The following is a 57,175-nucleotide window of genomic DNA, read 5'->3' on the forward strand; positions in this document are numbered from 1 at the left end:
CAAGAAGCAAATGGTAGTTTAATAGAGATGGACGGTCAAGTGTTTGGTGCTGAATTAATTGGCCAAAATTTTACTGCTTCAGAATATTTCTGGGGGCGTGTTTCATCCGTTAACTATAATGTTTATACGAAAGAGGATACGATACCAGATGACAAGGGCCAAGTGAACTACAGTGGTGTTAGCTCAGGTACATTTAACTATGCACCAACCAATCCAGAATTGCAGAAACGGATAGAAGCAGATATCGAGAAGTTTTTACTTGCAAATCCATCCGTACAACGACAAGATATACCTTCTGATTTAATGACTGCCTCAGGTTCAGGATTGGACCCACATATTAGTGTGAAGGCGGCCCAAATGCAGGTGGATCGAATTGCCCAAGCAAGCGGGCTTTCAAAGGAAGAAATTAATAAAATTATAGAGGCAAATATAGAAAAACGGACATTAGGAGTATTTGGAGAAGATAAGGTGAACGTTCTTATGGCAAATCTGGAAATAAGGGAAAAGATGGGTATAGATAAGGATTAAAAAACAGGTAGAGGGCTTCTCTCTCTACCTGTCTCTCTATATATTAAGCTTGTGAATTTACAAGGATTTTAATATGATTTCGCTCTTTCATTAATGCCTCGAAGCCCTCTGTTACGACTTCCTCAAGTGCAATTCGTTTCGTCACTAGTTTATCAGCAGGGAAGTAGCCTTGTTTCATTAATTCCATTACCGCTGGGAAAATATCACGATAAGCAATAATTCCTTTAACAGAACGCTCTGTTAGTACGATATTGTTTGGCAGAATAGAGGCGTCAGTTTCCCAAATAGAAACAATAATTGTTTCACCTTCAAATGTTGTGGAATCTATCGCTTGCTGCAATACGACTGGAACACCTGTTACTTCAAATGCTACATCAACGCCACCATTCGTTAATTCATGTAGACGAGCTACTGCATCCTCATTTTTAGGATTAATAACTGCTGTAGCACCAAGTTCTAATGCTTTAGCGGCACGCTCTGCTGAAAGCTCTACTGCATATATTTCGGACGCGCCTGCTGCACGTAACGCTTCAATGACAAGGAGCCCGATTGGACCTGTTCCAAAGACAGCTGCCTTATCGCCTGCTTTTAATTTGCTTTGGCGTACTGCATGAAGGGCTACCGCTGCTGGTTCGACCAATGCGCCTTGCTCGTAGGAAAGTCCTTCTGGCATTTTGTGAACCAATTTTTCGTCCACCATTGTATATTCAGAGAATCCTCCGCCACCGCCTGAAAGACCGTGGAAACCTAAATGCTTACAAATATTATACTTACCTTTTTTACAGGCAGCACATTCGCCACAAGATAGTATCGGTTCAACTACGACAGGATCTCCCACTTTTACGGATGTTACAGCATCACCAATTTCAACTACTTCGCCTGAGAATTCATGTCCCATCACTATTGGTGCGATATCTGTACTTACATAGTGAGGTTGCTCTACTGGAATAAAGATTGGACCAGCTGCGTATTCATGTAAATCACTACCACAAATTCCTGTCCAATGTACTTTAATTTTTACTTTTCCAGGTGCAATGACTGGTTCTTCAATATTTTCTACACGGATGTCTTTTGCTTTATACCATCTTGCTGCTTTCATGATCTATCAACCTCCTATAATATCTTACAGCCACATCATAACATGTGGGAATAATGCTAATCATTAGCTTCCTATAAATTGACATAAAATTTACATATACCCAGCTTTTTAGAGTATTGATACAGCGCTTTTTTGATTGCATATTCTTCGTATTTCAAGTACCTTTGATAAGGGCTTTGTTACGGTGATCATAAAACGATAAAATTATGTTTATGCTTGTAAGAATAGGATGTAAATATACCTTAAAGTTCGAATCATGGTACAATGAAAAAAGATGTTAGGAGGAACGAATGATGTCAAAATATACTGATTATAATTTTCAACCATTTTTGCAGGACGCCATTGCAGAACTTGGCTTTACAGAACCGACACCAATTCAAAAAGAAATTATTCCATTAATATTAAAAGGGAAGAGTGCCATTGGACAGGCACATACAGGAACAGGAAAAACTCATAGTTTTTTAATTCCGATTGTTCAACGTATTGATGTAGAGAAACAGGAAGTACAGGCCGTTATTACTTCTCCTACACGTGAGCTTGCACAGCAAATTTATGATGCATTGAATCAATTAATAGAAGGAACAGCTATACAGGCAAAACTTTTTATTGGGGGTACGGACAAACAACGCTCTATAGATAAGTTAAAAACTCAACCTCAAATTGTTGTTGGAACACCTGGACGTATTCGTGATCTTGTTTCAGCACAAGCGTTATTTGTGCATACGGCACCAATTTTAGTTGTTGATGAAGCAGATTTAGCTTTCGATATGGGCTTTATTGAAGAAATTGATGGATTTGCTTCCCAAATGCCAGAGAAACTTGAAATGTTCGTATTCTCAGCAACAATCCCAGAAAAGCTACAGCCTTTCTTAAAAAAATATATGGACGCACCTGTCCATGTTCACATGAATGATAAACGACCTGTGGCAGAGGGCATTGATTTTATGCTTGTACCTGTTCGTTCTAAATCACGTAATAAACGTTTATTAGAAGTTATCGAAGGCATCAATCCATTTTTGGCTGTTATTTTTACTAACACACGTAAAACGGCTGAGCATGTTGCTGGTTATTTAAATGAGCATGGTATCCGTTGTGGACAAATCCATGGTGATTTAAGCCCACGTGACCGTAAGAAAATGATGAAGCAAATTCGTGATCTAGAATATCAATATATTGTTGCGACAGATTTAGCAGCACGTGGAATTGATATTCAAGGAATTTCTCATGTCATCAACTATGAAATTCCTGAGGACTTAGAATTCTTTATTCACCGTGTTGGACGTACAGCTCGTGCAGGTAATAAAGGAACAGCGATTACATTATTTGAGCCATCTGAAGAGGATGCAGTAGTACGTGTGGAAAAAATGGGTATTCCATTTGTGCAAATGGACGTTAAAGATGGAGAATGGTCTGAGTTAAAAGAGCGTCATGCCCGTAAAAATCGTGTTAAACAAGAGAATGAAATAGATGTGAAAGCGAAGGCGTTGGTACGTAAACCTAAAAAGGTGAAACCAGGCTATAAGCGTAATATGAAATGGGAAATGGAAAAAATTAAAAAACGTGAACGTCGCTTAAAAGCGAGAGGAAAAAAATAGGGGGGCTTTTTACATGCTACTTGGCTCACATGTTTCGATGAGTGGGAAAGAAATGTTACTTGGCTCTAGTAAAGAGGCATTATCGTACGGAGCTAATACATTTATGATCTATACAGGAGCGCCACAAAACACACGTCGGAAAGCGATTGCTGATCTGAACATAATGAATGGACTTCTCCATATGAAAGAGCATGGCATGACTAATATTGTCGTTCATGCTCCCTATATCATCAATATTGGCAATACGGAAAAACCAGAAACTTTTCGTCTTGGGGTAGATTTTTTACAGTCGGAAATTGAACGTACAGCAGCATTAGAGGCAACACAAATTGTCTTGCATCCTGGTGCACATGTGGGTGCTGGGGCAGATGCAGGGATTGCCAAAATTATCGAAGGCTTAAATGAAGTATTGTCCCAAGATTATCCTGTCCAAATTGCTTTAGAAACAATGGCAGGGAAAGGAACAGAATGTGGTCGTTCCTTTGAAGAGCTAGCTAAAATTATAGATGGTGTCACTCATAACGAACGTCTTTCTGTTTGCTTTGATACTTGTCATACACATGATGCTGGCTATAACATTGTGGAGGATTTCGATGGTGTTTTAAACGAATTTGATAAATTAATAGGTGTTGATCGCATCAAAGTTTTGCACATAAATGATTCAAAAAATGTGCGAGGCGCTGCTAAAGACCGTCATGAAAATATTGGCTTTGGTCACATTGGTTTTGATGCCCTGAACTATGTGGTCCACCATCCACAATTGATGGCGATTCCTAAAATTTTAGAAACACCATTCGTGCCATTGGCTAGTGATGCCAAATCAAAATCAGCACCATACAAAGCAGAAATTGATATGTTACGAAGTAGTACATTTAAGCCTGAGCTTATCGAGGCTTTAAAAGGCTAACAAAGAAGCCCAACATTCGGCCACAGTGCTGATGTTGGGCTTTATTACGTTATTTTGTAAAAAGTGCGATTAACTGACGAGAACGCTTTCTTCCCAAAACGGCCTCCACTTCAACTAAAATATCTTTTGGGATGCCTAAAAAAAGCCAGGAAAATGAGAATTGCTCCAAATAAGGCCGAAGTTTTTTTACTTCAGAAGTTGTAATGTCAAACCCCTCTTCACGAGCAATCGCGACAATTTCCTTATCCGTGCTTTGTGCCAATTGCTGTAAAAATTGAATACTCAAAGTCAATCCTCCTTTATAATAGGGTTTATCAAATGATTTAAACGGTCGCCATTTTTCTCATTCAAAAAGTAGCTAACTTCTTTTCTTTACAAAAACTGCACTTTCCTATATACTTACAACTTGTAAATCGTAATGATTTTGAATTAGAAAGAAGCGATCATGCATGAAAAAAACATTAATTGACATTGAAAATGTGTCATTTCAATATGACTATACACAAGTTTTAAAAAATATTTCCTTTCGTGTAGAAGAGGGCGATTTTTTAGCGCTACTCGGCCCAAACGGTTCGGGTAAATCAACATTATTAAAAATTCTTTTAGGTTTATTGAAGCCTCTATCGGGAGAAATAAAGCTTTTTGGTGAACCAAGTGCAACTTTTAAACATCGAGAATGGATCGGATATGTTTCGCAAAAATCCAATGCCTTTAATTCAGGATTTCCAGCAACCGTGCAAGAGGTCGTGAAAAGTGGATTAACGAAAAAATTAGGGCTTTTTAAAAGACCTGGACGAGAAGCTAAAGGAAAGGTTCAAGAAGCATTAAGGGCAGTTGGTATGGAAGCATTTGAACATCGTAATATTGGTGAATTATCAGGTGGACAACAACAACGAGTTTTTATCGCGAGAGCTTTAGTCAGTGATCCCAAATTACTTATTTTAGATGAACCGACTGTTGGTATTGATCACGAGAACGTGCAGTCATTTTATGATATGCTGGCGAAATTAAATCGGGAACAGGGAATTACAATGATTCTTGTCACACATGATGTCGATACCGTATCTAATCGCATTAGTCATGTGGCTTGTTTAAATCAAACCATTCACTTCCATGGCTACAAAAATGAATTTGATAATATTTCTCAGGGTGCGCTAGATGCTTGGTATGGCCATTCTGTGAGAAAGATTCATTAGAAGGAGAAGGCACAATGATTGAAGCAATTTTACATTATGAATTTTTACAAAATGCCTTTTTCTCTGGATTATTAATAGGCATACTCGCCCCTCTATTAGGCGTGTTTATTGTAGTAAGAAGGTTATCGCTTATTGCAGATGCTTTGTCACATGTCACACTTGCTGGAATAGCAGGGAGCTTATATATTAGCCAATCAGTGACCGCCCTAGCTTTGCTCAACCCTATTTATCTAGGAATTTTAGCATCTGTTAGTGGTTCTATATTAATTGAGCGTCTAAGACGTTTATATAAGCACTATGAGGAGCTAGCTATACCAATCATTATGTCAGGCGGCATAGGCATAAGCGCTATCTTTATATCGCTTGCGAGCGGCTTTAGCACAGATTTAATGAGTTATCTGTTTGGCTCAGTATCAGCCGTATCACGCCAAGACCTATGGGTGGTGATTGGAATTGCTGCAGTAGTTATTCTCTTTTTGTTTTTATTTTTTAAGGAATTATTCGTCTTATCCTTTGATGAAGAGTATGCAAAAGCAAGCGGCCTTCCAGCACGTTGGGTGCATCTGTTGTTTATGATTGTGACCGCTCTTGTCATTGCTGCAAGTATGCGCATTGTCGGTATTTTACTTGTATCATCATTAATGACGTTACCTGTTGCAGCAGCAATGCGATTAGCAAAAGGCTTTAAGCAAACTATCTTTTATGCGATTGTTTTTGGAGAAACGGCAGTATTAATCGGCCTGATTAGTGCGTTTTATTTAGATTTAGCGCCAGGAGGTACGATTGTTGTCACTTCGATTTTGATATTGCTACTTGTGATCCTTGGAAAGAAAGTAGCATTTAAAATGGCTGCGAAGCAAGGGGAGGTAGCACAATGAATGTTTCAAGAGCGTGGGAAATTTTAAAAGAAAATGGTTATAAAAAAACGGATAAGCGGGAGTTAATATTAGATATGTTTGCTGCAACAGATAAATATCTAACAGCCCGTGATTTATTGGATGTTTTAAAAAAAGACTTTCCGGGAATGAGTTTTGATACCATTTATCGTAACCTTGCTACATTTGTAAAGCTAGGGATTTTAGAGGAAACAGAGCTATCGGGAGAACGTAATTTCCGAATGCATTGTGAATCCGCACATCATCACCATCATTTTATTTGTATGGATTGCGGGAATGTTAAAGAGCTTAACCTTTGTCCGATGGAAATGCTAGGAGAAAAACTTCCTGACTATGAAATTGAAAATCATAAGTTTGAAATATATGGGAAATGCCCGGATTGTAAGCTTGAAACTCTGTCACATTAAAAAATGGACAGAGTTTTTTTATGTAAAAAGAGAGGGTAGTTCCTAATAGGATGTACCCTCTCTATTTTTATTAAGCTACTGCTACTCTACGAATCGCAACAATTTTATTACAGTCTACAATTAAAGGAGAAGTAGCAGCCGCACCTGCCTCAAGGAAGTAAGCACAGCAATTGCGTGGATCCAAAGAAATGAAAGTCACACCTAAGAAGCTAATACCTCCAGATAAAAAGATATCTAGTCTAGTCGCAAGCTCTAATTTTCTTAATTGCTGACAAATACAGCCTCTACAGTTACTGCTCATTTTTGGTGTGCATTTTTCTTCTTTTTGACAAGGGCATTTTTCTTCTTTACGTGGACAACATTTCTCGTCCTTTTTTGGACATTTACAACCTTGCCAGTTCATTTGTGTTGTATATCGTCTATCCTCCATCGTCCAGTCCTCCCTTCCTCTATTTTCGTAAGGGTATCCTTACAGTAATAATCTATGTTTGGTAAATAGATAGAGGCTGGTAATCTGTCCGATAGTCCACTTAAAAATCTATATTTTTCTCAAAAGAATTGGCTATGTGCAAAGCCCTAAATGAAAAATTTACTATAAAAATCTAATAATGATATTTGTGTGGGGATAGATTATCGTCGACAAACAAAAAAAGACGAGTCATTACAGAAACGTAAATCATCGTCATTTTTTATAAGATTATTGATGTTTTTGTTGGAAATCGACCATAAAGTCTCTTAAAGCTTCACAAGCCTCTAATGGCACAGCATTATATGTTGACGCACGACAGCCGCCTACAGAACGATGGCCATTTAGCCCTACAAAGCCAGCTGCTTTTGCTTCCACTAGGAATAGTTTTTCAAGTTCCTCATCGGCAACGCGGAATGTAATGTTCATAAGTGAACGGCTTTCTTGGGTTGCATGACCTTTATAGAAGCCATTGCTATTATCAATTGCATCATAAATAACTTTAGCCTTTAATTCATTGTGCTTCTCAACTGCAGCGACTCCACCATTAGATTCTACCCATTTCAACACTTCACCTAGCATATAGATACCAAATGTAGGGGGTGTATTATATAAAGAATTACTATCAGCATGTGTTGTATATTTAAGCATTGTAGGGATATTTTCATTCGCTTTTTCAAGAAGATCTTTGCGAATAATGACAACTGTTACACCTGAAGGACCTAGGTTTTTTTGAGCACCTGCATAGATGAGTCCGAATTTTTGAATATCAATTGGTTTTGAAAGAATATCACTAGACATATCGGCAACTAAAGGTACATTTCCTGTATTTGGATAATCCTTCCACTGTGTACCGTAAATAGTATTATTAGAAGTGATGTGCACATAGGCATCATTTTCATTAAATTGAATGTCTGCAAGTGCAGGAATATTGCGGTATTGGTTCTCTTTTGTGCTAGCAGCTTCCACAGGTGTACCGAAAAACTTTGCTTCCTTGAATGCCTTCTCAGACCAAGAGCCTGATAATACATAACTTGCTTTTTGGTCAGTAGATAGGAAGTTCATTGGCACCATTGTAAATTGCAGGCTAGCCCCCCCTTGTAAAAATAGGACCTCGTAATTTTCTGGTATCGCATATAGCTTTTTCAATAAGGCGATAGCTTCGTTATGTACTTCGTCAAAAATGGCACTACGATGGCTCATTTCCATAATCGACATTCCTGAGTCACGGAAGTCTACTAATTGTTGTTGAGCTTGTTCTAATACTTCTTGGGGCAGTGCAGATGGACCTGCGTTGAAATTGTATGCACGTTGTGTCAAAGTGGGTACACTCCTTGTTTGGTTAATAAGTGAATTTTTATCCATTGGCTATGAACTGCTGAATATACATTGTCCTGATCGAGCTTTAATCGTCTAAGAGACATCATTAGCTATAGGACCATTAAAGCGGGATAACAGAACTTTACTGGATTATAACTTAATTTTCAAGAGAAAAAATAAAATTCTTAATATTTGAGCAGAATAGCGACAACCTCGCAACAAAATGTACACAATTAGCAGGAATTTTTAATTCAAATACGAACGAAAAGTACAATTTCAACGGTATTGAAGTTGGAATTTTCGTAATTAAAATAAATTTCATCCGTTGTAATCCATTTAATGTTCGGATTTTAAAGCTGCGGATAATTGCATGCTCGTGGAGATATGGAACGGCTAGAATATAAAATATAACGTTTAATTATACAGATGATGAATTAAAATGTACGATAAGATTTTAAATAAACCCATTTTATAGTGAGTTTTTGTATAATAAATAAAGAATAGAAAAGGGGTGTTCACGATGTTTACAGTAGAAGAAGCTTGTTTAGTAGTCGTTGACGTGCAAGGAAAGCTTGCAACGATTGTTGATGATGGTGAAGCAACGATTGCAAATATTGCTAAGATGATACAAGCGATGCAGGCACTGCAAATACCTATTTTATGGCTAGAACAAAATCCGAGTCGTTTAGGCGGTACAGCGCTCGATATAGCACAACATCTTCAAGGACAAGCTATTGCTAAAATGGCTTTTAGTGCATGTGAGGAAGAGGAATTTGTGAAAGCGATGAAGGAAAGTGGACGTTCTCAATTTATTGTCACTGGCATTGAAACGCATATTTGTGTTTACCAAACAGCTAGACAATTAAAGGAACAAGGATTTGAAGTTGAGGTAGTGGTAGATGCTGTTTCTTCTCGAACAAAAGCCAATAAGGAAGTCGGATTAGCTAAGATGAGTGCCCTTGGTATTTATCCAACAAGTATGGAGATGATCTTATATGAGCTTTTGCAACGAGCAGACCATGAACATTTTAAAACAATCTTACAGCTTGTGAAATAATAGCTATAATTGAAATCATTGGTCCGTGTCAAGAAAAAAGTAGTAATAACAATTTTTGCTTAAAATAGGAAATTACAAAAAAATGTAGTTTTTATAGAATAAATCCGGGATGCCTGATGGGTCTATAGACCTTGTTTGGGCATCTTTTTTTATAGGCAAGTAGCTTAAGAGAGCAACTATGCTCGAACAGTATATTGAGATCGACAGTGATTTACCAAATATTGAAAATGAAAGAGTAAGAAAAATGACAAAATCCATCGAGAGTGAACTTCTCGACGGACTTTGCTTTTTTATGCCGGCATATCAGTTGGTGTTGGTTTTGCATAGCCTTCTTTATAAGTCTCATCAATTACTTGGCGAATTTCTTTTAGACTCTTGCCATCCTGATGCATTTTAGCCGATTGTACAGCAATTTCTAAGCAGACTAAACAACGAGTGCCGTGATCATCCCAGACGATAGATCCATCCTCACGTTTTTCCTGAATAAAGCAGTTTAAATTACTTTTATGGCCAGCAGATTCTCCACATCCACAATAACATGGCATCCATTCAAGAATTTCTGTAGATTGTCCAGCGACTTGATAAACTAAACGAATATTTTCTTGTTGATCCTCTAAAAATGTTGGAAGAACATTTGCTGAAGCTGTTTCTTCCTGAATATCACCCGAAGCATGACTATCCCCTTCATGGGAAGTTTCACCTTCTGTAGCTACATGATTATTTTCAACATTTTTCTTATTCTCTCCACAAGCACTTAATAACATTAACGCCAAAATAATAAAAATAGAAATCGTTTTCTTCAACAATAGCGCCTCCTACATGTTTACAATACTTCCATTATACCATCGTTCTTAAAAACATTTACATGGAGCCTAGTTGAAAATCAATGAAATATATCTAACCCGCGTGTTTTGTTCATAAAATGTTCTATTTTCTCGCTCAGTAACTTTTTTAAGAAAAAGCCGAATAGGATAAAGAAGAACCAGAAACCAGTTAAGAAGAGGAGATCCACCCATACAGTTGACCAGATAATGCCTCCTACCGCCTCACGCATCATTTCAATGGCATACGTAAAAGGCAAAAATGGGTTAATGATTTGGAAAAATTTTGGCAATAATTCAACAGGATAAGTTCCACCAGAGCCCGCAATTTGTAAAACCAGCATCACAATCGCTAAAGCTTTTCCAACATTTCCAAAGACCGAGACTAACGTATATACAACGGTTACAAATACTATGCTAATCAAAAGTCCAAACAAGATAAAGTAAGCGGGCGCCTGAATAGAGCCGTCTACTAAAAAAGTATCACCGATCGTAATGATGAGGGTTTGTATAATAGAAAAAGTTGCAAATGTTAGTAAGCGGCCAAAATAGATTTCACGGATACTATAAGGTGAATTTTCATGAAGATTAACGGATAATAGTGAAATTAATAATAAACAGCCTACCCAAATGGACAGCACTGTGTAAAATGGTGTCATTGCTGTTCCGTAGTTGGCAATAGGGAATATTCGATGCTCCTTTAGTTTAATGGGCTCTTCAAAGAAGTCACGCTCGGCATTAACATCATTCTTTAATAATTGCACAATCTCTGAAATATCAGCTTCATTTTCTAAAGTTCGAAGTTTATTGGCTAAGTCTTTGATTTTTGTACTTAGAGTAGGGAACTCGCCTTGTATTTTCTGGAGAGCACTATTAGCTGTTCCTAACGTATTTTTAGCCTGTGTCAATTTATCTGTTGCCTGAGGTAGGAATTGTTTTACATCCGTCAACATGGCAGAAGCACTTGTTAATGTACTTTTAGCACTAGACAATGTTGAGCGAATTTGTGGCTCCAGATTATCGTTGTAGTAGACCAAAAATTTTTGTAAATTAGCCGTGGCATTTTGAGCAATGTTTTGAATGGCTGTAATGTCTTGTTGAATGACGTTTTTATCGATGGGCTGTAATTGTTCAATTTTTGCTAGGATATCCGCATGTAACGTATTTAGCTGTTGCAAATCTTTAAGGGCATTTAAAGTTGAATCGGTAAAGCTCGGATCATTTTGCAAGGCATCACGAATAACTGTAAGCTGTTCAATAATTTGCTGATTATCTTTGGCATTACTTTGCTGTAAAGATGCGATGATACTATCTAAGGAATCCTGCAATTGATTTCGGGTTAACGTATCTGCTTGAATCAACTTCTGTAGCGCCTCAAGTGTTTGAATACTATGCGTTATGTTTTCTTTGGACGTCGACAATTGATTTTTTAATGTTTCTTTTGTTTGGGTGATAGAAGCTGAATCAAGATCAATACTGTTGAGTTTATTAATAATATCTGTGAAGTGCTGCGCAATATTTTGAACAGTTTGTACATCCTTTTTGATAAGGGGAGATAGCTCATTAAACAGAGCATCTGCTTCATTCACAAGAGTTAGACCTTTCTGAATGGTAGTTAAACCATTTGTTGTTAATTGTTCCACTTGTGGAATTTGTGTGATCGTACGATTGAGTAATTGGTCGGCATCCTTTCCTTGGCTGGAAGCCTGTGCTAAAAATGAATTGATATCCGGTAAATGCTGCTCTATGGTAAAGACATAGTTTTCAAATTTTCGGAAGTCTGGAATTTCACGTTCCATTTCAAGACCAATGGTATTAAAAATGGAGAATAGTGTCCCGTTGACCGTTGATACAAATTCACTAGAAACCTGCTGAGTAAGGACACTTGCTCCTTTACTTGTTATTTTAGGGGCAATTGGATTCTTTTTTTCATTTACATAATAATCAATATGCGCTTTAGTTGGTTGTTCTGTCAGAATGGAAGTGAGCTTTTGTGAAAAGTCATTGGGAATAACGATCATGGCAAAATAATCTCCATTTTTCAAATGCTCCATGGCTTGCTTTTCGTTTTCAAGCTCCCACGTAAAGCTTTCATTCGTTTTTAAATTCTCAATTACTTCATTTCCAACATTAATCGCTTCATTTCGAACGGTGGTTCCTGTATCCTCGTTGACAATAGCGATTTTCATATTGGATGTGTGGGCGTATGGGTCCATGGAGGCATAGATATTAAGCCAGGCGTAAAGTGAAGGAAGAAAAATCAATCCGCCTACAATGATAGCTACTACCCAGTTTGTGACAATGTTCCGGATATCCTTTGTATAAATTTGAAATACATGCTGAAACGAGTTTTTCATATAATCACCCCACGTTCAAATTTTGCAGGAACTCTCAATATGTATGTTCCCAAATATACTTAAAATTATGTTATAAATGTGAAATATCTTTTTTAAAAGGCGAATTAGTTTACTAGGTTTTCAAAACAATTTATAATCAATCCGGATACACTAAAATTAGGATTTTAGTGTAAAAAAGGAGGTCACTATTCTAGTGAAAAAATTATTAATTATTGGTTCCGTTATTGTTGTATTATTTGCAGCAATCATTGTGCTTACCAATGTCTCAAACAAAAGTAAACTAGAAAGCGCAAACAACCCTTATGGCGATAAAAAGCTGAAACAAGAAACAATTGATCAATTAGATGACAAAAACTATCAAAACATTATGTTACCAGACGAATTAGAGGCAAAAATTAAAGCAGGTGAACCTGTGAATGCGTATTTCTTCAGCCCGATTTGTGTACACTGTCAAGCATTTACACCTGAGTTAATGCCAATTGCAGATGAACTGGGTGTAGACATTGCTCAATTGAATGTCTATGAATATGAAGATCTATGGGAAAAATATCATATTGAAGCAACACCAACGTTTATCCGTTTTGAAGATGGAAAAGAAGTAAACCGATTTGTAGGGGCACTAAAAGAAGAGGATTTACGCAACTTCTTAAATACTGTAGTGTTAAAGAAATAGTACTAAAGGAGACTGTATCAAAATTTTGATCAGTCTCTTTTTATGTTGTTAGTGTATACTAAAAATACTGAATAGTTATACACTGGAGGGATTTTTAAATGTCAATGGATGATTATTTTTACAATGGCGAACTAATGAAATGCTATGAAGCTGCAAAAACGGTGATAAATGAAGAGGAACGAGTACTTGCGCAAAAATATATAATTTTATTAGAAGAGTATGATTTCGCTCATTATCCAAAGCCGACTCTTTATGGAGAATTACAACATGCAGAACGTGCGGACGAAAGCTATCCAGAATCCGATACGGTTGTAGCAATACGTGCGATCAAAGATGAAGAAGAGTTTGCAATGAATATAAAGCAATTAGAAGAAGTAGCAAAGACAGGAACAGGTGATGAAAAAGCCCAATCCTTCTTTACTCAAGGAGAGCTGTTTTTATTCGCCCATCAATACAATGAAAGTGTTCATTGCTTTCAACAAGCCGTCAAGGAAAATCCAAATAAGGCCATCTATTGGGGAATGACGGGCCAAACAATGCACCGCTTTGGCTGGATGCCTTTTGATGCGCTTGGTTATTTGGAGCAGGCAATCAATTTAGATCCAACAAACCCTCGTTGGAAATGGAATAAGGCATTAGTTCTTATTCAGTTGGCCAAGGATTTGCAAATGGCACCGTTTATGGCGAATGCTGCAATCGCTTTGGAAGAGGCAGTAGCTTCCTGTGGTGAACATCAACGATCATTGAAAGATGCTATTCAAAATACTATCGATACTATGGATAGCTATGTTTTCTCGTAATTCATTCAGGATGTCTTCCTTTACAAAGGTAGACATCCTTTTGAGAAATGTCTATAGAGAGGGCTTCGTTGCCATATTTCACAATCATGGTATGATAAGATAGAAAAAAATGATTTGTAGATATAAAGGACGGATTTTTTATGGCACAAGAAGTGGCAAATAAGTTTATTGAAAACGTATGTAATCATTTAGTTCGCAATATGAATATTACTAAGGTAGAAGAACAATTTAAAGAAACTATAGCAATGCAACGGAATTCAGCAACTACGGCCGTTGATTTCTGGGACATGCTAATGATCAATATGCTCTACTTTACTGAGAATGAACAGGCGTGGGAACAAGAATTTCTGAATATGCTAAAGGCTAAAAATTGGGTAAAGCCCTCAACTTTAGAAGAGGAATTATTGATGCATCAGATGCGTATCCGTCAACAAGTAGCAGAGCAGATGGATACTGTAAAGGAATTGTTCCATCAACAATATGAGACAGAAGGCATGACAGAGGAAGCGATCATCTACGACTATGCATATAGCTCTGCGGGGCATTCTATGCGTATGGATTTATTAACGGTTTTGGTGTCCACACCCGAGCAATCACAAGTACTTTTTGACGCAGATCCAGTAGAGACCATTCGTGTTGTCAATGGATATATTGCTTACCATACAGATGGATTAATCAATAAAACAAAATTACTATAGTTTTGTTACAAAGATTTACTGTGAAAGGAATTTGAAGACATGAATACACCATTTACTTTTAAGCATACACCACCTACAAATATGGACACTACAAAAAAATACCCTGCTATTTTTTTATTGCATGGTATGGGGAGTAATGAAGACGACCTACCGCAATTAGTACAGGACTTTCAAGAACAATGTCATATATTTAGTTTGCGTGGACCCATTACACAAAAACCTGGTTATGCTTTTTTTACTATTCAAGAGGTAGGGCAACCAGATCGTGCTATCTTCGATAAAGTATTAGTGGCTTTACAACGATTTATATTAGAGGCAATCGACGAATATCAAGTTGATCCTCATAAAGTATTTTTATTAGGCTTTAGCCAGGGAGCCGTACTAGCACAATCATTAGCCTTTGTGATGGGGAATTTAGTGACGGGCATTGTCGCATTAAGTGGCTATACACCTAAATTTGTAACAGAGGAATATTCTATTCGCTCAGTTGAACATTTACAAGCCTTTATTTCCCATGGTGATTATGATTATGTTATTCCATCACAATGGGGAATGGAAAGCAAAGAGGCTTTCGAACAATTCGGCGCTACTGTGACATTTAAGCAGTATCCAGATGGACATGGGGTAACACCAGATAATATGCGTGATCTAGTGGCATTTTTGGCCCAGCAACTTCAAGGAGATCTTCAATAATAGAAGCCGAGGCAAAATTCTGCCTCGGCTTTTTACTTTTCTCGAATAGTAATGATAAGAATCGAGCAAGAAGGTTCAAATTCATGCCAGTCGGTGGTATCATAGAAGATGTTGTGAATGAGCGTGCTTTACTAGATAAAAACATGTACTTTATGTGAACTTAGAGACAGAACAGAACTAAAAGGGGTAAAATAATAATTTGATGTGCTAGATGCAAATTTTGTCGCTTTCTATCGATTGTGGCGTGCAGAAATTATGGAGAAAAGGAATTAAGATGAATGGAACAAAATCTGAACTCGGAGCATAAACCGCAATCCTCCGGAACAACACGAGAGAAATCGTCCCGCTCTACTATTTTAGCGCAAACAGTCAAAACAGGAATTATCAAATCTAATTTAATACCAATGTGGGCTGGTTTAACGCTAGGGATGTACAAAAATAAAATGACGTTCATAGATAATATACCAGAAATGATTTTCTCAACAGTTGGTTCTGCCCTTGTCATTGGAGCAGCAGGGGCCTTTAATAATGTGTATGACCGTGATATCGATGCGATCATGCCTCGTACACAAAGCAGACCGACCGTCACTGGGGAAATGTCAGCAAAATCGACTCTATCATTAGCGATAGCTATGTTAATCATCGGATTAGCTGTCTTGGCGCTTGCGTCACCATTAGCAGCGGCATTCGGTTTACTAGGAGTATTTTTATATGTAGTCCCTTATACAATGTGGACAAAACGTCGTACAATTTATAATACAGAAATTGGTAGTATTAGTGGTGCTGTGCCGCCATTAATTGGCTGGTCTGCCGTATCGACAGATATTACCCACCCTGCAATACTTGGTTTATTTTTTGTTATGGTTATTTGGCAAATGCCGCATTTTTATGCCATTGCAATCCGCAAACGTGTAGATTATGAAGCGGCAAGTGTGCCGATGCTTCCTGTTGTTAAAGGTATGCGCCGTACGTATTATCAAACAAATTTCTATTTAATTTTATTAATTCTATCAAGCTTTTTATTTGGCTCCTTAAGTGTGGGAATTATGCTCGTTGCATTACTATTAAGTATTGCATGGCTAGTAATGAGTATATATGGCTATCATAGTAATAAAGATCAAGTGAAGTGGGCTACCAAAATGTTTGTTTTCTCACTACTCCATATGACCATATTATTCACAACCGTTATTGTGTACTCTTTAGTAGGTGTTATCTTCAAGTTATATTAATGGAAAAAACCAACAAGTTAATCATTACTTGTTGGTTTTTTATGTTCGACTGAGAATATTTGACGACTTGGCCATTCGAATGCGTGTAATTGTCCACCAAATACAGCACCACCATCAATACCGATAATATTGTTTTCACCAAAGTAGACACTGTAATCAGTTGGGTTATGGTGAAGTCTATACGTAGGTGTATGTCCAAAGATAATGGTTTTATCTCCTTGATAGCCTGCATGAAATTCTTCTCGGATCCACAGTAATTGCATGGGGTCTGTTTCTGCCATCGCAACGCCTGGTACAACTCCACCATGTACAAATATAGCATCCTCTAATTCAATGTATGTTTCGAAGTTTTCAATTAATTGTAAATGCTCTTCTAGCTTTGGCAGCGTTTTAATAAAGCTAGGCAACGTATGGCTTGCAATAGCATCCTCGAAATCGCTCAGCTGGTAGCCGTAGCTTGCTAATGTTGCATCCCCCCCACAAAGTCCTACCCAATGGTTCCATGGTTTAGCAAGGCCAGAACGGCATGCATTGAGCATGATGGCTTCATGGTTGCCTAGGAGAATTCGTGCTCCTTTTCCTTGTAATTCGCTCACTAAATTTAACACGCCACTTGAAGCTGCACCTCTGTCGATGTAATCACCGAGTAAAAAAAGTTGATCTTCATCTGGATTATAGTTTGCTTTTAGTAATAGCTCTTCAAAAAGCGCTAATTCTCCGTGTATATCACTTATTGCTAGAATTCGATTCATTTATGCGCATCCTTTCCAATATCACAGCGGTTACTATTAAGTATAGAAAATATTTCTGCAAATTTCGACTTTCCTAGCTTCAACTATCTATCTTTTATAGAAATTTTACAAAATCCATTCTCTTTATCATATGACAAGTCATTTCTTTTCTTTATATATTTGTCTATAGTGATTGATATAAGTGGGGGAAGGAGGCAAACAACTAACAACAGTAGAAGCAAGGATGCTGCTTCTACTGTTAGGAAGGAGTCTAGTAGATGGAGGAGAGTTACATCTGTAGCTTTTCCCATGCTTGTTTAGCTACTTGTTCATCAAATGTTGAGATTAGACGAAAATTGTTGTTGTCTAAAATGCGGAAATGAAGGCTAATAATATTTTGCTGTAGTCGGAACCCTCCATGCTCATGTATATTTTTCCACCATATGTATCCACCCATTGTTTTATCTTTAGGCTGCAATGTTCCATTATTCGCAATCAAATCCACCACCTCTAATGGTTCACCGCCTAGCTCGTGTTGCAAAATAGTACTGTCACGACACAAAGTACATACGGCAACAGTAGTTGTCCATCCCGCCAGAATACGTCCTTTTTCAATTTGGACAAGTGTTTTTTTAGATAGTCCAAGTAAATCACTCATTTGATCCTGGGTAAAAGCTTTTTCAGTACGGATTAATTTCAGTTTTTCTGAAATGAGTGTGATTAATTGTTCACGATTCATTCTGAACACCCCTTTTTTTCAGATTATTAAGTCCCATTATACATGAAAGTCAAGAAGCTTGTTTTTGTTTCAGCTGGAAAGGGAGGTGAAAAGAAAACAGACTGTCCAAAATGAACAGTCTGTGAGAGGTTAAATTTCATATTTTTTCGTATCAGAAATGACACGGAAATGGATGCCTTTTATTTGGGCACTTACTTTATGACGGAGTGTGTCAATATCTACTAGCTCATCTTTACTTTGAACGCACTCAGCGATTTGCTGTAATAACTTTGTAAAGGCTTCTTTAAATAAAGAGCGCATATTATCGAAATCTAGGCTACGGAAACTGCCATCTATATCAAATGCTTCTACAGAATTTAACTGCTTAGAGGCACCTGCAAAACGATCGTCGTACACTGTGTAGTTTTCATCTGTTACCACGATAATATATAATACTTCGCCTGTAATTGTTTTTAATTCAATATTTGTTTTATGTTTTTTTACATCTGTAATAATGTGTATACCATCTGAATGATATAGTTTAAATAATGTCATGTGTATAGCCCCCTGAAACTAGAATCATATTCCTACTTTCATTATAGCTTGAAATGGCTAATAATGGAATAACGAAAATGGTTTCAAAATAATAAGGTTAGGGCTGTACCTTTGTAATGAAGGACGCCGGTGCACTAATTCGTAGAGGTCGAACCTCGATATAATGTATCTGATGTCCTTGTTGTTCATAAATACTGAAGACATAGGAGGCAAGCTCAATATTTGCGGATGCTTTTATCCCATTATTCACGGATAAGAACCAACCACCTAATGTTTCAACTTCCTCAGCTTCTAATGTTATATTTAATAAATTTTCTACATCTTCAACAAGCATTTTTGCATTTAATATATAATGGTTTTCTGTGATTTTTCGAATATCTGCAATTTCATCACCGTCAAATTCATCACGAATTTCACCAACAATTTCTTCTAAAATATCTTCAACGGTTACGAGACCTGATGTCCCACCATATTCATCCATTAAAATGGCCATATGAATACGTTCTTTTTGCATTCGTACAAGTAATTCTTGAACAGGGATGGTTTCAATAACGCGAATAACTGGATTAATGAAATCTTCGATGACTAATGTCTCGTCTGTAAGCTTTTCAAGTAAACCGTGTGTAAACAATTCCTTAGCATTGATAAACCCTAAAATATTGTCTCGGTCGCCATCATAAATAGGATAGCGCGTATATTTTTCAGCGGCAAAATGATGGATGATAGTTGTAAAAGAGTCATTTCGTTCAATCCCAACAATTTCTGTTCGAGGAACCATGATTTCACGAGCAATACGTTCGTCAAACTCAAAGACGTTATTTACATATTTAAGCTCTGATTTATTGATTTCACCACTTTTAAAGCTTTCAGACAGTAATAGTCGTAATTCTTCCTCCGTATGAGAAAGCTCATGCTCACTTGCAGGCTTCATACCGAAAAAACCAATCAAAATGCGCGCAGAGCCGTTCAAGAACCAAATAAATGGGTACATGATTTTATAGAAGAACATAATCGGCTTTGCGAAAAGTAGAGTAATCGTTTCCGCTTTTTGAATAGCTGCTGTTTTCGGTGCTAGTTCGCCGACAACAACATGTAAAAATGTAGCGATGGCAAAGGCTGTACCAATGGTAAAGATCGTCATATATTTATCTGAAATACCGATCATTTCGAATAGTGGGTGCAGCATAAATTCAAACGTTTTTTCACCAACCATACCGATACCAAGAGCTGTTACTGTAATCCCTAATTGACAGGCAGATAAATATTCATCTAAATGATTGACCACTTGCTTGGCAGCAATGGCTTTTGTGTTTCCCTCTGCAATAAGCTGATCAAGTCTTGAGGAACGAACCTTTACAATAGCAAACTCTGTTGCCACGAAAAAACCTGTTAAAGCTAATAAAATGGTAAAAATCGATAAGTTTATTATGGTATCCAAATAGTCGTTCTGTAAAAACAGAACGTCACCTCCTAATTATGAATAAGTAAAAGTAAAGATTGCATTAATGCAATGCTTTCAGGTGAAACATTTTTTTTAATGGTTTCAATTTTTTTATCATCTTGCTGGTTCATTTGTTCTAGTAGAGAAGCTACATCATGCTCTAAATCTTGCATTTTTAAACGAAGCATTTGTACATCAATTTCTTCATAGGGTGTGATGTTTAATTCATGTTGGATTTCAACGAGTGAAAGCCCTTGTTGTTTGCGCTGTTCAATGAATTGAAGTCGTTCAATCATGAAGGGATCATAGTAGCGATAATTTGTTGCAGAACGTTCTGCAACCAACAAGCCTATGTTTGTATAATAATCGATTGTTCGTTTTGTAATGCCAGTTTTTTCAGCAAGCTCGCCAATTTTTAATTTCTCTGTCCCAATGCAAACACCTCCAAACCATCACGTTGTACTTTAATTATAACGTGATGGTTTTATTTTATTCAAATAAAAGCACCTAATATTTCAAAATTGTAAGACTTATTATAAAAAACGTTTCTGCCAGTTATCATGGCAGAAACGTTTTTAGTGTGTTGACAGTAAATAGGTATCATATAGGTGATGGAGTGCATCTTCTCCATTTTTTTGTAAGAGATTTTCATTATTAAAAATAACGGTCGTTGTAGTTTGAGAGCTATCAATTTTATCATCAATTATTTTGCATGTAACGTCAACAATGCCTGACTCAGCAAGCTTTTCTTTCAACTCATCATTCCATGGCTGATCAGAAAATAGTGGGGGTTGCCAAGTGCCTCTCACATGTAGCTCATTTTTTTCCGGGTCATAATCCCAGCGTATGTCACGTAAAATAGTTTTAAATAGGTCATTAACCGTGAAAGATGTATCTTTATAGTTAATGTCTATAGCGCGTATAGCATGTACATCTCGACTAACTGCACTAGCCGCGGAGTTTGCCGCTGTGTTGATGCCAGAAGCTGCATCTTTAATTTCTGATAATCGATCACCACAGCCTGTCAGTAGTGCGCAGATGCAAGTCATACAAGCTAATTTTGCCATCCATTTCACAAGTAGTCCCTCCAGTCTAGCAAGTTGTTACTACTATCTTATCGAAAAGAAAAATACGAAGAAAGGGCATGAAAGCGGTAGATTGTGACGGTTTTGCAACGATGCGACCTCCACTCGATTGTTCGTCATTTGGGAAGCATAGAAGTATGAAGATTTGGTGAAAAACAAGTAGAAAAGGAGCGGTTTGTGATGAAAATTAATGATGAAATTCTTGATCGTTTAGGAACTTATTTTGTTTATCATGCCGTCTACGATAATTATGGCATTACCTTTGAAAACTTTGTGGAGCGTTGGATACGAGGAATTCTGGAAGTATAGTGGCAAATAAGCAGGTCATTGTCAAACGAGCTTGTTTGAACGGCTTCTGCTCAAAACTTTGCCATTCGCAGGTGGCCAATAAAAGAGTCGTGTTCTTTATCTGAACACGACTCTCCTTTATATTATTTGAAATGATTTGTGATAAATTGATTGGCTTCTTGCCAGTTATACACCCTTACAACATTGTCAGGAACAGCAAGACGGTTATAAGGCGTATCAAATAACACTACAGGAATTTTTAGTTCCTCAGCCAGCATAACCGCATTATCGTGCTTATCCTCAAAGAAAGCTTCTACATGATGCTTTTTAGCAACTGCTAATTTATCATGGCTTCCTAAAAGTTCGATATGGTCATAAGGGATAGCCTGAGTTTTAAACCAATTCATCGTAATGTCTGCTACATTTTCGCCTCGTGCTGAAATATAGTAGAGCTCATAAGAATTTTGCCAAGCAGTTAGAATATTTTTCGCATCTTCTGCCACTTCCGACACTTCATACATATAAGGCTCGTTTTCTTTAAACCATGTGTTAAAGGCACTTCGATCAACAGGGTGCGGAAAGGCTGATAAAAAATCATACTCACAAACATCATCAAGCGTAATATTTACGTTGTATTGTTTATTAATATGTGGGATGAGCGTACTTGGACATGTTACAGTCCCATCAATATCAATACCGAAGCGGGGCTTTTTCATGCTAGTACCTCCTTAGGCATTCGCTTTTTGTGCTTCTTCTGCTGCACGTTTTTCTTCCATCTCTGCCGCTAATTTATCAATTTCTTTTTTCAACTCTTCAACCATTGTTTCTTCAGGGACTTTACGAACTGTTTTCCCTTTCATGAATAACAAGCCCTCACCACGCGCACCAGCAATACCGATATCTGCTTCACGTGCTTCACCAGGACCGTTTACCGCACAGCCTAATACTGCTACTTTTAAAGGTACCTTCAATTTAGAAATATATTCTTCTACTTCATTAGCAATGGAAATTAAATCAATCTCAATGCGCCCACATGTTGGACAAGAGATCAGTGTTGCCATATTAGAAGCTAGACCAAAGGATTTTAATAGTTCACGTGCTACTTTTATTTCCTCAACAGGGTCTGCTGAAAGTGAAATACGTAATGTGTTACCAATTCCTTTTGATAGGATGGCTCCAAGTCCAGCCGCTGATTTTACAGTACCAGCAAATAGTGTACCTGATTCTGTAATACCTAAATGTAGCGGATAATTAAAAGCCTTAGCCGCTTTTTCATAAGCTTCAATGGCAAGATTTACGTCAGATGCCTTCATCGATACAATAATATCGTGGAAGTCCAAGTCTTCTAAAATTTTAATATGGTGAAGAGCAGATTCAACCATACCATCAGCAGTTGGATAACCGTATTTTTCTAAAATATGACGCTCTAATGAACCAGCATTTACACCAATACGAATTGGAATACCCTTTGCTTTAGCTGCATTCACGACAGCCTCCACTTTTTCTTTACGACCAATATTACCTGGGTTAATACGTACTTTATCGATACCATTTTCAATGGCTTTTAATGCTAATCTATAGTCAAAATGAATATCAGCTACTAATGGAATATGGATACGTTTTTTGATTTCGGCAATTGCATCTGCAGCACGCTCATCTGGAACTGCAACACGAACTATTTGACAGCCTGCTTCTTCAAGTCGAAGAATTTCTGCCACTGTTGCATCTACATCATGTGTTTTTGTTGTACACATACTTTGAATGAATAATTCATTACTACCACCAATTGTTAAGTTACCGACACGTACAGGACGTGTATTTGAACGGTGACAAATTTCACTCATTAACTTTCTCTCCTTTTCGGGCCACTATTTTCAGCCGTCACTGTCATTTATTTTAGCAGTGTAAGAAAATAAGGACAAGGAAGAAACGCTAACTTTTCATTTTCCGCATTTGTTTTCGAACTCAAACGTAAGAGGAAGCTTAATATTTTCACCAGGAATTAATTCCTGTAATTGTAAGTGTGGGTTTAAGTTGTAAAATAATTGTAAGCGTTCTGGGAATGTCATGGGAACTTTTGCAGGGTGTAAGGCAAATAAACTATGAATAGTATCTCCTTCAATAGTTTGTACGGTGATATAATTTGGCTCACGTTGCTGTTCACATTGGCCATGAATACTTTTTGTTTGTAAAGCAGCAAGGGGTATCGATCCCTCAGTTAAATCTACTTTCACTACAAAAGCGATGATAATAATGATAGCTGTTAAGATGAATGCTCGCAAAAAAACCCCTCCTTTTCTACACTATATTTAGAAGAGGGGGGATTCATGCACATTATTTTGATATTGGTTGTTTTGGATATTTTGTAAAGGCCACAATTAATAGAACGATAGTCAGTAATAAAGAAAAAACAGAGATAATCGTACTGTTAATCGGTAAATATTCTGCTAACATCGACAATAATGTTGCCCACGTAATGGCAAACGTTGTTGTCCGCCAAATATGCCGGTATTCACCACGACGTTTCATGACTTTTAAGATAAATAAACCGGCTAAGGCATAGAGAGCAATTTGCGCAAAAATCAGCATGGTTGTAAAGACAAAAAGCATTAAGAACGTGAACGGATATAAGAGCCATTTAATGCCATCTATGTATTCAGTTAAACCATTTAAACTGTTCATATCAATCGTATCAACAGACATACCCGCTGCAAATCTACCTAAAGAGAAAACAGTTACAAGGGTAATGAGTAGAAAAGTATACTGAATAACTTTTCCGATAGGTAGTAAACGATAGGCTGCTAGTTTTTTAGGATGAATGAGACTATCGATAAATAGCTGTGAGTGTTTCATACTATATCTCCTCCAATCAATATATTAACATGTTCAAAGAGCATAGGGTATGAAAGAAGTATTAATGAAGGGAGACTTGATGATAAAATGTTAACATTATGTAAAGAAGTTAAAGGATTTCTTTACTTTTTGTTTGTAATCAATTAAAGATTAGAAATAGAGTAGTAGAGACGTAGGAATTGGAGCGAAAACAATTGACAATAGATTGGCAAAGCATACTCTTTCAATTTTTAGGTGGGTTAGGAGTCTTCTTATTTTCCATTAAATTTATGGGTGATGGGCTTCAGAAATCAGCGGATGATCGATTACGCGAATGGTTAAATCGCTTTACAACTAACCCCATCATGGGAGTTTTAGTAGGCATATTTGTAACAATTTGCATTCAGTCAAGTTCTGCAACGACAGTCATTACTGTAGGGTTAGTGAGTGCCGGATTTTTAACGTTACGTCAAGCAATCGGCGTAATTATGGGAGCAAATATTGGTACAACCATTACAGCATTTATTATTGGTATTAATATTGGTATCTATTTTTATCCCTTGTTAGCAATCGGGGCAGGCTGTTTATTTTTCTTAAAAAAAGCAACATACCAACATATTGGTCAAATTTTATTTGGCTTTGGTGGCTTATTTTTAGGGTTAGAGTTAATGAGTGCAAGTATGCAGTCACTACATCAACTGGCAGATTTTGCATCGCTAACGCTTCATTTAAGTAATCAACCCATTTTAGGTATATTATTAGGCACTGTTTTTACCTTACTTGTACAAAGCTCTACGGCCACGGTTGGTGTGCTACAAGGCTTATATGCTGAGCATTTGATCGGGTTGAACAGTGCCTTACCGATTTTATTTGGGGAAAATATTGGTACGACGATTACGGCGGTATTAGCGTCACTGGGCGCTTCTATTTATGCAAAACGGGCAGCCGCTGCACATGTACTCTTTAATGTGATCGGTACAATTATTTTCATGATTTTTTTTACCCCATTTATGCAATATGTTCAATGGGTCAGTGGATTATTTCATTTAGAGCCTCGTATGCAAATTGCAATTGCTCACGGCTCATTTAATGTATTTAATATGATGATTCAACTTCCATTTATTGCAGGATTGGCAGCATTAGTAACGAAATTGATACCAGGACATGATGGGCATATCAATGTCACAACTAAGCATTTAGATCCTTCTTTTATTGATTCCTCCCCAGCGATAGCCCTTGGCCAAGCCAAAGAGGAAGTATTACGAATGGGTGAACATGCTTTACGAGGCTTAGAAGAAACGTTTCTATATATGAAATCAGGGGAAGCTGAACATATTCCTACAGTTTTACAATTAGAGGCAGGCCTTAATCATCTAGATAATGAAATTACCGATTATTTAGTAATGGTGTCTAAGCAGCCCCTTTCTCGTGCAGACTCAGTAAGACATCATACATTATTAACAAATGTGCGAGACTTCGAACGAATTGGTGATCACTTTGAGAATATATTAGAGCTTTTACAATACAAGGATCATCATGAAGTGAGCTTAAGTAAATCGGCAAGACAAGATTTAATTGGCATGTTTAGTTTAGCCATCGAGGCTGTCCGTAAAAGCATAGAGGCGTTGGATACAGCGAGCTTAAGTTTAGCTCAAGAGGTGACGGAGCTTGAAAGCTTGATAGACGATATGGAAGATAAGCTTCGTCAGAAACATATTGCACGTTTGAATACGAATGAATGCAGTGGAGCGGCAGGAATTGTCTATATGGACATTGTAAGTAATCTGGAACGTATTGGTGACCATGCGGTTAATATTGCAGATTCAATTTTAGGTATTCGCCATTAACAAAGTGAAACTTTTCACTTTGTTTGTCCGTATGAAAGACAACGTACGAAAAAGGAGAGAAATTCTATGGAAGTTGTTGGCTGGATTTTAGTAGTAGCCTGCTTTATTATTTCATTTGTTGGTTTAGTCTATCCGATTATACCAGGTGTCTTATTTTTAGTCGGAGGATTCCTGCTATATGGCTTATTTTTCTCCTTCTCTGAGTTAAGCTGGTGGTTCTGGATTATTGAAATATTATTTGTAGTGCTGTTATTTGGGGCGGACACATTGGCAAATGCATTTGGCATTAAAAAGTTTGGCGGCTCCAATGCTGGAATGTGGGGAAGTACCATTGGATTATTATTTGGCCCATTCGTCATCCCTGTGGCTGGGATTTTAATTGGCCCATTTTTAGGGGCAGTTATCGCTGAATTAATTGTAGAGAAGCGAACATTTAGTGAGGCTGTGAAAAGTGGTTTTGGCTCATTAGTAGGCTTTTTAACTTCTACTATTGTAAAGGCTGTAATTCAAATCGTAATGATCATTGTTTTTTTTATCGCGATATAATGTTTACGTGCGAGGTTTAATGTATGGGACTACCGGGTAAGATAGTATACGTATTGGTTTTTCAGTCAAAAGGCTGAAATCTTCTAAATGAAGTATTTTTCATTGAATGGTTTGACCAATTTTGATAATCTATTGATGTACTAAATATTTCTTATTTTAGGGAGGAACTTAACAATGGCTTACGAATTACCACAATTAACTTACGCTTACGACGCATTAGAACCACATATCGATGCAAAAACAATGGAAATTCACCATTCTAAACACCACAATACTTATGTAACAAACTTAAACGCAGCAGTAGAAGGTACTGAATTTGCAGAAAAAGACATAAACGACTTAATCGCAAACCTTGATGCTCTTCCAGCTGACAAACAAACTGCTGTACGTAACAACGGTGGCGGACATGCTAACCATACACTATTCTGGGAAGTAATCGCTCCAGGCGGTTCTAATACTCCAGTTGGCGAAGTAGCAAAAGCAATTGATGCGAAATTCGGTTCTTTCGATGCTTTCAAAGAAGAATTTGCAAAAGCTGCTACAACTCGCTTCGGTTCAGGTTGGGCATGGTTAATCGTGGATGGTGACTCAGTTGCTGTTACTTCTACTCCAAACCAAGACTCTCCAGTAATGGAAGGTAAAAAACCAATTCTAGGCTTAGATGTTTGGGAGCACGCATACTACTTAAACTACCAAAACCGTCGTCCAGATTACATCGGTGCATTCTGGAACGTAGTAAACTGGGATGTAGTTGAAGCTAAATTCCAAGCTGCTAAATAATGATTGAATAGAGATGGCTATGCTAAGGTGAGAAATCACTAAGGCATAGCCTTTTTTTATTGGATAAAAGTACAAAAGAAATGGATAGAACAAATAGGGCAACCTTTCCACCTTAGATGCCGTCAAATAAATGATGTTTTCCGTAATAATTGTCAAGTGCATGCTTTCCTGTCAAACCTACGAATGGTATACTAAGTATCGTGTATTGAAATGAAAAAATATAAGGAGGGGAATACATATGCGCAAAGCACCAGGGAAAAATCGCGCAGCGAGTGTTAAAGCAAAACATCACTCTAATTTAACATTTCGTATGAATATCCTTTTCTTTGCAATATTTATCGTATTTTCAATGTTGATTTTTAGACTGGGTTATATGCAAATCGTGAAAGGGGAAGAGTATGTACGACTTTTAGAGAGTACAGAAGAAGTTCCTGTCAATACGAGTGTGCCTAGGGGTAGAATGTATGATCGTTACGGTCGTATTTTAGTAGATAATCACCCGGAAAATGCGATTACGTATACGAAAATGCAAACGACTACAACAGATGAAATGCTAAATATAGCTGAAAAGCTGGCACAATTAATTGAACAACCAACGAAACGCGTCACATTGCGTGATAAACAAGATTTTTGGATTATCAAAAATCATGATGCAGCCTACGAAAAAGTGACAAAGGCAGAAGAAGCTAAAATTCGAGCAAAAGAAAATATTACGACAAGTCAAATCAATGCAGAAATTGATAAACTAGTACGTGAACGCATTACGAATGAAGAACTTTTGCAATTGTCAGAGAAAGATTTAGAAGTATTAGCAATCTTTAGAGAGATGACTTCTGGCTATAATTTATCACCTCAAATTATAAAAAGTGAAGATGTCTCAGCAGAAGAATTTGCACGTGTCTCCGAGCGTTTAACGGAACTGCCAGGAGTTAACACAACGACAGATTGGAAACGCGTAAAATTATCTTCTCTATCGATTCTTGGTCGTACAACTGTCCCAACAAAAGGGATACCAAAAGAGAAGCTGAATTATTATTTAGCCCGTGATTATTCACGAAATGATCGAGTAGGGGAAAGTTATATTGAGGCGCAATATGAAGAGCTACTACAAGGTCAAAAAACAGTTGTCAAAAATATTACCAATAAAAAAGGGCAGGTAGTCGATACTATTACAACTTATGAAGGTGAGCCTGGTAAAGATTTAATTTTATCACTGGATAGTGAGCTACAGGCTGAAACTGAGAAAATTGTAGAAGAAGAACTGCTTAATTTAAAAGCTCTTCCTGGATCGTATTTATTAGATCGTGCCTTTTTAATTATGATGGACCCTAATACAGGGGATGTCCTATCTATGGTTGGTAAGAAAATAGAAAAGAATCCTGAGACAGGGAAAACTGAAATTGTTGATTATGGATATGGAACATTTACGACAGCTTATGAGGCAGGCTCATCTGTTAAGGGAGCAACAGTTCTTACAGGGTACAATCAAGACGTTATCTCGATGGGCACTTCAATGGGTGATGAACCGATTAAATTAGCTAGCACAGAACCTAAAGCGTCTATTTTTAATCGATATGGCTATGTACCAATGAATGATCTGTTGGCATTAGAACGTTCTTCCAACTCTTATATGTTTAAGATTGCTCTATTGCTTAATGGAACACCTTATAGCTATGGTATGCCATTACGTTTAAAGGACGATACGTTCTCGAAAATGCGTAATAATTATGCGCAATTTGGATTAGGTGTGAAAACAGGCATTGATTTGCCGAATGAATTTAGTGGTGTTCGTGGTCCATCAGGTCCAACAATGGGTGGTAAAACACTTGACTTAGCAATTGGTCAGTATGACACGTATACACCTCTACAATTAGCACAATATATTTCAACAATAGCTAATGGTGGCTACCGGATTCAGCCACATGTTGTGAAAGAAGTTCGTGATCCATCACAGGATGGCAAGCAACTGGGACAATTAGTGACTGAAATAGGGCCAACTATTCTTAATCAAATTGATAATCCTAAGGAAGAGATTGATTATGTAAAGCAAGGACTGCGTCGTGTATATACTGGTTCATATGGTACTGCACGTGCTCAATTTGCGGATGCTCCTTATACGGCAGCAGGGAAAACAGGTACTGCTGAGGTAGTTTATTATGGTCCATTGCGTGAACACTTTGGTACAAACACAATTAACTTAACACATGTCGGTTTTGCACCATATGAAAACCCTGAAATTGCCTATGCAGTTGTGATCCCATGGGTAAATACAAATTTAGCTCCACATTACTACCAAAATAATGTCATTGCTAGACGGTCATTAGATAAGTACTTTGAATTAAAAGCAAAATATCAAGCTGAAAAAGTAACAGATAGTAATGTGAAACAGCCAATTTTACCAGCTATTACAGAGGAAAAAATTGGCGAGGATGAGCAAGAATAAGAAAACCGCTAGGCACTGGGATGCCTAGCGGTTATTTTTTTATGGACGAAATAGGCTTCATGCAGATAACTGGCGGATGGCTAATTCAAATTGCTCTCTTGGTTTTACGCCATACAGTTCTAAATTATGATAGAAATAAGAAGCTACCATAAAATCAATCGCCTCTTGAAGTGTAAATTCTCGATGTTCCATTATTAGTGATAGATAGGTTTTAAAATAATCGGCATTTTGTACGTTTGCATGTTTCATGACAAAGGTCAAACTCCTCATTCATTACGCCTTACCAATATAATGACCACATCTTCTAGTTGAAAATCTGTGACATCCTCTGAAGGCTTTATCTTTCCCTTCTGTAGAAAGGGGTTGTACCTAGCTTATATGTTGGTACAAAAACATTTACTGAATCAAGATAAAGTATTTCCTGACACAATTGACTATTATAGCATCTTTCAAATAGGAATCAAATTCTAACCTCTTTATAGAAGAGTGAAATACATATGGATTGGTATCTTTCATTGAATATCGAATTTTCAATTGCATGATGAGAAAATGGTACAGATTTAAGCAGGCGAAAGTTCAAAATCTGGGCACAGTCATAGCAAAGAGAAAATTAATTGTAAATGCGTCTTTACAATCGTTTACAAAGCATTACATTCATTTACATCTCTTTTACGAACCGTTTATACGACTTCAACAATCAGTCATTATAGTAAAGATTGTAAGACAAATAACTATAAAACAGTTCATGACGGAGGCAAATGAGATGAAAAAGTGGAAGTACTTAACGATGACAGCAGTAATGGGTTCTGCATTAATGCTAGGTGCATGTGGTAGCGATTCTGCACAAAATGGAAACAATGCTGAAACGAACGCACCAGCAAGTTCAGGACAAGAAGCTGCTGATGAAAAGCTACAAGGCTCTGTAGCTGGAGATGGCTCATCAACAGTTGCACCAATTATTGAGGCAGTTGTTGAAGAGTATGCAGGCGCACAACCAGATGTCAAAGTATCAGTAGGGGTTTCTGGTACAGGTGGTGGTTTTGAAAAATTCATCGCAGGTGAAACAGACTTTTCAAATGCATCTCGTAATATAAAAGATGAAGAGAAAGCTAAACTAGGAGAAGCTGGCATTGATTATACAGAGCTAGCTCTAGCATATGATGGTTTATCAGTAGTCGTGAATCCAGAAAATGATTGGGCGAAAGATTTAACAGTAGAACAATTACAAAAGATCTGGATTGAAGATGGAAAAGATAAGAAATGGTCTGACATTGATCCATCTTGGCCAGATGAGAAAATCGTTTACTATTCACCAGGTACTGATTCAGGAACATACGATTACTTTGATGAAATCATTTTAGATGGAGCGGATCTAGTAAGCTCAGCAACATTATCAGAGGATGATAATATGCTAGTTCAAGGTGTATCAGGTGACAAAAACGCTATCGGATTCTTTGGTTATGCTTACTATCTAGAAAATAAAGATAAATTAAATATTGTCAAAGTAAATGGTGTAGAGCCAAATAATGAAACAATTGAAGCAGGAGAATATACGCCGCTTTCACGTCCACTATTCACATATGTGAAAAATAGTGCCATGAAAGATAATGAAGCGGCATATGATTTCATTAAATTTACATTAGAAAACGCAGGTGATATGGCTGAAGCTGTTGGCTATGTTCGTTTACCTGAAGAAAAATATACTGAAGGCTTAAAAACTTTAGAAGGCTTGAAATAAGTAGACATGCATAGAGGGAAAGAGATGTATGCTCTTTCCCTCCCTTATTTGAAAGGAGCTCCCAATGGTTTCTCAAAAGGAAAATAAGACATCATCTGTGCAGCAATTAATTGCAAATTCGCGCAATCATAAAACTAAGAAAATAGTGGAAAAAGCAATGCCAGCTCTATTATTTTCTGCAGCAATTATCTCTATTTTAACGACATTTGGCATTGTTTTCACCCTTATTTTTGAAACGTTTGAATTCTTTAAACGTGTGTCGATAACGGATTTCCTTTTTGGGACGAAGTGGTTACCGTTTTCAGGGAATGAACCGTTGTTTGGGATTTTGCCGTTAATCGCTGGTACATTAAAAGTGACACTTATTGCAGTTGTAGTAGCCGTACCATTTGGAATTGCTTCAGCTATCTATTTAAGTGAATATGCAAGTGAAAAAACAAGACGTATCGTGAAACCTATTTTAGAAGTTTTAGCAGGTGTACCGACTATCGTTTACGGATTCTTTGCTTTAACGTTTGTCACACCTTTATTACAAGAAATTGTGCCTGGACTTAAATTATTCAATGCACTTAGCCCAGGGATAGTTGTTGGGATTATGATTTTACCAATGATCACTTCTCTATCTGAGGATGCCATGTCATCGGTACCAAATAGTATGCGTGAAGGGGCTTTAGCTCTAGGTGCAACAAAATTTGAGGTAGCTATTAAGGTAGTACTACCGGCAGCACTATCCGGTATTATAGCATCTATAGTATTAGCTATTTCCCGGGCAATTGGGGAAACGATGATTGTTTCGCTTGCAGGTGGATCGACACCGAAATTTGATCTTAATGTTACGGATTCTATCCAAACAATGACAGCATACATCGTACAAGTTTCAACAGGTGATGCAGGTTATGGAACAACTATTTACTACTCAATCTATTCTGTTGGATTTACACTATTTATCTTTACGCTAGTAATGAATTTACTTGCTCACTATATTTCGAAACGCTTCAGGGAGGTTTACTAGATGCGCTATATGGATGACACAGTCGTCATGAAACGAATGACAAAGCGTATTACATTCAATAAAGTTTGGAAAACCTTATTTTTCTTAGCTACTACGTTTGCGCTTGTTACCTTAGCTATTTTGCTTTACCGCATTGTGACACAAGGAATTGATTATTTAAATATTGATTTCTTAATGAATTTTGCATCACGTTTTGCAGATAAAGCAGGTGTCAAAGCTGCCCTAATAGGTTCACTTTGGTTAATGGCAGTTGTAGCGCCCGTATCCATTATTTTAGGAGTAGGTACGGCAATATATTTAGAGGAATATGCCAAGAAAAATAGAATCAACGACTTTATTCGTATGAATATCTCAAATCTAGCGGGTGTACCTTCCATCGTTTTTGGATTACTAGGTTTAACTATTTTTGTACGTATGATGGGACTAGGCAAAAGCGTTTTAGCTGCTGGCCTAACTATGAGTTTATTAATTTTACCGGTCATTATTGTTGCGGCACAAGAGGCCATTCGTGCAGTACCGAATGAGCAACGTGAAGCTTCATATGGGATGGGCGCAACAAAATGGCAAACGATTTTACGAGTGGTGCTTCCAGCTGCTATTCCAGGTATTTTGACAGGAAGTATTTTGGCTATGTCCCGTGCTATAGGGGAGACAGCGCCACTTGTCGTAATCGGAATTCCAGTCATTCTACAATTTTTACCGAATGGTTTATTAAGTCAATTCACAGCTTTACCGATGCAAATCTATGATTGGGCAAAACGTCCGCAAGAAGCATTTCAGTATGTGGCCGCAGCTGGTATTTTAGTGCTTATGACTGTTCTTCTATTGATGAACTCTATTGCCATCTTTATTCGAAATAAATTCCAAAAACGTTATTAATGAGGTGACCTTATGGTACTAGATTTAAAAGAGGAAAAAACAATTGTCAAATTGAATCAATCGACGACGAAATCTTCCGCTGATATAGCGAAAAATATTGTTTATGATACACGTAACTTGAATTTATGGTACGGTGATCATCAAGGCCTAAAGGATATTAATTTAAGTATTTATGAAAATGAAGTAACGGCGATTATCGGTCCTTCTGGCTGTGGTAAATCTACGTATTTAAAAACATTAAACAGAATGGTAGAGCTTGTTCCTAGCGTTCGTACATCTGGTGAAATTTTATACCGTGAGCGTAATATTTTAAATAAAAACTATACGGTTGAGGAATTAAGAACACGCGTAGGAATGGTGTTCCAAAAGCCAAACCCATTCCCAAAATCTATTTATGATAATATTGCCTACGGTCCAAGAATCCATGGTATTAAAAATAAAAAGATTTTAGATGAAATAGTTGAAAAGTCTCTGAGAGGAGCAGCCATTTGGGATGAGGTCAAAGATCGTTTAAATCAAAATGCCTATGGTTTATCTGGTGGTCAGCAACAGCGTATTTGTATTGCAAGATGCTTAGCGATTGAGCCAGATGTCATTTTAATGGATGAACCAACCTCTGCATTAGACCCAATTTCTACACTAAAAGTGGAAGAGCTTGTGCAAGAGTTGAAAAAAGACTATTCCATTATCATTGTGACCCATAATATGCAGCAAGCTGCCCGTATCTCTGATCGTACAGCGTTCTTCCTGAGCGGAGAAGTTGTAGAATACGATAAAACAGATATCATCTTCCAAACACCATCAGATCAACGTACGGAAGATTATATTTCAGGACGTTTCGGCTAAGGAGGAGCAATCGATGGTAGTACGTGAACGTTTTGAACAGGAGTTAAAAGAAGTTCAGGGGCAATTTATTGCACTTGCCAATAGCAGTATTTTCGCATTAAAAACGGCTTTTGAGGCATTAGTCGAACAGAATTTAGAAAAAGCTTTGAAAATACTTGAAGATGATTTAATCATAAACCGGCTTGAAGAAGAAATAAACGACCATGTGATCCTTATGATTGCTAAGCAACAGCCTGTAGCCACAGATTTACGTCGTCTCATGGTCCTTGTGAAAGCAGCAGCAGATATGGAAAGAGTGGGCGATTATGCGGTGAATATCGCCAAAGAAGCGATTCGAATTGGAAAAGAACCGATTGTGTTCCCTATGACAAACCTACAAACGATGTGCAATAAAACTGTAGAAATGCTAGAGAGCATCATGAAGGCCTTTACAGAGGAAGATACTGTTCGTGCTAAAGAAATCGCTGAGCTAGATGATTATGTGGATGATTTATATGGAGCTACGGTTACACTTTTGCTACGTGCAGGCGTTGAAGACCCAGCACATATTTCTCAAATTACTCATTTAACATTTATTTGCCGATATTTAGAGCGTTCTGCAGATCATGCTACTAATATCGCTGAACACCTTTTTTACTTAGTAAAAGGCAAGCACTATGAATTAAATAATTAAGGAAGAAGAGCTACTTGTTAGCTCTTCTTTTCTTTTGAAAAAAACGATTATAAGCAGCAACATTGTGTTTTTATGTGGCGTCTATATAACGAGTGTTTTGTATTGTCAAAAAATTTTTTTGGTTATACTATAGACAATATCCAAAAAAATGTGGTGCTTAGGAGGTGCTGCTTGTGAAAAATCCGATAGAATCACTCATAGAAAAGTTTGATCAAGATTTGTCACTAGAACAACGTAATTATTTACGTTTTCTCTATGAAAACTTACATCTTGAGGAATTAAGCAACAGGGAACAACACTATTTTATCGACTATTTCTTCAAGAGTGAACCATTACGAAATATGGCAGCATTTGCACTGGAATTGGCAGACATTCTGCATGAAATTAGGGAAAACATTCCTGCTATTGAGAAGGCTGAGAGACTGGCAAATGGTAAGGAGCAGCGTTTGTATTACGAACGGAAATGGTCAGAGCTGAGACGTCAAAAGCTCAAACAGCAAACAACAAAGAATGGCAATGTTTTTTATGTACCTTTTCATGACTATAAACAGGAACCTGGACCCCTGATTATTTGTTTAGAGCAGACGACTGGGATGGAAGCTTATTCTGAGCTGTGTAAAAGCATGATATTACCGTTATTTATGAATGCCCATCGCGAAAAACGCGATTTATATATTATCCCTTATGATCGGCAAATCGATGTTCATTATCGCTTTGAAAATGGTCATTTAAATTTAGCGGATTTTAAGAACTTTATTGAATATAAAGCTAAAGGCGAAGCTGAACTTTTGCCAGTTCTACAGTTTGTCAGATCATTACTTCATGAAAATCAACTAGGCTCCGAAGCGGAAGTTATTATATTTACAGAGGGCACCCCTATAGATGGAAAGCATCTTGTCAGTAAGCAAGCAAAAGCGATGCTGGAGGAAATGAAACGAAAATACCTTGCTGAGTTTTCTGTTATTGCGATGCATGAAGATAATTTTAATAAACAACAATTTTGGTTTGCCAATAAGGCTTTTTTTGCGGATGATGCAATACAATAACAGAAAGGGGCTAACCTTTACGTAAGGTCAGCTCCTTTTTATTGGAGATACATAGGTACTAAAGGAGATATACATGGATTCATTACATTGGATTTTACCTAAATTTACAGTCCCCTCTTGGATGGACGTCTTAATAGCAATCATTATTTGTATAGTTGGTTGGCTGATTCAACGATTCATCATAAAAAAAATAATTAATCGTCTGGTGATCTTTTTAAAAAATCGTCATCGAAATTTCCAAGCAAATGTGCTTGCTCAATTTAGTAAAGCCATTGGCTATGCATTTATGACAGCAGTCATTGTGCTAAGCTTATCTTATTTAATAGAAGTTCCTTTATTTACGCATAAATCAACGAAAAATTTTGTACTGTCTATTATGGTGTTTTTTGCTTTTAAGGGTGTATATGACGTATTAAATTTCTATACAAAGCAGCCACTTCAATTAACCAGTGAAGAGGACCAAAATGTACTACTACCTTTTTTCCTACGAATTGGTAAAGTACTCATTATGATTTTTGCCATGTTCACAATCGCCTCATTTTGGAACTTTAATCTGAATGGCTTTTTAACAGGAATTGGCTTAACGGGAGTAGCGATTGCTTTTGGGATTCGAGATACATTAGCCCATGTGTTTGGTGGTATGTCCGTGGCGCTTGATAATCCATTTCAAATTGGTGATTGGATTGCGACCGAAGATCAAAAAATTGAAGGAACCATTGAGGATATTAATCTTCGCAGTACCTTAATTCAAACAGGGGATAAAGGGCTTGTCTATGTGCCGAACTCTTATTTGGTTAATCGTCCCATTTACAACTTATCGAGACGAGAAAAGCGCAAGTGCGAACAATTTTTATATGTAGCTGCTACCAATGAAGAAGACACATTACGCAGTGCCTTATCGGCTATTCATAAGGAAATTTATTTACATGCTAACACAGAGAAAGACATGATCCATGTTTTTATCGATGAATTTCATCATGATAGTTATCGTGTGCTTATTCGTTTCTACGTCGCTACAAATGATACAGCCGTCATGCTAGAAGTACGTCAGGAAATCTTCTTTGCCATACGCCAAATCGTGGAAGAGCTTTCCATTACTTTAGCATCCCCTGATGAGGATGAAGGACCGAGAAGGAAAAAATAAATTGAATTGTAAGATAGTTTGCATTACAATATAATCTAGCAATCAGCGCTGATGAAGAGTAGTAGCTATTAGTATTTGTCATAGAGAGCTAGTGGTTGGTGGAAACTAGTACAAATAAATGGTGAATGGACTTCGGAGCTCTAATCCTGAATGACAGTATGGATTAGCGTATGCCTACGTTATAAGGCTTAGAGAGGGTCTTCATAGTAGACCAATGAAGGTGGCACCACGGCTTTTCCGTCCTTTTGTGATGGAAAGGCCTTTTATATGTATTTGGTGTAGAAGAGCAGAGCTTAGAGAAGGAGAGAAGAGCATGACAGTTGAGCTTAGAATGTATGCCATGAAAGTATTACAGGGAGATATGATGACCCCTATTTCTGTTTATCAATCATTGAGAGGACAGCATAAAATGTTGTTCGAATCGTCAGCCAAGCATGAGGAAAGTGGACGTTATTCTTTTATTGCAGTTGATCCAGTGGCTGAATTAAAAGGAACTAATGATGCGTATACCTTTCTTAAAGGGCAGGAAAAGGAAAAATCGAATGGGAATGTGCTCGATTATTTAAAGAAAGTGATGCCATTCCATGAAGAAACTTATCCATTCCACTTTTTTGGAGGCGTCATTGGATTCTTTGGATATGAAACAGCTTTTTATGCAGAAAAAATCGGAGAATATTTACAGGATGAATTAGCCATGCCTGATGTCCATGTTTTTTTCTATGATACATTTATTGTATTTGATCATGTGACACAGGAAATTACATTGGCTTCAATAGATTTATTTAGAGAAGGGCGTTCCTTAGAGGAAATGGAAGCAGCTATCTCAACGATGGAGCAGCAGCTTTATATGGGGACAACATTTGATGCCGTGAAGGTAGATAGTCTTGATTTTAAGCCAATGATTTCAAAGGAGCAATTTGTCACATTAGTGGAGTGTGCAAAGCATCATATATTAAAAGGGGATATTTTCCAAATTGTGCTATCACAGCGCTTCTCAGCCTCGTTTACAGGCTCCCCTTTTGCGCTGTATCGCCAATTACGCACATCCAATCCCTCTCCATATATGTTCTACATGGATTATGGATCCTATATTATTTTAGGAACATCTCCAGAAAGCCTAGTAAAGGTTAAAAATCGGCAGGTGACGACAAATCCAATCGCAGGCACCAAGCCTCGTGGTGAAACAATGGAGCAGGATGAAGCCATTGCAAATGCCCTATTGGAGGATGAAAAAGAAGTGGCGGAACATCGTATGCTAGTGGATTTAGGCCGCAATGATCTTGGCCGAATTGCAAAAGTGGGTTCTGTAAAGCTGAAGAAATTCATGAATATTGAACGCTATAAATATGTTATGCATATTGTGTCGGAGGTATTAGCGGACCTCCGAGATGATCTCCATGTTTTGGATGTCCTTCGTGCTTGCTTACCTGCGGGTACAGTGTCAGGAGCACCAAAGATTCGTGCGATGCAGCTTATAAATGAATTAGAGCCTGTAAAGCGTGGCGTCTATGCGGGAGCTGTCGGATATATATCGACGACAGGCGATATGGATTTAGCCCTTGCTATTCGTACCATGATCATTAAAGATGAGAAAGCTCATGTACAGGCAGGAGCAGGTATTGTTCATGATTCGGTCCCATTATCTGAATATGAAGAAACACTTAATAAAGCTCGAGCACTACTGGAGGTGAAAAAATGATTTTAATAATTGATAATTATGATTCTTTTACTTACAATTTATTTCAACAAATAAGTATGCTTGGGAAAGACGTTAAAGTCGTGAGAAATGATGCTATTACAATAGAAGAAATTCAAAAAATGTCACCAGAAGCTATTATTTTATCTCCCGGACCTGGAACACCAGCCGAAGCAGGTATCACGGTTAATGTTATTAAGGAGCTATATCAAAAATTTCCTATATTAGGGATTTGCCTTGGGCATCAATCCATTGGATACGCATTTGGGGCGAACATCGTGCAGGCACAAATGATCATGCATGGCAAGCTGTCACCTCTACAATATGAACCAACAGGTTTATTTGCACATTTAGATGGAGTTATTCAAGTAATGCGGTATCATTCCCTAGTTATTGAAGAACCTTCATTACACAGTGATTTTAACATTATCGCAACAGCGAGTGATGACGAGGAGATTATGGCTATCCAACACAAAAAATATCCTCTTTACGGTCTGCAATTTCATCCTGAATCAATCGGCACAAAAGAAGGAAGTAGGATGATGCAAGCCTTCTTTGAAAGTATTGCTTAAATAAAAAGGCTGTCGCCTCCTTAATTTGGATGTGGCGACAGCTTTTCTTTATTGTTTTTTACCTGTAATTAACTTCGCAATTTCCTCTAAAGACATGGAAGAATTGACTTCGTAGGACCCAATTTGCAAGCTTCGTGCATATTTTGCGTTTGCGAGTAGTAACTCCATTTCTACGCTGTTAGAAATAATGCCACCATCCTCTAGCTTTTGGGCCACTATATATGGTGTAATCCCACTATATATTTGCAATGTCATTGTTGTATCATCCGCATTGGTATCTTCTTTAACAGACGGTTCTGAAGAATTAGTAGCAGTAGTTTCTTCAGTAGTATGTACTTGTTTAACTTGTTTTTTTAACGCAGCAATTTCTTGATTGGCCTGATTGAGCTTATTTTGCAATTCTTCAACTTGCTGCTGATTGGAAGAATCTTTTTCAGGGAGCCCAATGTTCACATCGAAGCGGCTTGCAAGAGCAAGTATGGCACCGACTAGGAAAATGGCTACGCCAAATGAGCGGATGGAAGACTTGTTCATAAATTAACGACCCCCATTTGCAATCACTTGACGAACTTGTTCTTCTGTTAAATTTGAGCGGATACTAATATCTCCTACAGAAAGTCCTTGTTTATTCAATTCGAGCACCTGACTTACGATAATTTGATGAATCGGCTTTGCTTGTGATGGATTAGGCGCTACTTTTGAAGCTTGTGCTGCTTGTTGGACAGCTTGCATGACTTGTTGAACTTTAGGATTTTGTACGCTAGGATTAGGTGTTGTTTTTGATTTTACTTGAAACTCTGGTTCTAATAGTAGCTCTTCCTCTACAATTTTTAAACGGCGCTTTAAATTATTCGTTTCTTGGAATATGGAGATAGATAATTCTTCGACATCTTTCTCGACTTTTTTCGAGCTATTTTTGAAAAAGAACGATACTATAATCAAAAGAATCCCGAAACTCATTAGTATGATGGATAAATCCAATAGTTTCACCTCGTTGTAGTATGTAATTATAAGATATTTTACCATATGCAAACTTAATATGAAATGAAGGTAGATTTTTTTTCATTTTGTGTTATAATAGGTTAGTCGTATAAATCATGCTCAAATTTAAATTCTTGATATAGAGTGGGAGGGTTAATGATGCGCGTAAACATTACTTTAGCTTGCACAGATTGCGGCGAACGTAACTACATTTCTAAAAAGAACAAGCGTAACAATCCAGAGCGTCTTGAACTTAAAAAATATTGCTCTCGCGAGAAGAAATACACTCTTCACCGTGAAACTAAGTAATCGCTCATTAAGCCAAAACCACAAGTGGTTTTGGCTTTCTACATTTTATGAATGATTAAGGTTTTACTATATAGGAGGTAGCCTGATGGATAAAACAACATTACGAAACAAGGTACGAGAAACACTTGCGATAATGAATGAAGAAGTTTATATCAGACAATCTAAAGCTGTAGTGCAAAGGGTGCAACAGGAACCATATATAATAGAAGCAAATACTATCGGCATTACCATTTCCAATCAGCCAGAAGTCGACACAATTCTTTTAATTGAAGAACTATGGCAGCTTGGGAAAAAGGTCGCTGTGCCAAAGTGCCACCCCAAAACAAGAGAAATGACATTTTACGCCATTGAATCATTTGCTCAGCTTGAAACAGTATATATGCATTTGCGTGAGCCTATTCCCGAAAGATGTGAGTTAGTTGACGCAAATGAGATGGATATCATCTTAGTACCTGGGGTTGTTTTTGATCGGTTAGGCTATCGAATAGGGTATGGCGGTGGTTATTATGATCGCTATATATTAAACTATAAAAAGGGTAAATTGATGTCATTACTTTTTGACGAGCAGATCGTTAATCGTGTTCCTACTGAAGAACATGATTGCCCTGTAGACATCATAGTGACACCGACAGAACGTATTGACTGTCTAGCACATCGAGGAGCGAACGAAAATGGATAAAATGTTAGATATTTATGAACTCTTGAAAACTTATGGTACTTATATTTATACACGGGACCCTATTGGCGATTTGATGTTAATGGAGGATGAAATAAAAGAGCTCTATAAAGCGAATGTACTAGACATAAAAGATTACCAAATGGCATTATTACTAATTCGACAAGAAACAACAAGACTTCGTATGGAAGAGAATAAAAAGTAATGTTTGAAATATAATGTAATGTGGTATTGTAAAATGTATGTAATATTCTTAAAAACAGTGGGTTTCCGCTGTTTTTATGTTTTTACGAAACTTTTTACAATGTAAAACGTATATATAGATATCTGGTGCATATACGAGCCAGGAGAGTAAAATTTCCAAAAGATATGTGTTGATTATCTGTAAAAAATGGATTAAGATATATTTTGTTTCCGTAACAAAATGTAAAAATTATTATTTTTTTGTAAGGAAGTAGGGAGGATGTTAGGAATGAGATCAATAAAGTGGCCTAAACATTCATTTATGATACTAGCAATTATAGCAACTTGGATCAAAACGGTCATTGTTTACCACACGAGCTTTGAGATGAAAATTGAAAATGCAATGCAACAATTTATTTTGTTTATTAACCCATTAAGTTTCTTGCTATTTACGTATGGTTTAGCACTTTTCTTTAAATCAGCAAAAGCTAGAAATCGTTATTTAATTACAGTCAGCATTATTTTATCAATAGTCCTATATGGAAATGTAGCGTTCTATCGTTTCTATAATGACTTTATTACCCTACCTGTATTATTCCAAACAAGTAATTTTAGTGACTTAGGAACTTCAGTAGCAGCAATAATAGAGCCATGGGATGTCTTGTATTTTGTTGATGTACTTATTTTAATCTTAGCGAATAAATTTATACCAAAAATGAAAAATTCGTTTAAAGTTAATGTGGAATTCCGCCGTGCATTTTTTGTGCTGGCAATCGCTATGTCATTCTTAAACTTAGGTTTAGCTGAAACAGAGCGTCCACAATTATTAACACGTAGTTTTGACCGTGAATTACTTGTAAAAAACATTGGTACGTACAATTACCATTTGTATGATATTTATATTCAAACAAAATCATCTGCCCAACGTGCGTTAGCGGACGGTAGTGAATTAGTTGAAGTAAACAACTATGTTCGCTCTAATCAGGCAGCAGTTAACCCAGAAATGTTTGGAAAATATAAAGGTCGCAACTTAATTGTTGTGTCTATGGAGTCTTTACAAAACTTTGTCATTAACAATGACATGAATGGTCATGAAGTTACGCCATTCTTAAACTCTTTAACAAAAGATAAAGATACGTATTATTTCAGTAACTTCTATCACCAAACAGGTTTAGGAAAAACATCTGACTCTGAGTTTATCGTAGAAAATTCATTGTTTGGTTTAGGACGTGGAGCAGTATTCTTTACGCATGGTGGAAATACGTATAACTCAATGGCAGAACGCCTTGGGGAAAATGGATACTTTACAAATGTCATGCACCCAAATAATAAATCATTCTGGAACCGTGACATCATGTATCAATCTTTAAAAATCAATAAGTTCTACGATATCGATTCTTATACAGTAGAAGAAGGGCAAGCTGTGAACTGGGGAATGAAAGATACTCCATTCTTAGAGCAATCTGCAGCATTAATGAAAGATATGCCACAACCATTCTACTCAAGACTTATTACGTTAACGAACCACTATCCATTTACATTGGATCCGGAAGATATTATGATTCCTGAATATGACTCAAACTCAGGAACATTAAATCGCTACTTCCAAACAGTACGCTATATGGATGAAGCCTTAAAAGATTTCTTCCAACAATTGAAAGATCAAGGTGTTTATGATAATTCTATTATTGTTATGTATGGTGACCACTACGGTATTTCAGAAAACCATAATAAAGCAATGGCACAATATTTAGGAAAAGAACAAATAACACCATTTGATAATGCATTGTTACAGGAAGTACCTTTATTCATCCATATCCCAGGATCTAACGATGGTAAAGAGATGACTGAGATGGCTGGACAAATGGATTTACGTCCAACAATTTTACACCTGCTTGGCATTGAAACGTCAAAAGATATGCAGATGGGTGCGGATTTATTCTCTCCAGAACATGAAAACTTTGTAGTGTTCCGTGACGGACGCTTTATCACAGATAAATATGTGTATGCGGGAGAAGCTTGTTATGATAAATCAACAGGTGAAGAAATAGAAGTGGAGCCATGTCAGCCATACGCTGATCGTGCAACTATGGAACTTGAAAATTCTGACGCCATCATCAATGGAGACCTTCTTCGTTTCTATGATGAAAAGACAGGTAATTTAAAACAAGAATCCGTTAAGTAAACAAAGAGAGATCTCGCCATGAGATCTCTCTTTTACTTTGCACAATTGACAAATTTGTTGAAGTGATTATAATTAGTGTAAATATCTGCATAACGAAGATTTGTTTTTCACATTTCGGAGTATAAGAGTTAAAGGCATGGAAAAGAACAAGTAGCTTTAATAAAACTGACAGAGAGTAGCCGGTAGCTGAGAGGCGCGAGGAATATTAAAGTGAATACATCTTGGAGCTGCGTACCGAAATTTTAGTAGGCTACGACGGGTTTGCATCCGTAATCATTGCAATAGTATCGCTGCGGCTGTACTAATGGAGGAGTGCTATTTGAGTAGCTCTCGAAAAAAGGTGGTACCACGTTCATTAACGTCCTTAGGATTTAATCCTAAGGGCGTTTTTTGCATCTGGACGTTCTTATTGCCAAATTAGGGGCGACAGCAGTTCTGTCAGAAACTCTTATAGATCTTGCAATATTAACTTTTTAATATTACAAGGAGATGTTTTGTATGTTTTTAACACCAAAGGAGCAGTTAGCTATTATTAAAAAGGGTGCAGACAAAATTGTTGATGAACTCGAGTTACTAAAAAAATTGGAGCACTCATTTCAAGAGCAAAAACCCTTAACAATTAAATTGGGGCTCGATCCATCCGCACCAGATATTCATTTAGGGCATGCAGTCGTGTTGCGAAAAATTAAACAGCTGCAAGATTTAGGACATCATGCAGTCATTGTTATTGGCGATTTTACGGGCCGTATTGGTGATCCTACCGGAAAGTCTAAGGGACGTGTAGCGTTAAGTGATGAAATGGTGAAGGAAAATGCCAAAACGTATTGTGAGCAAATTTTTAAAGTGTTAGATGAAGAGAAAACGATTGTCCGTTTCAATAGTGAGTGGTTAGCGAAATTAACGTTTGAAGAAGTCATCCAGCTGGCAGCCACTACATCTGTTGCCCGTATTTTGGAGCGTGAAGACTTCCAAAAGCGGTACCACCACCAAATTCCAATTGGCATACATGAATTTTTCTACCCCCTCATGCAGGCGTATGATTCTGTAGAATTAAAAGCTGACATCGAATTAGGGGGGACCGATCAAACGTTTAATATTCTCATGGGACGCACCTTACAAAGGCATCGAGGGCTAAAAAAACAAATTGCTATTTTTATGCCATTACTTGAAGGATTAGATGGCATTGAAAAAATGAGTAAAAGCTTGGGGAATTATATTGGTGTCAATGAAGCACCTGAAGTTATGTTTAAAAAAATTATGGAAATACCAGATTCGCTCATTATTAAATATTTTGAATTAGCGACAGATGAGCATCCACTTCAAGTGCAAGCCATTCAAGAAAGGCTGCAAAATGGAGAGAATCCACGTGATTTAAAATTACAATTAGCAGAAATAGTGACAGCTTTATATCATGGTCATGCTGCTACGATGGATGCAAAATCTTATTTTGAAGCTGCTTTCCAAAAGAAAGTTATTCCTGATAATATTCCTGTATTGCTACTTGAAATTGATAAAGAAAGAATAGAGGATATCATTCCACAATTAATTTCTATCCAATTTATTCAGAGTAAAAGTGATTTTTTAAGGCTTATTAAACAAAATGGGGTTTCATTGAATGGAGAAAAAATTGCTGTGGATGATCTATCTCAAGTATTAATGAATGAGGATGTCCTGCAAATTGGTAAGAAGAGATTTCTAAAATTAAATAAGTAAAATGGGATGATGTCCAAGAAAAAAAGAGCGACCTCTAATAGAGACTGCTCTTTTTTCTGTCTAAATTTTAGTGTAATTTTGGTGGATACCCGCTATGAACGATTGTCATGATGACAAACCATCCAAAAACGACAGCACTTAATAAGTTGAAAACAACGCTTAAAAGGTTCTTTTCTTTAATTGCTTGGAATGTACCAACTACAGCTAAAATCGCTACTAGACCAAAAATAACCATTAATAAGTTCATTAAAAATAGACACTCCTTTCGACATCAGAAAATGAATGTCGTAAACAATATTCCTCCTTAATTGTAATCGTTCTACCTGTTTTTGTCGAGAACTATTATAGCGCAAACTATGAACATTTATCGTCAAATTGTGGCAAAGCCTGTATAATAGAAAAATGAGGTGATATCTATGATGAACGTACGTAGTTTTTCTCTTGGTCCAGTCCAAACGAATTGCTATATCGTATCGAATAAAGACAAGGAATGTATCGTGTTTGATCCAGGCGAAGAAGCGGAGCGTCTTATTAAAACAATTCGAAGCAATGGTTTAAAACCGTTAGCCATTTTTTTAACGCATGCACATTTTGACCATATTGGTGCGGTGGATGCCGTAAGGGAAACATTTAATGTACCTGTGTGGATTCATGAAAAAGAGGTTAGCTGGCTAGGAGATCCAGAAAAGAATGGCTCTAGTAAATATGCTGCATTACCAGATTATAGGGTAGCTGCACCAAATCAAGACACTATCATTAAAAAAGAGCAACAATTTGAAATGAGCAACTTTGTGTTTCAAGCTGTATTTACACCAGGACATTCACCTGGTAGCATTTCTTATGTATTTGAAAATGACGGCTTTGCGATTGTGGGAGACACATTATTTGAACAGGGTGTAGGACGGACAGATTTAATTGGTGGGTCCACCAAAATATTATTAGCATCTATTCATGACAAATTATTATCATTACCTGAGGATACAATCATATATCCGGGTCATGGAAATTATACAACTGTCAGTGCAGAGATGGAAACAAACCCGTTTTTAAATGGATTTTAAAATACCATGCGTAAAAAAAAGCGTATCTCGTTAATGAGATACGCTTTTTTAGTTGTATTAATGACCGCCACCAGGTACGTGAATGAATGTTGTATAGTACGTGAAGCCAGCGAAGAATACAGTTAAATATGCTCCGAAAATGTACATGTACATACGTTCTGAAAGGTTTAAGAAGCCTAATAATAAGAATAAACCTGTATTACCTAAGAATAATAGCGATACCTCGTTCATACCACCAAGGTAGAACATAACGGCAAAAATACCTGTCCAGAATGCCATAACTTTATACATATTATCCATGAAATTTCCCCTCCTTTTGCCCACGACACAATAATCTCTTACTCATTATAAATGATAGGAAAGGTGTCTGTAAACTGGAACTTCTCAGTCTTTGTGACAAACAAATGGATTTTTTAACTAGCTATCGATTTCTGTCACGTTTATTTCATATTTACATAAATCGCAATTATGTATCATACTCTCAATTTGCACAAATTCATTGTTTGAATATAACGCATCTAGCTGCCCTTTTAAATAGGATTCATGTAATGAGCAGACAATATCCGAATGTGTTGTAAGTTGCTCTTGGAATGGACAATTAAAAATGGAGAATATAACCTTTTTACCACGCTCTGTTTGTTGAATTTGTGGAACATAGCCGATTAATGCGGCATTGTCAGTTAATAGTTGAAGCTTCTCGTCGAAGGAAAGGGAATTATTGATTGTCAATTCAGCGTTTATATTTTGTTTCATTTGCTGATAGCCATCTTGATAGCTAATTTCCTGACATTTTTCTAAGACAGATGGTCCAAGCTCTTCCACTAATTGAATCGTCCATTTCAGTAAACGCTCTTCGTCACGTCTAGGAAAAGTTAATGATACGCCTTTCTCAGAAGCCTTATACACGCGTCCAGGTCGACCACCTTTGCCCGTTTTCACATAGTCTGCGGAAATAATATTAATTTCTGAAAGCTTTGTTAAATGAAGTCGAGCGACATTTGGATGGATGCCAAACTGATCAGCAATATGTTGGACGGTCACTGTTTTTTTCTCTTTCAATATGTACTCATAAATAGAGTATCTTGTTTCATCAGCTAAAGTGCTGGTAATTTTCAATGGATGGATCATATGCTTCACCTCATTAGTTTTTTATAAAATTATGTTCGTCTACCAAGTGTTAGGAAAATAATCATGTTCATTCTATTATATTCCATTATTGAAAAAGATACAGTTCATTTCGGCATAAATATTAATTTTTTCATGTATTGATCTTCTATTTTAGTGGGAAATTGCACTTTATCCACATTTTTATAGCAAAAAACATGAATGATAGGAAATTTTATAACAAATTTTTATTTTCAGAAAAGGGCTTTCTTCGTAAGAAGATCCTATTTATACTAGGAAATAACGAATACGCGGTCATATTCGAATGAACTAGAAGAGGGGTGCATATATGCAGAATTTTGAAATAGTTGTTGAACAAAAATGTGAGCAACTTTTACTAAAAGCCTATCATTTTGGTGCAACTGATTTATTATTGGTGCCAAGCAATATAAATTATCGGATCTATTTTCGGAAATATGACAAACTTCTTCATGCAGGTGAACTACCAAACGATCTTGCGGAACGGATGATTTCCTATTATAAGTTTCTGGCACAATTAGACATAAGTGAGCGTCGTAAACCTCAAAGCGGCTCATTCCAAAAGACAATGGAACAACAGCCATATGCTTTTCGAGTATCTACACTGCCTTCCGTATTTTTAAAAGAAAGCCTCATTATCCGCTTACTTATCCAAAATCATTCTTTTCCACTAACTTCCTTATGTTTTTTTAAAAGCTCAGCCTACAAATTAATGGAACTTGTACAGAATCGACAAGGCCTTTTGTTTTTTACAGGGGCGACAGGTTCTGGTAAGTCCACTTCACTCTATTCTTTAATCCATTACTGTTCTACCGAATTAAATAGGCATGTAATTTCCTTGGAAGATCCAGTAGAAAATAAACAAGCGAATTTACTTCAAATTCAGGTGAATGAACGAGCAGGCGTTACATACGCTACGGGGTTAAAAGCTATTTTGCGACATTCACCGGATGTAATCATGATAGGAGAAATTCGAGATAAAGAAACGGCGAAAATTGCCATAGAGGCGAGCTTGACGGGCCATTTAGTTGTTTCAACTATTCATGCTAAGGATTCTCTTAGCTGTCTTTACCGTTTAATGGACTTAGGGGTGTCGATAGATGAGCTTCGGCAAACTGTCATTGGTATTGTTGCCCAAGTCCTTTTTCATTCATCAGCCTTACAGGATGATCGACGTGCGTTGTATGAAATTTTATCGGATGTTCATCTAAATCAGGCTATTACCGCTATTTTAAATAAGGGGAATTTTCATCTACCATACGAATTAACCTTAAAGGGACAAAAAGAATTAGTGGAGAGCCATTATGCAGTTACAAACATACATCGATAACTTCCAATTATATTACAACAGAGCTACCAAATGGCGTGTAAAGGAGCAAGCGCAATTTATTCAACGTTTATCTGTATTAATGCAGGAGGGCTACCTATTTCCACAGGCTATCTCCATGCTACTACCTCATCATATAGATGGTCATGAGGAAATTCAGCAACAAATTGATGAAAAACTTAGACAAGGAGAAGGCGTAACAAGTATTTTGGAAACATTGCAGCTGGCTAAACATCATTTAGTAGCGATCAAAGTGGCAGAAAACAACGGACATATGCTTGAAGGATTAAAAGGTATGGCAAAGCAAATGATTGTCAGTGAGAAGACGAAGAAAAAGTTAATTAAATTGCTTGTTTATCCTGTCATACTAATTTTATTTTTATTGTTGCTATTCTTTATATTCCGAACAATTTTCTTACCTAATATTGAACAAATGGTATCAAGTCGCTCGATTGAAGGTGGGAAGACAAGCGTGGCGCTATCTAAAATCTTACTGCATGTCCCCGATTTCGTGATGGTAACAGCTTCGATTGTAATAGTCAGTTTATTGATTTTACACTTCTATCTTAAACGCCAACCCATTCCTCTGCGACTATCAATATTATTAAAAATCCCACTTTTTCAAATCTATATCCGACTATCATGGACAAGACAATTTGCTGCTTATTTAGGTAGTTTACTGCAGAGTGGGTTTTCATTGCAGGCTAGTCTTCAAATTTTAGAGGAACAATCCTTTCAACCTTTTCTACAGCATCTGTCACGTCGAATTAAAGAAAGGGTAATCTTTGGAGAGTCATTGACGCAAGCAGTACAAATTATGTCTATTTTTCACAAGGATTTTGCTAGTTTTGTAGAACATGGAGAACAGAGTGGCTATTTAGGGAAGGAACTTACATTGTATAGCGAATTATTAATGGAAAAACAGGAGCAACTATTGCAAAAGGTGCTCGCCTTCATCCAACCAAGCTTCTTTATTGTTATTGCTATATGTATTTTAGCGGCCTATGTCAGTTTACTATTACCAATTTATCATATGATTGATTTAGTTTAGGAGGAGCAAGATGAAACAAATCAAACAACAAAATGGCTTTACTTTAATCGAAATGCTCATTGTTTTGTTAATCATTTCAATTCTTATTTTAATCACAATTCCAAATGTTACAAAGCACTTTGCTACGATTGATGAGAAGGGCTGTGCTGCGTATATTAATATGGTACAGGGGCAAGTAGAAGCCTATAGAGTGGATCTTATGGCATATCCAACTCTGGAGGATTTAGTGAAAGAAGGATATTTAAAAGAAAATGAAACAACTTGTCCTAATAAAGAAGAAATAGTTATTACGACTGAGGGAGAGGTACGCTTAGCAAATGTAGGTGCAGGTACGAATGGCTAATGAGAGAGCGAAAAAATGAGTTGGGCTTTACGATCCTCGAAATGCTGATTGTTTTATTTCTTGTTATGAGTCTAACAGCTATTGTTAGCAAATTCACTTTAAAATTAGCGGAGTCAAAGGAATTAGAGCGTTTTTTTACTCAAATTCAACTAGATATTCAGTATATTCAAACCTATAGCATGAACAAGCGACAATATATCGCGATGAAATTTGAAAGCTCTACAAGGCGCTACGTTATTCAAAAAGATGTTTTTTCCAATCTATATGAACGGCCATTCCCTAAAGGAGTCGAATTTTCGCCTGATGAGAGCTCTATTTATACTATTGTTTATAATGTTAATGGCAATGTCAGGTCAACTGGCACCCTAACGTTTCAAACGCCACACGGAAAGAAAAAGGTAATCATTACATTAGGGCGAGGGAGAGCGAGAATTGAATGAGTCTGGTTATTCTTTTGTTGAAACGATTTTGGCTATGGGCATCTTGATGTTACTTTGTAGCTCCTTATTGCCCATTACCTATACGATGAAAACGAACCTTACGAATAAAAAAATGGAAATGATTGCAGCTGAAACAGCGTACGAGGGCTTGAAACTATTTCAAGCTATACAACAAACTGAAGGCACAAGAATTATTGAACAGGTTGAGTATCAATGGGTGTTTTATGGTGGAGAGATTTGTGTTCGTTTTCACAATATACTCAAGCAACGCCAAAAATGTATTTCCCTTACAGGTAATGTCAATGAATAATGAAAAGGGCTATACCTTACTAGAAGCAATGTTTCAATTAATTGTGTTTGTGCTTATTTCTCACCTTTTTGTCCTAATTATGCTGTGGTATGCTGAAATGACCTCAACTATGCAAACGGATGAACAGTCGAAATGGGAGCTGTTTGTGTATGATTTAAATAAAGGGCTAAAGGATATTTTAACGTTCTCCGTGCGGGATAATCACAATAGAATCACTTTCCAGACCACGGAATCTGTCCATTATATTGATTGCTATCGTAACATCATTCGTGAACAAGTAAATGGAGGACATGTTCCCATGCTAATTGGCATTAATAAATGTCACTTTACCTATAGCGAAAATATGCTGACGGTAGCGGTGGAAATGCCTAGTGGTATGCAAAAGGAGCGAACCTTCTATGTGCCAATTATTGAAAAATGACAGTGGGGCTATTTTTTTAATCGCAATTGCATTATTATTTCTTGTAACTACTTTTCTTCTTGCGTATTGTATGTCATATGAAATGCAATTTCAAACATATGATGGGCTCGAAAAATTGAATGTTCAAGCTACGATAAATTTATTGGGACAAATTTTGTCAGACAGTGTAGAATCGTAGTTATAAGAAGGTGATTCGAATTGCGAAAAATATATTTAGTTGGTTTTATGGGTAGTGGAAAGAGTGCTTTAGGAAGACGTTTAAGCTTTTTATTAAAGATGCCATATTATGATATGGATCATGAAATAGTGAGACAGCAAGGAATGTCCATCCCGCAGATTTTTGAAAAGTACGGAGAGGCCCATTTTCGAAAAATAGAAACAGAATTTTTGAAAAGTTTCCGCGATGAGGCTTGTATTATTTCTACGGGCGGTGGAGTTGCGATTAATGCTGAAAATCGAAAAATTATGAGGCGCAGTGGCTTAGTATTTTTTTTAGATGCTTCGTTTGAGGATATTTATAAACGAGTTCAGCATGATCCTAACAGACCAATCGTACAAAGCTCGACAAAAGAGGAGCTAGAAAGTCTGTATCATTACAGGAGGAAGTTTTATCGTGATGCAGGGCATATTCAGGTCTTGACAGAGGGCAGAACCATTCGTCAAATTTTAGAGTATTTAGTGTTCCAAGTAAAAAGGCTTAAAAACGAACGATAAAAGATATATGACTTATTAATGTTCGTGTTTTGTTATCTTTTAAAAAATGATTGCCTTTTCAATGCATTTAATGTTAGGATATAGACAAATAAGTAACTAAATGTTCATTGAATACTAAATAGTACCAAGATGTATCTTGGGCGGATGATTGTACGGGGAGAGAGCGTAATTAAACGCCACCGAAGGAGCAAGTAGCAATGGCTATGAATCTCTCAGGTAAAAGGACTCGTATAAGACGCAACTCTGGAGAGAGCTGTAGTATAACAATAGCAGCCACCAAAGGGGAAAGCCGACTAATTGGCATTATCAATCATGCGAGTTAGTCTGGTGTAACTTTCAGGTGCAAGGACAGAGAATCCCGAAAAGGGGTTCGTCTGTCTTTTTTTATGTCTTTAGGTACTCCTTGAAGCTTCTACTTTGCTAAGTCATGACTGTACCCATACAAAAAGCAGACGAACTACTACCAGTAAAAATGTAACTAACAATAAAGGGGGCAAAAAAGAATGACGAATGAATTAAAACGTACACCTCTATTTGAAGAATATGCGAAATATGGTGCTAAGACGGTTGACTTCGGTGGATGGGAATTACCAGTTCAATTCTCTTCTATTAAAGATGAACATGATGCAGTACGTAATCGTGCGGGATTATTTGATGTATCCCATATGGGTGAAATTTTAGTAACAGGTCCCGATGCATTAAATTTTTTACAAAATCTTTTATCCAATGATGTTTCAAGAATAGCTACTGGCCAGGCACAATATACAGCAATGTGCTATGAGGACGGCGGTGTTGTCGATGATTTACTAACATATAAGTTAGCTGATGAACATTATTTATTATGCGTGAATGCAGCAAATATCGCAAAAGACTATGATTGGATGCTGGAAAATCAACATCAATATAATGTGACCATTGAAAATCAATCTGAAGCCTATGCACAAATTGCCCTACAAGGACCTTTAGCAGAGGAAGTTCTTCAATCCCTAACTTCCACTGATGTAAGTGCAATTAAATTTTTCCGATTCCAAGAAAATGTAGAAGTCGCAGGACATAAAGTATTAGTTTCTCGTAGTGGATACACAGGAGAAGATGGCTTCGAATTATATGGAGCACCAGAAGATATTAAAGCGCTATGGGGTAAAATTTTAGATGCTGGTCAAGACAAAGGTGTTGTTCCTGCAGGTCTAGGATGTCGTGATACTCTACGTTTTGAAGCAGGTCTGCCACTTTACGGTCAAGAATTATCAGCAACGATTTCTCCTCTTGAAGCAGGTATCGGCTTTGCTGTGAAATTAAATAAAGAAGATTTTATTGGTCATGATGCATTAGTAGCTCAGAAGGAAAATGGTCTTCCACGCAAACTAGTCGGCATTGAAATGATCGATAAAGGGATTCCACGCCATGGCTATAAAGTGTTTAAAGATGGTAAGGAAATTGGTGAAGTTACAACAGGAACACAGCTTCCTTCCTCAAAACGTAATGTTGGTCACGCGTTAATTGACAGTCAATTCGCAACAATCGGAAATGAATTAGAAATTGAAATCCGTGGTAAGCAACTAAAAGTAATTACAGTTGAAACACCGTTTTACAAGCGTTCAAAATAATAGTTGAAAAGAGGGACCTACATTTATGAAACATCGTTATTTACCAATGACGGAGCAAGATCAAAAAGAAATGTTAGACGTAATCGGTGTATCCTCAGTTGATGAATTATTCGAGGATATTCCAGAGAAAGTACGTTTTAAAGGCCTTTATGACATCAAGGCAGCAAAATCGGAATCTGCTTTATTAAAAGAGTTAACGGCACTTGCTGCTAAAAATAAAGATACAAATGCGAATGTATCGTTTTTAGGTGCCGGCGTTTATAATCACTACAAGCCAGTGATCGTGGACCATGTTATTTCTCGCTCAGAGTTTTATACAGCTTATACACCATATCAACCTGAAATTTCACAAGGTGAGCTTCAAGCTATTTTTGAATTCCAAACTATGATTGCAGAGCTTACTGGTATGGATCTTGCCAACTCTTCTATGTATGACGGTGGTACAGCATTGGCCGAAGCGGGAATGTTGGCTGCTGGACATACACGTCGTAAGAAAATTTTAGTTTCTGAAACGGTACACCCAGAATATCGTGATGTTGTGGCTACATATGCCTATGGTCAATCTATTGATATCATTACAATTCCACATAAAGATGGTGTGACTGATATTGCAGCTTTAAAAGAGCTAATTGACGACAATACAGCAGCAGTTATTGCTCAATATCCAAACTTCTTTGGCCAAGTTGAGGATATTCAAGTAATTGGTGATATTGCGCATGAAGCAAAAAGCTTATTCGTAGTATCGTCTAACCCACTTGCCCTAGGTATTTTAACTCCCCCAGGCAAACTAGGTGCTGATATTTGTGTAGGTGATGCACAAGTTTTCGGTATCTCTGAAGCATTTGGTGGTCCACACTGTGGTTTCTTTGCAGTGACAACTAAATTAATGCGTAAGGTGCCAGGACGTCTTGTTGGTGAAACAGTAGATGGTGAAGGACGTCGTGGTTATGTATTAACACTACAAGCGCGTGAACAACATATCCGTCGCGATAAAGCAACTTCTAACATCTGTTCGAACCAAGCGCTTCTTGCACTTGCAGCTTCTGTAGCAATGACAGCTCTAGGGAAACAAGGTATTCGCGATATGGCTACACAAAATATTGCGAAAACACGTTATGCAAAAAATGCCTTTGAAGCAGCAGGCTTTACAGTAGCATTCCAAGGTGCACATTTTAATGAAATCGTAGTGAAAACTAATAAATGTGTGAAGGAAATTAATAAAGGCTTAATTGAAAAAGGTATTATCGGTGGATATCCTTTAGGTCAAAATTATGACTCTCTTAAAAATCATGTGCTAATTGCCGTAACTGAATTACGCACAAAAGAAGAAATTGATGCACTAGTTGCAGAAATGGGGGCTCTTCATGCATAACGAAAATCAAACACTCATTTTTGAAATTTCAAAAGAAGGTCGCGTTGGCTATAGCTTAGAAGCGCTTGATGTACCTGAAGTAGATCTAACAGATATATTACCTGCTAATCTAGTACGTACAGAGGCCGCAGAATTACCTGAAGTATCTGAGCTTGATATCATGCGTCATTACACAGCACTTTCTCGTAGAAATCATGGTGTAGACTCTGGCTTCTACCCACTTGGCTCTTGTACGATGAAATATAATCCAAAAATTAATGAAGCGGTTGCTCGTCTTTCTGGCTTTGCCAATGTGCACCCACTACAAGATGAGTCAACAGCACAAGGTGCCATGGAACTTCTTTATGATCTACAAACGTCATTAGTAGAAATTACTGGTATGGATGAAGTGACATTACAGCCAGCAGCAGGGGCACATGGAGAGTGGACAGCATTAATGATGATCCGTGCTTTCCATGAAGCAAATGGAGAAGGTCACCGTAACAAAGTTATCGTTCCTGACTCTGCTCACGGAACTAACCCAGCTTCAGCAACAGTAGCAGGCTTTGAAACAATTACAGTTAAATCAGATGAAACTGGCTTAGTTGATATTGAAGACCTTCGCAAAGTAGTAGGTCCTGACACTGCAGCCTTAATGTTAACAAACCCGAATACACTTGGTTTATTTGAAGAAAACATCATCGAAATGGCAGAGCTTATCCACTCTGTTGGCGGTAAAGTGTACTATGATGGTGCAAACTTAAATGCCGTTATGAGTAAAGCACGTCCTGGCGATATGGGCTTTGACTGTGTGCATTTGAATCTGCATAAAACATTTACAGGTCCGCACGGTGGTGGTGGTCCAGGTTCAGGTCCAGTAGGTGTAAAAGCAGATTTAATCCCGTACCTACCAAAACCAGTACTTGTAAGAACAGAAGAAGGCGCATACCATTTCGATTACAACCGTCCACAATCTATCGGACGTGTAAAACCATACTATGGTAACTTTGGTATCAATGTACGTGCATATACGTATATCCGTACAATGGGTCCAGATGGCCTAAAAGCTGTTACAGAATATGCTGTATTAAACGCCAACTATATGATGCGTCGTTTAGAGCCATTCTACGATCTTCCATATAACCGTCACTGTAAACATGAATTTGTTTTATCTGGTCATCGCCAAAAGAAATTGGGTGTTCGGACACTAGATATCGCAAAGCGTCTGTTAGACTTTGGCTACCATCCACCAACAACGTACTTCCCATTAAATGTGGAAGAGGCGTTGATGATTGAGCCAACAGAAACAGAATCTAAAGAAACATTAGACGCATTCTGCGATGTGATGATTCAAATTGCGAAAGAAGCAGAAGAAAATCCATCCATCGTTCAAGAAGCACCACATACTACAGTTGTATCCCGCTTAGACGAAACACGTGCTGCTCGTACACCTGTACTACGTTATCAAAAAGCTTAAAATTGACAAACCGTTCACTTTCTTAGTGGGCGGTTTTTTTATGAATTTTTTTCTATAATTTCCCTTAGATGGTTTGTGGAAGGAGGGGATTCAAATGCAAACAACATCATCTGAATTAAGTTTACCAACAAATAATCTATTAAATAATACATACAGAATCAATATTTTGTGGCGGTGGTCATAGATTGGGAAGAATTTAAGCAAAACCACAAGAACGGACATAATGCTATCAAGTTAGGACAGAAGATGGGGGAAATTCGCATCTGCAA

Annotated in this window: 64 protein-coding genes, 1 riboswitch and 2 other annotated features (1 of these 67 running past the window's edge); of the genes, 42 read left to right on the forward strand and 22 right to left on the reverse strand. The window is 37.2% G+C overall.

Annotation, left to right across the window (positions count from 1 at the left end):
• A protein-coding gene (gene kdpC / locus B3D94_RS10005; RefSeq protein WP_291757233.1) for a potassium-transporting ATPase subunit KdpC crosses the window boundary here: on the forward strand, window positions 1-528 show its 3' portion. The gene continues 117 nt to the left of window position 1, outside the view; the window shows 528 of its 645 coding nt (coding positions 118-645); its start codon lies beyond the left edge, outside the window; the stop codon is at window positions 526-528.
• A gap of 43 nt (window positions 529-571) precedes the next feature.
• Here kdpC and B3D94_RS10010 read toward each other — a convergent pair whose 3' ends face one another.
• On the reverse strand, window positions 572-1,627 hold the full coding sequence (locus tag B3D94_RS10010) for a 2,3-butanediol dehydrogenase (RefSeq protein WP_291757235.1): 1,056 nt from the start codon (window positions 1,625-1,627) through the stop codon (window positions 572-574).
• A 293-nt stretch (window positions 1,628-1,920) separates the two neighbouring features.
• Here B3D94_RS10010 and B3D94_RS10015 point away from each other — a divergent pair, with 293 nt between their 5' ends.
• Window positions 1,921-3,222, forward strand: coding sequence for a DEAD/DEAH box helicase (locus B3D94_RS10015; protein WP_144787657.1), 1,302 nt, complete (start codon window positions 1,921-1,923; stop codon window positions 3,220-3,222).
• A gap of 13 nt (window positions 3,223-3,235) precedes the next feature.
• Window positions 3,236-4,129, forward strand: a complete 894-nt coding sequence (locus B3D94_RS10020) for a deoxyribonuclease IV (protein ID WP_031417006.1) — start codon at window positions 3,236-3,238, stop codon at window positions 4,127-4,129.
• A 49-nt stretch (window positions 4,130-4,178) separates the two neighbouring features.
• Here the strand turns inward: B3D94_RS10020 and B3D94_RS10025 are convergent, their stop codons facing one another.
• A complete protein-coding gene (locus tag B3D94_RS10025) occupies window positions 4,179-4,415 on the reverse strand; it encodes a Nif11 family protein (protein WP_012295215.1) in 237 nt (78 codons plus the stop codon).
• 163 nt (window positions 4,416-4,578) lie between these two features.
• On the opposite strand from B3D94_RS10025, the gene B3D94_RS10030 reads away from it, so the two are divergent.
• The 3 genes from B3D94_RS10030 to B3D94_RS10040 are packed head-to-tail and all read left to right on the forward strand — an operon-like array spanning window position 4,579 to window position 6,628.
• Window positions 4,579-5,325: a metal ABC transporter ATP-binding protein gene (locus B3D94_RS10030; protein WP_069481997.1), complete on the forward strand. Its 747-nt coding sequence runs from the start codon at window positions 4,579-4,581 to the stop codon at window positions 5,323-5,325.
• 14 nt (window positions 5,326-5,339) lie between these two features.
• A complete protein-coding gene (locus B3D94_RS10035) occupies window positions 5,340-6,203 on the forward strand; it encodes a metal ABC transporter permease (protein WP_031417001.1) in 864 nt (287 codons plus the stop codon).
• On the forward strand, window positions 6,200-6,628 hold the full coding sequence (locus B3D94_RS10040) for a Fur family transcriptional regulator (protein WP_069481996.1): 429 nt from the start codon (window positions 6,200-6,202) through the stop codon (window positions 6,626-6,628). Before B3D94_RS10035 ends, B3D94_RS10040 begins: the two co-directional genes overlap by 4 nt.
• A 70-nt stretch (window positions 6,629-6,698) precedes the next feature.
• On the opposite strand, the gene B3D94_RS10045 is transcribed toward B3D94_RS10040, so the two are convergent.
• Both B3D94_RS10045 and serC read right to left on the reverse strand, forming a co-directional pair.
• A complete protein-coding gene (locus B3D94_RS10045; RefSeq protein WP_069481995.1) occupies window positions 6,699-7,058 on the reverse strand; it encodes a hypothetical protein in 360 nt (119 codons plus the stop codon).
• Window positions 7,059-7,325: 267 nt separating this feature from the next.
• Window positions 7,326-8,414, reverse strand: a complete 1,089-nt coding sequence (serC, locus tag B3D94_RS10050; RefSeq protein WP_069481994.1) for a 3-phosphoserine/phosphohydroxythreonine transaminase — start codon at window positions 8,412-8,414, stop codon at window positions 7,326-7,328.
• A 520-nt stretch (window positions 8,415-8,934) separates the two neighbouring features.
• Between serC and B3D94_RS10055 the strand changes: the two genes are divergently transcribed.
• On the forward strand, window positions 8,935-9,471 hold the full coding sequence (locus B3D94_RS10055; RefSeq protein ID WP_069481993.1) for a hydrolase: 537 nt from the start codon (window positions 8,935-8,937) through the stop codon (window positions 9,469-9,471).
• 290 nt (window positions 9,472-9,761) lie between these two features.
• Here B3D94_RS10055 and B3D94_RS10060 read toward each other — a convergent pair whose 3' ends face one another.
• Both B3D94_RS10060 and B3D94_RS10065 read right to left on the reverse strand, forming a co-directional pair.
• Window positions 9,762-10,274, reverse strand: coding sequence for a PCYCGC motif-containing (lipo)protein (locus tag B3D94_RS10060; RefSeq protein ID WP_291757239.1), 513 nt, complete (start codon window positions 10,272-10,274; stop codon window positions 9,762-9,764).
• 80 nt (window positions 10,275-10,354) lie between these two features.
• Window positions 10,355-12,649, reverse strand: coding sequence for a YhgE/Pip domain-containing protein (locus B3D94_RS10065; RefSeq protein WP_291757241.1), 2,295 nt, complete (start codon window positions 12,647-12,649; stop codon window positions 10,355-10,357).
• A gap of 193 nt (window positions 12,650-12,842) precedes the next feature.
• Here B3D94_RS10065 and B3D94_RS10070 point away from each other — a divergent pair, with 193 nt between their 5' ends.
• The 5 genes from B3D94_RS10070 to cyoE all read left to right on the forward strand — a co-directional run bounded on the left by B3D94_RS10070 (window position 12,843) and on the right by cyoE (window position 16,742).
• Window positions 12,843-13,322: a thioredoxin family protein gene (locus B3D94_RS10070; RefSeq protein ID WP_025116012.1), complete on the forward strand. Its 480-nt coding sequence runs from the start codon at window positions 12,843-12,845 to the stop codon at window positions 13,320-13,322.
• A 98-nt stretch (window positions 13,323-13,420) separates the two neighbouring features.
• Window positions 13,421-14,122 carry a tetratricopeptide repeat protein gene (locus B3D94_RS10075; protein WP_291757242.1) on the forward strand — a complete coding sequence of 234 codons (702 nt, stop codon included), beginning with the start codon at window positions 13,421-13,423 and terminating at the stop codon, window positions 14,120-14,122.
• 140 nt (window positions 14,123-14,262) lie between these two features.
• Window positions 14,263-14,820: a hypothetical protein gene (locus B3D94_RS10080; protein WP_291757244.1), complete on the forward strand. Its 558-nt coding sequence runs from the start codon at window positions 14,263-14,265 to the stop codon at window positions 14,818-14,820.
• A gap of 39 nt (window positions 14,821-14,859) precedes the next feature.
• Window positions 14,860-15,513 (forward strand): alpha/beta hydrolase, encoded by a 654-nt coding sequence (locus B3D94_RS10085; RefSeq protein WP_069481983.1) that lies wholly within the window; start codon window positions 14,860-14,862, stop codon window positions 15,511-15,513.
• Between the two features lie 278 nt (window positions 15,514-15,791).
• Window positions 15,792-16,742, forward strand: a complete 951-nt coding sequence (gene cyoE / locus B3D94_RS10090; RefSeq protein WP_069481982.1) for a heme o synthase — start codon at window positions 15,792-15,794, stop codon at window positions 16,740-16,742.
• A 17-nt stretch (window positions 16,743-16,759) separates the two neighbouring features.
• Here the strand turns inward: cyoE and B3D94_RS10095 are convergent, their stop codons facing one another.
• The 6 genes from B3D94_RS10095 to B3D94_RS10120 all read right to left on the reverse strand — a co-directional run bounded on the left by B3D94_RS10095 (window position 16,760) and on the right by B3D94_RS10120 (window position 21,254).
• The gene (locus tag B3D94_RS10095) at window positions 16,760-17,494 is read right to left on the reverse strand and encodes a metallophosphoesterase (RefSeq protein ID WP_291757245.1); all 735 of its coding nucleotides are present in this window, start codon (window positions 17,492-17,494) and stop codon (window positions 16,760-16,762) included.
• A gap of 268 nt (window positions 17,495-17,762) precedes the next feature.
• Window positions 17,763-18,212, reverse strand: coding sequence for a helix-turn-helix transcriptional regulator (locus B3D94_RS10100; RefSeq protein WP_025116018.1), 450 nt, complete (start codon window positions 18,210-18,212; stop codon window positions 17,763-17,765).
• Between the two features lie 129 nt (window positions 18,213-18,341).
• Window positions 18,342-18,746, reverse strand: coding sequence for a hypothetical protein (locus B3D94_RS10105; protein WP_069481980.1), 405 nt, complete (start codon window positions 18,744-18,746; stop codon window positions 18,342-18,344).
• Between the two features lie 97 nt (window positions 18,747-18,843).
• Complete coding sequence (locus B3D94_RS10110; protein WP_069481979.1) at window positions 18,844-20,184, reverse strand: hemolysin family protein; 1,341 nt, start codon at window positions 20,182-20,184, stop codon at window positions 18,844-18,846.
• Between the two features lie 32 nt (window positions 20,185-20,216).
• Window positions 20,217-20,621 carry a MerR family transcriptional regulator gene (locus B3D94_RS10115; protein ID WP_307723792.1) on the reverse strand — a complete coding sequence of 135 codons (405 nt, stop codon included), beginning with the start codon at window positions 20,619-20,621 and terminating at the stop codon, window positions 20,217-20,219.
• Between the two features lie 141 nt (window positions 20,622-20,762).
• The gene (locus tag B3D94_RS10120; RefSeq protein WP_254664372.1) at window positions 20,763-21,254 is read right to left on the reverse strand and encodes a hypothetical protein; all 492 of its coding nucleotides are present in this window, start codon (window positions 21,252-21,254) and stop codon (window positions 20,763-20,765) included.
• A 195-nt stretch (window positions 21,255-21,449) separates the two neighbouring features.
• Here B3D94_RS10120 and B3D94_RS10125 point away from each other — a divergent pair, with 195 nt between their 5' ends.
• Window positions 21,450-21,581 carry a hypothetical protein gene (locus B3D94_RS10125; protein ID WP_269781137.1) on the forward strand — a complete coding sequence of 44 codons (132 nt, stop codon included), beginning with the start codon at window positions 21,450-21,452 and terminating at the stop codon, window positions 21,579-21,581.
• A 122-nt stretch (window positions 21,582-21,703) separates the two neighbouring features.
• On the opposite strand, the gene B3D94_RS10130 is transcribed toward B3D94_RS10125, so the two are convergent.
• From B3D94_RS10130 to B3D94_RS10145, 4 genes are all read right to left on the reverse strand, one after another.
• The gene (locus B3D94_RS10130) at window positions 21,704-22,276 is read right to left on the reverse strand and encodes a 5' nucleotidase, NT5C type (RefSeq protein ID WP_069481977.1); all 573 of its coding nucleotides are present in this window, start codon (window positions 22,274-22,276) and stop codon (window positions 21,704-21,706) included.
• Window positions 22,277-22,288: 12 nt separating this feature from the next.
• The gene (gene ispG / locus B3D94_RS10135; RefSeq protein WP_069481976.1) at window positions 22,289-23,404 is read right to left on the reverse strand and encodes a flavodoxin-dependent (E)-4-hydroxy-3-methylbut-2-enyl-diphosphate synthase; all 1,116 of its coding nucleotides are present in this window, start codon (window positions 23,402-23,404) and stop codon (window positions 22,289-22,291) included.
• A 96-nt stretch (window positions 23,405-23,500) separates the two neighbouring features.
• Window positions 23,501-23,842, reverse strand: coding sequence for a hypothetical protein (locus B3D94_RS10140; protein WP_291757248.1), 342 nt, complete (start codon window positions 23,840-23,842; stop codon window positions 23,501-23,503).
• Between the two features lie 52 nt (window positions 23,843-23,894).
• The gene (locus tag B3D94_RS10145) at window positions 23,895-24,413 is read right to left on the reverse strand and encodes a DUF1189 family protein (protein ID WP_008178344.1); all 519 of its coding nucleotides are present in this window, start codon (window positions 24,411-24,413) and stop codon (window positions 23,895-23,897) included.
• A gap of 194 nt (window positions 24,414-24,607) precedes the next feature.
• Here B3D94_RS10145 and B3D94_RS10150 point away from each other — a divergent pair, with 194 nt between their 5' ends.
• From B3D94_RS10150 to B3D94_RS10165, 4 genes are all read left to right on the forward strand, one after another.
• The gene (locus tag B3D94_RS10150; protein ID WP_193832570.1) at window positions 24,608-26,239 is read left to right on the forward strand and encodes a Na/Pi cotransporter family protein; all 1,632 of its coding nucleotides are present in this window, start codon (window positions 24,608-24,610) and stop codon (window positions 26,237-26,239) included.
• A gap of 66 nt (window positions 26,240-26,305) precedes the next feature.
• Window positions 26,306-26,785: a DUF456 domain-containing protein gene (locus tag B3D94_RS10155; protein ID WP_291757249.1), complete on the forward strand. Its 480-nt coding sequence runs from the start codon at window positions 26,306-26,308 to the stop codon at window positions 26,783-26,785.
• A gap of 174 nt (window positions 26,786-26,959) precedes the next feature.
• A complete protein-coding gene (locus B3D94_RS10160; protein WP_012295184.1) occupies window positions 26,960-27,565 on the forward strand; it encodes a superoxide dismutase in 606 nt (201 codons plus the stop codon).
• A gap of 238 nt (window positions 27,566-27,803) precedes the next feature.
• Window positions 27,804-30,008 (forward strand): peptidoglycan D,D-transpeptidase FtsI family protein, encoded by a 2,205-nt coding sequence (locus tag B3D94_RS10165; RefSeq protein WP_069481971.1) that lies wholly within the window; start codon window positions 27,804-27,806, stop codon window positions 30,006-30,008.
• Between the two features lie 57 nt (window positions 30,009-30,065).
• On the opposite strand, the gene B3D94_RS10170 is transcribed toward B3D94_RS10165, so the two are convergent.
• Window positions 30,066-30,257 (reverse strand): hypothetical protein, encoded by a 192-nt coding sequence (locus B3D94_RS10170; protein WP_036221493.1) that lies wholly within the window; start codon window positions 30,255-30,257, stop codon window positions 30,066-30,068.
• A gap of 514 nt (window positions 30,258-30,771) precedes the next feature.
• On the opposite strand from B3D94_RS10170, the gene B3D94_RS10175 reads away from it, so the two are divergent.
• From B3D94_RS10175 to B3D94_RS10215, 9 genes are all read left to right on the forward strand, one after another.
• Window positions 30,772-31,746: a PstS family phosphate ABC transporter substrate-binding protein gene (locus tag B3D94_RS10175; RefSeq protein ID WP_069481970.1), complete on the forward strand. Its 975-nt coding sequence runs from the start codon at window positions 30,772-30,774 to the stop codon at window positions 31,744-31,746.
• A gap of 64 nt (window positions 31,747-31,810) precedes the next feature.
• Complete coding sequence (gene pstC / locus B3D94_RS10180) at window positions 31,811-32,758, forward strand: phosphate ABC transporter permease subunit PstC (RefSeq protein ID WP_025116033.1); 948 nt, start codon at window positions 31,811-31,813, stop codon at window positions 32,756-32,758.
• Window positions 32,759-33,637 carry a phosphate ABC transporter permease PstA gene (gene pstA, locus B3D94_RS10185; protein ID WP_036127097.1) on the forward strand — a complete coding sequence of 293 codons (879 nt, stop codon included), beginning with the start codon at window positions 32,759-32,761 and terminating at the stop codon, window positions 33,635-33,637.
• A 12-nt stretch (window positions 33,638-33,649) separates the two neighbouring features.
• Entirely contained in the window at window positions 33,650-34,483 is an 834-nt protein-coding gene (gene pstB / locus B3D94_RS10190) for a phosphate ABC transporter ATP-binding protein PstB (RefSeq protein WP_069481969.1), read from the forward strand.
• Between the two features lie 13 nt (window positions 34,484-34,496).
• Window positions 34,497-35,156 (forward strand): phosphate signaling complex protein PhoU, encoded by a 660-nt coding sequence (gene phoU, locus B3D94_RS10195; RefSeq protein ID WP_069481968.1) that lies wholly within the window; start codon window positions 34,497-34,499, stop codon window positions 35,154-35,156.
• Between the two features lie 173 nt (window positions 35,157-35,329).
• On the forward strand, window positions 35,330-36,202 hold the full coding sequence (locus B3D94_RS10200) for a hypothetical protein (protein ID WP_291757251.1): 873 nt from the start codon (window positions 35,330-35,332) through the stop codon (window positions 36,200-36,202).
• Between the two features lie 73 nt (window positions 36,203-36,275).
• Entirely contained in the window at window positions 36,276-37,346 is a 1,071-nt protein-coding gene (locus B3D94_RS10205; RefSeq protein WP_291757252.1) for a mechanosensitive ion channel family protein, read from the forward strand.
• Window positions 37,347-37,385: 39 nt separating this feature from the next.
• Window positions 37,386-37,594: a binding site (T-box leader), on the forward strand.
• A 65-nt stretch (window positions 37,595-37,659) separates the two neighbouring features.
• On the forward strand, window positions 37,660-39,045 hold the full coding sequence (trpE, locus tag B3D94_RS10210) for an anthranilate synthase component I (protein WP_069481965.1): 1,386 nt from the start codon (window positions 37,660-37,662) through the stop codon (window positions 39,043-39,045).
• On the forward strand, window positions 39,042-39,614 hold the full coding sequence (locus B3D94_RS10215; RefSeq protein WP_069481964.1) for an anthranilate synthase component II: 573 nt from the start codon (window positions 39,042-39,044) through the stop codon (window positions 39,612-39,614). The genes trpE and B3D94_RS10215 overlap by 4 nt, the downstream gene beginning before the upstream one ends.
• A gap of 48 nt (window positions 39,615-39,662) precedes the next feature.
• Here the strand turns inward: B3D94_RS10215 and B3D94_RS10220 are convergent, their stop codons facing one another.
• Window positions 39,663-40,148, reverse strand: a complete 486-nt coding sequence (locus tag B3D94_RS10220; protein WP_036127087.1) for a hypothetical protein — start codon at window positions 40,146-40,148, stop codon at window positions 39,663-39,665.
• A 3-nt stretch (window positions 40,149-40,151) separates the two neighbouring features.
• Entirely contained in the window at window positions 40,152-40,604 is a 453-nt protein-coding gene (locus tag B3D94_RS10225; RefSeq protein ID WP_254664371.1) for a hypothetical protein, read from the reverse strand.
• Between the two features lie 150 nt (window positions 40,605-40,754).
• Between B3D94_RS10225 and rpmG the strand changes: the two genes are divergently transcribed.
• From rpmG to tyrS, 5 genes are all read left to right on the forward strand, one after another.
• Window positions 40,755-40,904, forward strand: coding sequence for a 50S ribosomal protein L33 (gene rpmG / locus B3D94_RS10230; protein ID WP_008408521.1), 150 nt, complete (start codon window positions 40,755-40,757; stop codon window positions 40,902-40,904).
• 85 nt (window positions 40,905-40,989) lie between these two features.
• The gene (locus B3D94_RS10235) at window positions 40,990-41,583 is read left to right on the forward strand and encodes a 5-formyltetrahydrofolate cyclo-ligase (protein ID WP_069481962.1); all 594 of its coding nucleotides are present in this window, start codon (window positions 40,990-40,992) and stop codon (window positions 41,581-41,583) included.
• Window positions 41,576-41,785: a YqgQ family protein gene (locus tag B3D94_RS10240; RefSeq protein ID WP_036162123.1), complete on the forward strand. Its 210-nt coding sequence runs from the start codon at window positions 41,576-41,578 to the stop codon at window positions 41,783-41,785. The genes B3D94_RS10235 and B3D94_RS10240 overlap by 8 nt, the downstream gene beginning before the upstream one ends.
• A 267-nt stretch (window positions 41,786-42,052) precedes the next feature.
• A complete protein-coding gene (locus B3D94_RS10245) occupies window positions 42,053-43,948 on the forward strand; it encodes an LTA synthase family protein (RefSeq protein ID WP_069481961.1) in 1,896 nt (631 codons plus the stop codon).
• A gap of 128 nt (window positions 43,949-44,076) precedes the next feature.
• Window positions 44,077-44,317, forward strand: a binding site (T-box leader).
• A gap of 129 nt (window positions 44,318-44,446) precedes the next feature.
• A complete protein-coding gene (tyrS, locus tag B3D94_RS10250; protein ID WP_291757253.1) occupies window positions 44,447-45,661 on the forward strand; it encodes a tyrosine--tRNA ligase in 1,215 nt (404 codons plus the stop codon).
• 67 nt (window positions 45,662-45,728) lie between these two features.
• On the opposite strand, the gene B3D94_RS10255 is transcribed toward tyrS, so the two are convergent.
• On the reverse strand, window positions 45,729-45,908 hold the full coding sequence (locus tag B3D94_RS10255; protein ID WP_031416957.1) for a DUF2759 domain-containing protein: 180 nt from the start codon (window positions 45,906-45,908) through the stop codon (window positions 45,729-45,731).
• 169 nt (window positions 45,909-46,077) lie between these two features.
• Between B3D94_RS10255 and B3D94_RS10260 the strand changes: the two genes are divergently transcribed.
• Window positions 46,078-46,722 carry an MBL fold metallo-hydrolase gene (locus B3D94_RS10260; RefSeq protein WP_069481959.1) on the forward strand — a complete coding sequence of 215 codons (645 nt, stop codon included), beginning with the start codon at window positions 46,078-46,080 and terminating at the stop codon, window positions 46,720-46,722.
• A gap of 57 nt (window positions 46,723-46,779) precedes the next feature.
• Here the strand turns inward: B3D94_RS10260 and B3D94_RS10265 are convergent, their stop codons facing one another.
• Entirely contained in the window at window positions 46,780-47,022 is a 243-nt protein-coding gene (locus B3D94_RS10265; RefSeq protein WP_004231035.1) for a DUF2626 family protein, read from the reverse strand.
• A 117-nt stretch (window positions 47,023-47,139) separates the two neighbouring features.
• The gene (locus B3D94_RS10270; RefSeq protein WP_069481958.1) at window positions 47,140-47,850 is read right to left on the reverse strand and encodes a helix-turn-helix transcriptional regulator; all 711 of its coding nucleotides are present in this window, start codon (window positions 47,848-47,850) and stop codon (window positions 47,140-47,142) included.
• A 325-nt stretch (window positions 47,851-48,175) separates the two neighbouring features.
• Here B3D94_RS10270 and comGA point away from each other — a divergent pair, with 325 nt between their 5' ends.
• From comGA to gcvPB, 10 genes are all read left to right on the forward strand, one after another.
• On the forward strand, window positions 48,176-49,195 hold the full coding sequence (gene comGA, locus B3D94_RS10275) for a competence type IV pilus ATPase ComGA (RefSeq protein ID WP_291757254.1): 1,020 nt from the start codon (window positions 48,176-48,178) through the stop codon (window positions 49,193-49,195).
• Window positions 49,170-50,243 (forward strand): competence type IV pilus assembly protein ComGB, encoded by a 1,074-nt coding sequence (gene comGB / locus B3D94_RS10280; protein WP_291757255.1) that lies wholly within the window; start codon window positions 49,170-49,172, stop codon window positions 50,241-50,243. Before comGA ends, comGB begins: the two co-directional genes overlap by 26 nt.
• Before the next feature lie 10 nt (window positions 50,244-50,253).
• Complete coding sequence (comGC, locus tag B3D94_RS10285) at window positions 50,254-50,586, forward strand: competence type IV pilus major pilin ComGC (RefSeq protein WP_069481955.1); 333 nt, start codon at window positions 50,254-50,256, stop codon at window positions 50,584-50,586.
• On the forward strand, window positions 50,586-51,026 hold the full coding sequence (comGD, locus tag B3D94_RS10290) for a competence type IV pilus minor pilin ComGD (protein WP_291757256.1): 441 nt from the start codon (window positions 50,586-50,588) through the stop codon (window positions 51,024-51,026). Before comGC ends, comGD begins: the two co-directional genes overlap by 1 nt.
• Window positions 51,019-51,336 carry a hypothetical protein gene (locus B3D94_RS10295; RefSeq protein WP_291757257.1) on the forward strand — a complete coding sequence of 106 codons (318 nt, stop codon included), beginning with the start codon at window positions 51,019-51,021 and terminating at the stop codon, window positions 51,334-51,336. The genes comGD and B3D94_RS10295 overlap by 8 nt, the downstream gene beginning before the upstream one ends.
• Complete coding sequence (gene comGF, locus B3D94_RS10300; protein WP_069481952.1) at window positions 51,329-51,757, forward strand: competence type IV pilus minor pilin ComGF; 429 nt, start codon at window positions 51,329-51,331, stop codon at window positions 51,755-51,757. Before B3D94_RS10295 ends, comGF begins: the two co-directional genes overlap by 8 nt.
• Before the next feature lie 198 nt (window positions 51,758-51,955).
• Entirely contained in the window at window positions 51,956-52,471 is a 516-nt protein-coding gene (locus B3D94_RS10305) for a shikimate kinase (RefSeq protein ID WP_069481951.1), read from the forward strand.
• 144 nt (window positions 52,472-52,615) lie between these two features.
• Window positions 52,616-52,709, forward strand: a riboswitch (glycine riboswitch).
• 265 nt (window positions 52,710-52,974) lie between these two features.
• A complete protein-coding gene (gcvT, locus tag B3D94_RS10310) occupies window positions 52,975-54,078 on the forward strand; it encodes a glycine cleavage system aminomethyltransferase GcvT (RefSeq protein ID WP_291757258.1) in 1,104 nt (367 codons plus the stop codon).
• Between the two features lie 25 nt (window positions 54,079-54,103).
• Complete coding sequence (gene gcvPA, locus B3D94_RS10315) at window positions 54,104-55,450, forward strand: aminomethyl-transferring glycine dehydrogenase subunit GcvPA (RefSeq protein ID WP_069481949.1); 1,347 nt, start codon at window positions 54,104-54,106, stop codon at window positions 55,448-55,450.
• Window positions 55,443-56,906, forward strand: coding sequence for an aminomethyl-transferring glycine dehydrogenase subunit GcvPB (gene gcvPB, locus B3D94_RS10320; protein WP_036221527.1), 1,464 nt, complete (start codon window positions 55,443-55,445; stop codon window positions 56,904-56,906). Before gcvPA ends, gcvPB begins: the two co-directional genes overlap by 8 nt.
• Window positions 56,907-57,175 lie beyond the last annotated feature (269 nt).

It is taken from the genome of Lysinibacillus sp. UBA5990, from assembly GCF_002429815.1.
Taxonomy (GTDB): Bacteria; Bacillota; Bacilli; order Bacillales_A; family Planococcaceae; genus Lysinibacillus; species Lysinibacillus fusiformis.

What these genes read in the sequence shown, in the direction of transcription:
- comGA (WP_291757254.1), top strand. Translation starts at nt 48,176, where the DNA reads ATGCAGAATTTTGAAATAGTTGTTGAACAAAAATGTGAGCAACTTTTA.
- B3D94_RS10075 (WP_291757242.1), top strand. Translation starts at nt 13,421, where the DNA reads ATGTCAATGGATGATTATTTTTACAATGGCGAACTAATGAAATGCTAT.
- B3D94_RS10130 (WP_069481977.1), bottom strand. Translation starts at nt 22,276, where the DNA reads ATGAAAAAGCCCCGCTTCGGTATTGATATTGATGGGACTGTAACATGT.
- B3D94_RS10240 (WP_036162123.1), top strand. Translation starts at nt 41,576, where the DNA reads ATGGATAAAATGTTAGATATTTATGAACTCTTGAAAACTTATGGTACT.
- tyrS (WP_291757253.1), top strand. Translation starts at nt 44,447, where the DNA reads ATGTTTTTAACACCAAAGGAGCAGTTAGCTATTATTAAAAAGGGTGCA.
- B3D94_RS10165 (WP_069481971.1), top strand. Translation starts at nt 27,804, where the DNA reads ATGCGCAAAGCACCAGGGAAAAATCGCGCAGCGAGTGTTAAAGCAAAA.
- B3D94_RS10175 (WP_069481970.1), top strand. Translation starts at nt 30,772, where the DNA reads ATGAAAAAGTGGAAGTACTTAACGATGACAGCAGTAATGGGTTCTGCA.
- pstB (WP_069481969.1), top strand. Translation starts at nt 33,650, where the DNA reads ATGGTACTAGATTTAAAAGAGGAAAAAACAATTGTCAAATTGAATCAA.
- B3D94_RS10220 (WP_036127087.1), bottom strand. Translation starts at nt 40,148, where the DNA reads ATGAACAAGTCTTCCATCCGCTCATTTGGCGTAGCCATTTTCCTAGTC.
- B3D94_RS10045 (WP_069481995.1), bottom strand. Translation starts at nt 7,058, where the DNA reads ATGGAGGATAGACGATATACAACACAAATGAACTGGCAAGGTTGTAAA.
- comGC (WP_069481955.1), top strand. Translation starts at nt 50,254, where the DNA reads ATGAAACAAATCAAACAACAAAATGGCTTTACTTTAATCGAAATGCTC.
- phoU (WP_069481968.1), top strand. Translation starts at nt 34,497, where the DNA reads ATGGTAGTACGTGAACGTTTTGAACAGGAGTTAAAAGAAGTTCAGGGG.
- B3D94_RS10015 (WP_144787657.1), top strand. Translation starts at nt 1,921, where the DNA reads ATGTCAAAATATACTGATTATAATTTTCAACCATTTTTGCAGGACGCC.
- pstC (WP_025116033.1), top strand. Translation starts at nt 31,811, where the DNA reads ATGGTTTCTCAAAAGGAAAATAAGACATCATCTGTGCAGCAATTAATT.
- B3D94_RS10160 (WP_012295184.1), top strand. Translation starts at nt 26,960, where the DNA reads ATGGCTTACGAATTACCACAATTAACTTACGCTTACGACGCATTAGAA.
- B3D94_RS10040 (WP_069481996.1), top strand. Translation starts at nt 6,200, where the DNA reads ATGAATGTTTCAAGAGCGTGGGAAATTTTAAAAGAAAATGGTTATAAA.
- B3D94_RS10170 (WP_036221493.1), bottom strand. Translation starts at nt 30,257, where the DNA reads ATGAAACATGCAAACGTACAAAATGCCGATTATTTTAAAACCTATCTA.
- B3D94_RS10080 (WP_291757244.1), top strand. Translation starts at nt 14,263, where the DNA reads ATGGCACAAGAAGTGGCAAATAAGTTTATTGAAAACGTATGTAATCAT.
- B3D94_RS10065 (WP_291757241.1), bottom strand. Translation starts at nt 12,649, where the DNA reads ATGAAAAACTCGTTTCAGCATGTATTTCAAATTTATACAAAGGATATC.
- B3D94_RS10215 (WP_069481964.1), top strand. Translation starts at nt 39,042, where the DNA reads ATGATTTTAATAATTGATAATTATGATTCTTTTACTTACAATTTATTT.
- gcvPB (WP_036221527.1), top strand. Translation starts at nt 55,443, where the DNA reads ATGCATAACGAAAATCAAACACTCATTTTTGAAATTTCAAAAGAAGGT.
- B3D94_RS10270 (WP_069481958.1), bottom strand. Translation starts at nt 47,850, where the DNA reads ATGATCCATCCATTGAAAATTACCAGCACTTTAGCTGATGAAACAAGA.
- B3D94_RS10085 (WP_069481983.1), top strand. Translation starts at nt 14,860, where the DNA reads ATGAATACACCATTTACTTTTAAGCATACACCACCTACAAATATGGAC.
- B3D94_RS10245 (WP_069481961.1), top strand. Translation starts at nt 42,053, where the DNA reads ATGAGATCAATAAAGTGGCCTAAACATTCATTTATGATACTAGCAATT.
- comGF (WP_069481952.1), top strand. Translation starts at nt 51,329, where the DNA reads ATGAATAATGAAAAGGGCTATACCTTACTAGAAGCAATGTTTCAATTA.
- B3D94_RS10235 (WP_069481962.1), top strand. Translation starts at nt 40,990, where the DNA reads ATGGATAAAACAACATTACGAAACAAGGTACGAGAAACACTTGCGATA.
- comGB (WP_291757255.1), top strand. Translation starts at nt 49,170, where the DNA reads ATGCAGTTACAAACATACATCGATAACTTCCAATTATATTACAACAGA.
- ispG (WP_069481976.1), bottom strand. Translation starts at nt 23,404, where the DNA reads ATGAGTGAAATTTGTCACCGTTCAAATACACGTCCTGTACGTGTCGGT.
- B3D94_RS10035 (WP_031417001.1), top strand. Translation starts at nt 5,340, where the DNA reads ATGATTGAAGCAATTTTACATTATGAATTTTTACAAAATGCCTTTTTC.
- B3D94_RS10205 (WP_291757252.1), top strand. Translation starts at nt 36,276, where the DNA reads ATGGATTCATTACATTGGATTTTACCTAAATTTACAGTCCCCTCTTGG.
- cyoE (WP_069481982.1), top strand. Translation starts at nt 15,792, where the DNA reads ATGGAACAAAATCTGAACTCGGAGCATAAACCGCAATCCTCCGGAACA.
- rpmG (WP_008408521.1), top strand. Translation starts at nt 40,755, where the DNA reads ATGCGCGTAAACATTACTTTAGCTTGCACAGATTGCGGCGAACGTAAC.
- gcvT (WP_291757258.1), top strand. Translation starts at nt 52,975, where the DNA reads ATGACGAATGAATTAAAACGTACACCTCTATTTGAAGAATATGCGAAA.
- B3D94_RS10155 (WP_291757249.1), top strand. Translation starts at nt 26,306, where the DNA reads ATGGAAGTTGTTGGCTGGATTTTAGTAGTAGCCTGCTTTATTATTTCA.
- B3D94_RS10055 (WP_069481993.1), top strand. Translation starts at nt 8,935, where the DNA reads ATGTTTACAGTAGAAGAAGCTTGTTTAGTAGTCGTTGACGTGCAAGGA.
- B3D94_RS10030 (WP_069481997.1), top strand. Translation starts at nt 4,579, where the DNA reads ATGAAAAAAACATTAATTGACATTGAAAATGTGTCATTTCAATATGAC.
- B3D94_RS10100 (WP_025116018.1), bottom strand. Translation starts at nt 18,212, where the DNA reads ATGAATCGTGAACAATTAATCACACTCATTTCAGAAAAACTGAAATTA.
- pstA (WP_036127097.1), top strand. Translation starts at nt 32,759, where the DNA reads ATGCGCTATATGGATGACACAGTCGTCATGAAACGAATGACAAAGCGT.
- B3D94_RS10255 (WP_031416957.1), bottom strand. Translation starts at nt 45,908, where the DNA reads ATGAACTTATTAATGGTTATTTTTGGTCTAGTAGCGATTTTAGCTGTA.
- B3D94_RS10105 (WP_069481980.1), bottom strand. Translation starts at nt 18,746, where the DNA reads ATGACATTATTTAAACTATATCATTCAGATGGTATACACATTATTACA.
- B3D94_RS10145 (WP_008178344.1), bottom strand. Translation starts at nt 24,413, where the DNA reads ATGAAACACTCACAGCTATTTATCGATAGTCTCATTCATCCTAAAAAA.
- trpE (WP_069481965.1), top strand. Translation starts at nt 37,660, where the DNA reads ATGACAGTTGAGCTTAGAATGTATGCCATGAAAGTATTACAGGGAGAT.
- B3D94_RS10095 (WP_291757245.1), bottom strand. Translation starts at nt 17,494, where the DNA reads ATGAATCGAATTCTAGCAATAAGTGATATACACGGAGAATTAGCGCTT.
- B3D94_RS10120 (WP_254664372.1), bottom strand. Translation starts at nt 21,254, where the DNA reads ATGGCAAAATTAGCTTGTATGACTTGCATCTGCGCACTACTGACAGGC.
- gcvPA (WP_069481949.1), top strand. Translation starts at nt 54,104, where the DNA reads ATGAAACATCGTTATTTACCAATGACGGAGCAAGATCAAAAAGAAATG.
- comGD (WP_291757256.1), top strand. Translation starts at nt 50,586, where the DNA reads ATGAGAGAGCGAAAAAATGAGTTGGGCTTTACGATCCTCGAAATGCTG.
- B3D94_RS10260 (WP_069481959.1), top strand. Translation starts at nt 46,078, where the DNA reads ATGATGAACGTACGTAGTTTTTCTCTTGGTCCAGTCCAAACGAATTGC.
- B3D94_RS10010 (WP_291757235.1), bottom strand. Translation starts at nt 1,627, where the DNA reads ATGAAAGCAGCAAGATGGTATAAAGCAAAAGACATCCGTGTAGAAAAT.
- B3D94_RS10020 (WP_031417006.1), top strand. Translation starts at nt 3,236, where the DNA reads ATGCTACTTGGCTCACATGTTTCGATGAGTGGGAAAGAAATGTTACTT.
- B3D94_RS10265 (WP_004231035.1), bottom strand. Translation starts at nt 47,022, where the DNA reads ATGGATAATATGTATAAAGTTATGGCATTCTGGACAGGTATTTTTGCC.